56 protein-coding genes and 1 riboswitch (1 of these 57 running past the window's edge) are annotated in these 54,837 nt (G+C 72.4%); of the genes, 25 read left to right on the top strand and 31 right to left on the bottom strand.

Features of this window, described 5'->3' with window-relative positions; all coding sequences use genetic code 11:
• Window positions 1-40 precede the first annotated feature (40 nt).
• On the bottom strand, window positions 41-2,596 hold the full coding sequence (locus tag ASC82_RS13420) for an FHA domain-containing protein (RefSeq protein WP_056646281.1): 2,556 nt from the start codon (window positions 2,594-2,596) through the stop codon (window positions 41-43).
• A 198-nt stretch (window positions 2,597-2,794) separates the two neighbouring features.
• Between ASC82_RS13420 and serB the strand changes: the two genes are divergently transcribed.
• Window positions 2,795-4,009, top strand: coding sequence for a phosphoserine phosphatase SerB (gene serB, locus ASC82_RS13415; RefSeq protein WP_056646278.1), 1,215 nt, complete (start codon window positions 2,795-2,797; stop codon window positions 4,007-4,009).
• Between the two features lie 84 nt (window positions 4,010-4,093).
• Here serB and ASC82_RS13410 read toward each other — a convergent pair whose 3' ends face one another.
• From ASC82_RS13410 to ASC82_RS13400, 4 genes are all read right to left on the bottom strand, one after another.
• On the bottom strand, window positions 4,094-4,612 hold the full coding sequence (locus ASC82_RS13410; protein ID WP_056646275.1) for a histidine phosphatase family protein: 519 nt from the start codon (window positions 4,610-4,612) through the stop codon (window positions 4,094-4,096).
• 35 nt (window positions 4,613-4,647) lie between these two features.
• Window positions 4,648-4,851, bottom strand: coding sequence for a hypothetical protein (locus tag ASC82_RS13405; RefSeq protein WP_056646273.1), 204 nt, complete (start codon window positions 4,849-4,851; stop codon window positions 4,648-4,650).
• A 157-nt stretch (window positions 4,852-5,008) separates the two neighbouring features.
• Window positions 5,009-5,125 carry an SGM_5486 family transporter-associated protein gene (locus ASC82_RS31365; protein WP_277914785.1) on the bottom strand — a complete coding sequence of 39 codons (117 nt, stop codon included), beginning with the start codon at window positions 5,123-5,125 and terminating at the stop codon, window positions 5,009-5,011.
• 17 nt (window positions 5,126-5,142) lie between these two features.
• The gene (locus ASC82_RS13400; protein ID WP_056646271.1) at window positions 5,143-6,474 is read right to left on the bottom strand and encodes an MFS transporter; all 1,332 of its coding nucleotides are present in this window, start codon (window positions 6,472-6,474) and stop codon (window positions 5,143-5,145) included.
• Between the two features lie 63 nt (window positions 6,475-6,537).
• On the opposite strand from ASC82_RS13400, the gene ASC82_RS13395 reads away from it, so the two are divergent.
• The gene (locus ASC82_RS13395) at window positions 6,538-7,239 is read left to right on the top strand and encodes an FCD domain-containing protein (protein ID WP_056646268.1); all 702 of its coding nucleotides are present in this window, start codon (window positions 6,538-6,540) and stop codon (window positions 7,237-7,239) included.
• Here ASC82_RS13395 and ASC82_RS13390 read toward each other — a convergent pair.
• The 3 genes from ASC82_RS13390 to fabG form a co-directional block, all read right to left on the bottom strand.
• The gene (locus tag ASC82_RS13390; protein WP_056646266.1) at window positions 7,196-7,591 is read right to left on the bottom strand and encodes a hypothetical protein; all 396 of its coding nucleotides are present in this window, start codon (window positions 7,589-7,591) and stop codon (window positions 7,196-7,198) included. The two genes, ASC82_RS13395 and ASC82_RS13390, sit on opposite strands and share 44 nt — an antisense overlap.
• Before the next feature lie 148 nt (window positions 7,592-7,739).
• Entirely contained in the window at window positions 7,740-8,516 is a 777-nt protein-coding gene (gene fabI, locus ASC82_RS13385) for an enoyl-ACP reductase FabI (protein WP_056646263.1), read from the bottom strand.
• 4 nt (window positions 8,517-8,520) lie between these two features.
• Window positions 8,521-9,225 (bottom strand): 3-oxoacyl-[acyl-carrier-protein] reductase, encoded by a 705-nt coding sequence (gene fabG / locus ASC82_RS13380; protein WP_056646260.1) that lies wholly within the window; start codon window positions 9,223-9,225, stop codon window positions 8,521-8,523.
• 258 nt (window positions 9,226-9,483) lie between these two features.
• On the opposite strand from fabG, the gene ASC82_RS13375 reads away from it, so the two are divergent.
• The 3 genes from ASC82_RS13375 (at window position 9,484) to tyrS (ending at window position 13,808) form a co-directional block, all read left to right on the top strand.
• A complete protein-coding gene (locus tag ASC82_RS13375; RefSeq protein WP_056646258.1) occupies window positions 9,484-11,007 on the top strand; it encodes a TldD/PmbA family protein in 1,524 nt (507 codons plus the stop codon).
• An 82-nt stretch (window positions 11,008-11,089) separates the two neighbouring features.
• The gene (locus ASC82_RS13370; protein WP_056646255.1) at window positions 11,090-12,481 is read left to right on the top strand and encodes a metallopeptidase TldD-related protein; all 1,392 of its coding nucleotides are present in this window, start codon (window positions 11,090-11,092) and stop codon (window positions 12,479-12,481) included.
• Between the two features lie 52 nt (window positions 12,482-12,533).
• Window positions 12,534-13,808, top strand: coding sequence for a tyrosine--tRNA ligase (gene tyrS / locus ASC82_RS13365; protein WP_056646252.1), 1,275 nt, complete (start codon window positions 12,534-12,536; stop codon window positions 13,806-13,808).
• Window positions 13,809-13,892: 84 nt separating this feature from the next.
• Here the strand turns inward: tyrS and ASC82_RS13360 are convergent, their stop codons facing one another.
• On the bottom strand, window positions 13,893-14,168 hold the full coding sequence (locus ASC82_RS13360; RefSeq protein ID WP_056646249.1) for a GlsB/YeaQ/YmgE family stress response membrane protein: 276 nt from the start codon (window positions 14,166-14,168) through the stop codon (window positions 13,893-13,895).
• Between the two features lie 169 nt (window positions 14,169-14,337).
• On the opposite strand from ASC82_RS13360, the gene ASC82_RS13355 reads away from it, so the two are divergent.
• Both ASC82_RS13355 and ASC82_RS13350 read left to right on the top strand, forming a co-directional pair.
• Entirely contained in the window at window positions 14,338-14,682 is a 345-nt protein-coding gene (locus tag ASC82_RS13355; protein WP_056646439.1) for a DUF3099 domain-containing protein, read from the top strand.
• A gap of 182 nt (window positions 14,683-14,864) precedes the next feature.
• Entirely contained in the window at window positions 14,865-15,080 is a 216-nt protein-coding gene (locus tag ASC82_RS13350; RefSeq protein ID WP_056646247.1) for a hypothetical protein, read from the top strand.
• A 51-nt stretch (window positions 15,081-15,131) separates the two neighbouring features.
• Here ASC82_RS13350 and moaA read toward each other — a convergent pair whose 3' ends face one another.
• From moaA to ASC82_RS13335, 3 genes are all read right to left on the bottom strand, one after another.
• Entirely contained in the window at window positions 15,132-16,121 is a 990-nt protein-coding gene (gene moaA / locus ASC82_RS13345; RefSeq protein WP_024756223.1) for a GTP 3',8-cyclase MoaA, read from the bottom strand.
• A 165-nt stretch (window positions 16,122-16,286) separates the two neighbouring features.
• Complete coding sequence (locus tag ASC82_RS13340) at window positions 16,287-17,927, bottom strand: cation acetate symporter (protein WP_056646244.1); 1,641 nt, start codon at window positions 17,925-17,927, stop codon at window positions 16,287-16,289.
• Window positions 17,924-18,298, bottom strand: coding sequence for a DUF485 domain-containing protein (locus tag ASC82_RS13335; protein WP_024756225.1), 375 nt, complete (start codon window positions 18,296-18,298; stop codon window positions 17,924-17,926). Before ASC82_RS13335 ends, ASC82_RS13340 begins: the two co-directional genes overlap by 4 nt.
• Window positions 18,299-18,573: 275 nt before the next feature.
• Here ASC82_RS13335 and ASC82_RS13330 point away from each other — a divergent pair, with 275 nt between their 5' ends.
• Together ASC82_RS13330 and ASC82_RS13325 are read left to right on the top strand one after the other, a co-directional pair.
• Window positions 18,574-20,115 carry a S8 family serine peptidase gene (locus ASC82_RS13330; protein ID WP_056646242.1) on the top strand — a complete coding sequence of 514 codons (1,542 nt, stop codon included), beginning with the start codon at window positions 18,574-18,576 and terminating at the stop codon, window positions 20,113-20,115.
• An 84-nt stretch (window positions 20,116-20,199) separates the two neighbouring features.
• On the top strand, window positions 20,200-21,498 hold the full coding sequence (locus tag ASC82_RS13325; RefSeq protein ID WP_056646239.1) for a CoA transferase: 1,299 nt from the start codon (window positions 20,200-20,202) through the stop codon (window positions 21,496-21,498).
• A gap of 83 nt (window positions 21,499-21,581) precedes the next feature.
• Here ASC82_RS13325 and ASC82_RS13320 read toward each other — a convergent pair whose 3' ends face one another.
• The 8 genes from ASC82_RS13320 to ASC82_RS13285 form a co-directional block, all read right to left on the bottom strand.
• Entirely contained in the window at window positions 21,582-22,625 is a 1,044-nt protein-coding gene (locus ASC82_RS13320; RefSeq protein WP_056646236.1) for a zinc-dependent alcohol dehydrogenase family protein, read from the bottom strand.
• Window positions 22,626-22,643: 18 nt separating this feature from the next.
• Window positions 22,644-23,309, bottom strand: coding sequence for a lysoplasmalogenase (locus ASC82_RS13315; RefSeq protein ID WP_056646233.1), 666 nt, complete (start codon window positions 23,307-23,309; stop codon window positions 22,644-22,646).
• Complete coding sequence (locus tag ASC82_RS13310) at window positions 23,306-24,187, bottom strand: sterol desaturase family protein (protein WP_056646231.1); 882 nt, start codon at window positions 24,185-24,187, stop codon at window positions 23,306-23,308. The genes ASC82_RS13315 and ASC82_RS13310 overlap by 4 nt, the downstream gene beginning before the upstream one ends.
• 141 nt (window positions 24,188-24,328) lie before the next feature.
• Window positions 24,329-24,967 carry a VIT family protein gene (locus tag ASC82_RS13305; protein WP_242427644.1) on the bottom strand — a complete coding sequence of 213 codons (639 nt, stop codon included), beginning with the start codon at window positions 24,965-24,967 and terminating at the stop codon, window positions 24,329-24,331.
• Between the two features lie 123 nt (window positions 24,968-25,090).
• Window positions 25,091-26,317 carry an amidohydrolase family protein gene (locus ASC82_RS13300; protein ID WP_056646225.1) on the bottom strand — a complete coding sequence of 409 codons (1,227 nt, stop codon included), beginning with the start codon at window positions 26,315-26,317 and terminating at the stop codon, window positions 25,091-25,093.
• A complete protein-coding gene (locus tag ASC82_RS13295; RefSeq protein WP_056646222.1) occupies window positions 26,314-27,600 on the bottom strand; it encodes an amidohydrolase family protein in 1,287 nt (428 codons plus the stop codon). The genes ASC82_RS13300 and ASC82_RS13295 overlap by 4 nt, the downstream gene beginning before the upstream one ends.
• 12 nt (window positions 27,601-27,612) lie before the next feature.
• On the bottom strand, window positions 27,613-28,509 hold the full coding sequence (locus ASC82_RS13290; protein ID WP_024756234.1) for an SDR family NAD(P)-dependent oxidoreductase: 897 nt from the start codon (window positions 28,507-28,509) through the stop codon (window positions 27,613-27,615).
• Window positions 28,509-29,306, bottom strand: a complete 798-nt coding sequence (locus ASC82_RS13285) for an acetoacetate decarboxylase family protein (protein ID WP_056646219.1) — start codon at window positions 29,304-29,306, stop codon at window positions 28,509-28,511. The genes ASC82_RS13290 and ASC82_RS13285 overlap by 1 nt, the downstream gene beginning before the upstream one ends.
• A gap of 95 nt (window positions 29,307-29,401) precedes the next feature.
• On the opposite strand from ASC82_RS13285, the gene ASC82_RS13280 reads away from it, so the two are divergent.
• The 6 genes from ASC82_RS13280 to ASC82_RS13255 all read left to right on the top strand — a co-directional run bounded on the left by ASC82_RS13280 (window position 29,402) and on the right by ASC82_RS13255 (window position 34,918).
• Window positions 29,402-30,079, top strand: a complete 678-nt coding sequence (locus ASC82_RS13280) for a TetR/AcrR family transcriptional regulator (protein ID WP_056646216.1) — start codon at window positions 29,402-29,404, stop codon at window positions 30,077-30,079.
• Entirely contained in the window at window positions 30,076-31,068 is a 993-nt protein-coding gene (locus ASC82_RS13275; protein WP_024756237.1) for a DEDDh family exonuclease, read from the top strand. The genes ASC82_RS13280 and ASC82_RS13275 overlap by 4 nt, the downstream gene beginning before the upstream one ends.
• Window positions 31,069-31,131: 63 nt before the next feature.
• Window positions 31,132-31,365 carry a hypothetical protein gene (locus tag ASC82_RS13270; RefSeq protein WP_078626932.1) on the top strand — a complete coding sequence of 78 codons (234 nt, stop codon included), beginning with the start codon at window positions 31,132-31,134 and terminating at the stop codon, window positions 31,363-31,365.
• Window positions 31,366-31,447: 82 nt separating this feature from the next.
• Entirely contained in the window at window positions 31,448-32,320 is an 873-nt protein-coding gene (locus tag ASC82_RS13265; RefSeq protein WP_056646213.1) for an SURF1 family protein, read from the top strand.
• A 34-nt stretch (window positions 32,321-32,354) separates the two neighbouring features.
• Complete coding sequence (locus ASC82_RS13260; protein ID WP_056646210.1) at window positions 32,355-34,139, top strand: glycoside hydrolase family 15 protein; 1,785 nt, start codon at window positions 32,355-32,357, stop codon at window positions 34,137-34,139.
• Window positions 34,140-34,153: 14 nt separating this feature from the next.
• Window positions 34,154-34,918, top strand: coding sequence for an SDR family oxidoreductase (locus tag ASC82_RS13255; RefSeq protein WP_056646207.1), 765 nt, complete (start codon window positions 34,154-34,156; stop codon window positions 34,916-34,918).
• A gap of 7 nt (window positions 34,919-34,925) precedes the next feature.
• Here the strand turns inward: ASC82_RS13255 and amaP are convergent, their stop codons facing one another.
• Genes amaP through ASC82_RS13230 form a run of 5 tightly spaced genes read right to left on the bottom strand, consistent with a single transcriptional unit; the run spans window position 34,926 to window position 37,274 of the window.
• The gene (amaP, locus tag ASC82_RS13250; protein ID WP_056646204.1) at window positions 34,926-35,513 is read right to left on the bottom strand and encodes an alkaline shock response membrane anchor protein AmaP; all 588 of its coding nucleotides are present in this window, start codon (window positions 35,511-35,513) and stop codon (window positions 34,926-34,928) included.
• Between the two features lie 4 nt (window positions 35,514-35,517).
• On the bottom strand, window positions 35,518-36,201 hold the full coding sequence (locus ASC82_RS13245; protein WP_056646201.1) for a DUF6286 domain-containing protein: 684 nt from the start codon (window positions 36,199-36,201) through the stop codon (window positions 35,518-35,520).
• A complete protein-coding gene (locus tag ASC82_RS13240; RefSeq protein WP_056646198.1) occupies window positions 36,198-36,542 on the bottom strand; it encodes an Asp23/Gls24 family envelope stress response protein in 345 nt (114 codons plus the stop codon). The genes ASC82_RS13245 and ASC82_RS13240 overlap by 4 nt, the downstream gene beginning before the upstream one ends.
• Before the next feature lie 6 nt (window positions 36,543-36,548).
• Window positions 36,549-36,740: a hypothetical protein gene (locus ASC82_RS13235; RefSeq protein WP_056646195.1), complete on the bottom strand. Its 192-nt coding sequence runs from the start codon at window positions 36,738-36,740 to the stop codon at window positions 36,549-36,551.
• 57 nt (window positions 36,741-36,797) lie between these two features.
• Window positions 36,798-37,274 carry an Asp23/Gls24 family envelope stress response protein gene (locus tag ASC82_RS13230; RefSeq protein ID WP_056646192.1) on the bottom strand — a complete coding sequence of 159 codons (477 nt, stop codon included), beginning with the start codon at window positions 37,272-37,274 and terminating at the stop codon, window positions 36,798-36,800.
• Window positions 37,275-37,367: 93 nt separating this feature from the next.
• On the opposite strand from ASC82_RS13230, the gene ASC82_RS13225 reads away from it, so the two are divergent.
• Entirely contained in the window at window positions 37,368-38,033 is a 666-nt protein-coding gene (locus ASC82_RS13225) for a hypothetical protein (protein ID WP_056646190.1), read from the top strand.
• 18 nt (window positions 38,034-38,051) lie between these two features.
• Here the strand turns inward: ASC82_RS13225 and ASC82_RS13220 are convergent, their stop codons facing one another.
• The 3 genes from ASC82_RS13220 to ASC82_RS13210 form a co-directional block, all read right to left on the bottom strand.
• Window positions 38,052-38,852: an enoyl-CoA hydratase/isomerase family protein gene (locus ASC82_RS13220; protein ID WP_056646187.1), complete on the bottom strand. Its 801-nt coding sequence runs from the start codon at window positions 38,850-38,852 to the stop codon at window positions 38,052-38,054.
• A 130-nt stretch (window positions 38,853-38,982) separates the two neighbouring features.
• Window positions 38,983-39,204: a helix-turn-helix domain-containing protein gene (locus ASC82_RS13215; RefSeq protein ID WP_024756249.1), complete on the bottom strand. Its 222-nt coding sequence runs from the start codon at window positions 39,202-39,204 to the stop codon at window positions 38,983-38,985.
• 376 nt (window positions 39,205-39,580) lie between these two features.
• Entirely contained in the window at window positions 39,581-41,179 is a 1,599-nt protein-coding gene (locus tag ASC82_RS13210) for an ABC-F family ATP-binding cassette domain-containing protein (RefSeq protein ID WP_056646184.1), read from the bottom strand.
• A gap of 275 nt (window positions 41,180-41,454) precedes the next feature.
• Between ASC82_RS13210 and ASC82_RS13205 the strand changes: the two genes are divergently transcribed.
• On the top strand, window positions 41,455-42,345 hold the full coding sequence (locus ASC82_RS13205) for a neutral zinc metallopeptidase (protein WP_056646181.1): 891 nt from the start codon (window positions 41,455-41,457) through the stop codon (window positions 42,343-42,345).
• A gap of 68 nt (window positions 42,346-42,413) precedes the next feature.
• A complete protein-coding gene (locus ASC82_RS13200; protein ID WP_079039230.1) occupies window positions 42,414-42,815 on the top strand; it encodes a VOC family protein in 402 nt (133 codons plus the stop codon).
• Between the two features lie 30 nt (window positions 42,816-42,845).
• Here the strand turns inward: ASC82_RS13200 and ASC82_RS13195 are convergent, their stop codons facing one another.
• Complete coding sequence (locus ASC82_RS13195; protein ID WP_056646436.1) at window positions 42,846-44,207, bottom strand: hypothetical protein; 1,362 nt, start codon at window positions 44,205-44,207, stop codon at window positions 42,846-42,848.
• Between the two features lie 179 nt (window positions 44,208-44,386).
• Window positions 44,387-45,514 carry an alpha/beta hydrolase gene (locus tag ASC82_RS13190; RefSeq protein ID WP_056646175.1) on the bottom strand — a complete coding sequence of 376 codons (1,128 nt, stop codon included), beginning with the start codon at window positions 45,512-45,514 and terminating at the stop codon, window positions 44,387-44,389.
• A gap of 433 nt (window positions 45,515-45,947) precedes the next feature.
• On the opposite strand from ASC82_RS13190, the gene ASC82_RS13185 reads away from it, so the two are divergent.
• The 7 genes from ASC82_RS13185 (at window position 45,948) to ASC82_RS13155 (ending at window position 54,434) form a co-directional block, all read left to right on the top strand.
• Window positions 45,948-47,219, top strand: coding sequence for an inorganic phosphate transporter (locus ASC82_RS13185; protein ID WP_056646172.1), 1,272 nt, complete (start codon window positions 45,948-45,950; stop codon window positions 47,217-47,219).
• Between the two features lie 12 nt (window positions 47,220-47,231).
• Entirely contained in the window at window positions 47,232-47,453 is a 222-nt protein-coding gene (locus ASC82_RS13180) for a hypothetical protein (RefSeq protein ID WP_056646169.1), read from the top strand.
• A gap of 145 nt (window positions 47,454-47,598) precedes the next feature.
• Window positions 47,599-47,731, top strand: a riboswitch (cobalamin riboswitch).
• A 33-nt stretch (window positions 47,732-47,764) separates the two neighbouring features.
• Window positions 47,765-48,748 carry a cobalamin biosynthesis protein gene (locus ASC82_RS13175; RefSeq protein ID WP_107105885.1) on the top strand — a complete coding sequence of 328 codons (984 nt, stop codon included), beginning with the start codon at window positions 47,765-47,767 and terminating at the stop codon, window positions 48,746-48,748.
• Window positions 48,745-50,253: a cobyric acid synthase gene (locus tag ASC82_RS13170; RefSeq protein ID WP_056646166.1), complete on the top strand. Its 1,509-nt coding sequence runs from the start codon at window positions 48,745-48,747 to the stop codon at window positions 50,251-50,253. Before ASC82_RS13175 ends, ASC82_RS13170 begins: the two co-directional genes overlap by 4 nt.
• Window positions 50,254-50,344: 91 nt before the next feature.
• The gene (locus tag ASC82_RS13165) at window positions 50,345-52,420 is read left to right on the top strand and encodes a putative cobaltochelatase (RefSeq protein ID WP_056646163.1); all 2,076 of its coding nucleotides are present in this window, start codon (window positions 50,345-50,347) and stop codon (window positions 52,418-52,420) included.
• Window positions 52,420-53,028, top strand: a complete 609-nt coding sequence (cobO, locus tag ASC82_RS13160; protein WP_056646161.1) for a cob(I)yrinic acid a,c-diamide adenosyltransferase — start codon at window positions 52,420-52,422, stop codon at window positions 53,026-53,028. The genes ASC82_RS13165 and cobO overlap by 1 nt, the downstream gene beginning before the upstream one ends.
• The gene (locus ASC82_RS13155) at window positions 53,022-54,434 is read left to right on the top strand and encodes a cobyrinate a,c-diamide synthase (RefSeq protein ID WP_056646159.1); all 1,413 of its coding nucleotides are present in this window, start codon (window positions 53,022-53,024) and stop codon (window positions 54,432-54,434) included. Before cobO ends, ASC82_RS13155 begins: the two co-directional genes overlap by 7 nt.
• Window positions 54,435-54,436: 2 nt before the next feature.
• On the opposite strand, the gene ASC82_RS13150 is transcribed toward ASC82_RS13155, so the two are convergent.
• Window positions 54,437-54,837 carry the 3' portion of a ZIP family metal transporter gene (locus ASC82_RS13150; RefSeq protein WP_056646155.1) on the bottom strand. It continues 328 nt past the right edge of the window, so the window shows 401 of its 729 coding nt (coding positions 329-729); the start codon falls outside the window, past its right edge; its stop codon occupies window positions 54,437-54,439.

Genomic DNA, 54,837 nt, shown 5'->3' with positions numbered 1-54,837 from the left:
CACTGGGGTGCCGCCCTTCGGCATACGGTCGCTCAGTCGGTCACTTGCGCATGACCTCGGGCTCGTGACGGCGCAGCAGTCGCGCCACGGCGACGCAGCAGACGGCCGCCATGAGCAGCTGGACGCCGAGGTCGAAGCCCCACTGGCCGGCCGCGTGCTCCCACAGCGCGTCCGTGTCCGTGGGGTTCTTCGGGTCCCACGGCGGCATGAGACGGGCCAGGTCGAGGGTGGTGCCGGCGCCGGCGATGCCCCAGCGGGAGGGCATGAGCCAGGCGAACTGCTCCAGGCCGGGCGAGCCGTACACCTGGAAGAGGATGCCGGTGAACACGACCTGGATGATCGCGAACATGACGAGGAGCGGCATGGTCTTCTCGGCGGTCTTCACGAGCGCGGAGATGACCAGGCCGAACATCATCGAGGTGAGGCCGAGGGCGATCACCTGGATGCACAGCTCGACGGCCGGGGGCATGAGGAGGCCCTCGGCGGGCAGTGCGCGGGTGGAGAAGCCGATGCCGCAGATGATGACGCCCTGGAAGGCCGTGATCAGGCCGAGGACAATAACCTTGGACATCAGGTACGCGGAGCGGGAGAGGCCGGTGGCGCGCTCCCTCTCGTAGATGACCCGCTCCTTGATCAGTTCGCGGACCGAGTTGGCGGCGCCGCTGAAGCACATGCCGACCATGAGGATCAGCATGATCGTGCCCGCGTCGCCGTTGAAGCGGGACGGGGGCGTCGGCGAGCCGAGGCCGAAGTCGGCCGGGATGACGACGGAGACCGCGCCGAGGACGGCGGGCAGGATCACCATCAGGCCCAGGAAGCCCTTGTCGGAGGCGATCACCGAGACGTAGCGGCGGATCAGCGTCCACAGCTGGGAGCCCCAGCCCTGCGGCTTGGGCGGGCGGGCCATCGCCTGCTGCGGCATATGGACGGGCTGCGCGGCGACGGCGTCGATGTCCGCGGCGTACATCTGGTAGTGCTGCGAGCCCTTCCAGCGGCCCGCCCAGTCGTAGTCGCGGTAGTTCTCGAAGGCGGAGAAGACGTCGGCCCAGGTGGAGTAGCCGAAGAAGTTCAGCGCCTCCTCCGGCGGACCGAAGTACGCCACGGAGCCACCGGGCGCCATGACGAGGAGCTTGTCGCAGAGGCCCAGCTCGGCCACCGAGTGGGTGACGACGAGGACCGTGCGGCCGTCGTCGGCGAGGCCGCGCAGCAGCTGCATGACATCGCGGTCCATGCCCGGGTCGAGGCCGGAGGTCGGCTCGTCCAGGAAGATCAGCGACGGCTTGGTGAGGAGCTCCAGGGCGACGGAGACGCGCTTGCGCTGGCCGCCGGAGAGGGAGGTGACCTTCTTCTCCCGGTGGATGTCGAGCTTGAGCTCGCGCAGCACCTCGTCGATGCGGGCCTCGCGCTCGGCCGTGGCGGTGTCGCCGGGGAAGCGGAGCTTGGCCGCGTAGCGGAGCGCCTTCTGGACGGTCAGCTCCTTGTGCAGGATGTCGTCCTGCGGGACCAGACCGATGCGCTGGCGCAGCTCGGCGAACTGCTTGTAGAGGCTTCGGTTGTCGTAGAGGACGTCGCCCTCGTTGGCCGGGCGGTAGCCGGTCAGCGCCTTGAGCAGCGTGGACTTTCCGGAGCCGGACGGGCCGATGACACCGATCAGCGACTTCTCGGGGACGCCGAAGGAGACGTCCTGGAGGATTTTCTTGCCGCCGTCGACCGTGACCGTGAGGTGGCGGGCCGAGAAGGAGACGGAGCCGGTGTCGACGAACTCCTCGAGCTGGCCGCCGACGATGCGGAACGTCGAGTGGCCGACGCCGACGATGTCCTGCGGGCCGAGGACGGCCGAGCCGCCCTTGGGGATCGGCTGGCCGTTGACGTACGTGCCGTTGTGCGAGCCGAGGTCGCGGATCTCGAAGCGGCCGTCGGGCGTCGCGTGGAAGTCGGCGTGGTGCCGCGAGACCTGGAGGTCGGAGACGACCAGTTCGTTCTCGAGGGCACGGCCGATGCGCATGACGTGGCCGAGGTTCAGCTGGTGGAACGTGGTCGGGCTGCGGTCGGCATAGGCCGACGACGCCCCCGCGGCGCCGCCGGGCACGCCGTGCCCGGGGCCCTGCTGGTGCGGGACCTGGGGCTGCGCGGGCGGCTGCTGCCAGCCCTGCTGCGGCGCCTGGTGCTGCGGTGCCTGGTGCTGCGGCGGGGCCTGGTGGGTGATCCACTCGGCCTGCTCCGCGGCCTGGTGGGCCGCGACGGGCTGCGCCTGGGCCGGGGCCTGCTGCTGCTGAGGCGCGGCCGCCGCGCCGGCGGCGGCGAGATTCAGCCGGGGTCCGTCGGTCGCGTTGCCGAGGTTCACGGCCGATCCGGGGCCGATCTCCATCTGGTGGATCCGCTGCCCGTGGACGAAGGTTCCGTTCGTGGAGCCGTGGTCCTCGATGACCCAGCTCCGGCCGCCCCAGCTGATGGTGGCGTGCCGCCACGAGACCCTGGCGTCGTCGATCACCAGGTCACCCTGAGGGTCCCTGCCCAGGGTGTACGACCGGGACGCGTCGAGCGTCCAGGTCCTGCCGTTCAATTCCAGTACGAGTTCTGGCACTCCATGCCCCACTACTTGTCCCCCGATGTACCCCCGTGTTCGGGAGTCCAGGGATGGCGAATCATCCTGGGGAACTATTTCAGGCCCGGTCCCGTATCCGAAAGTCGGGCCGTGTGAAGACCTTCGGGGGCAAACCCGCGACCACTCGGGTGTCCGCAGGGCGGGACGGGGGGTCAGGTGGCACACGGTGCCCGATACGGTGGAACCACCATGAGCGCATCGCAGACCTCAGACGTTCCCACCCTTCTCGTCAAGATCTTCGGGAAGGACCGTCCCGGGATCACCGCCGGACTCTTCGACACCCTCGCCGCCTACTCAGTCGACGTCGTGGACATCGAGCAGGTCGTCTCCCGCGGCCGCCTCGTCCTGTGCGCGCTCGTCACCGAACCGACCGTCGCCTCGCAGGGTGAACTGCGGGCCACCATCCACAGCTGGGCCGAGTCCCTGAAGCTCCAGGCCGAGATCATCTCCGGTACGGGCGACAACCGGCCCCGCGGCGAGGGACGCTCGCACGTCACCGTGCTCGGCAACCCGCTCACCGCGGAGCAGACGGCGGCCATAACGGCGAGGATCGCGGAGGCCGGCGGCAACATCGACCGCATCTTCCGCCTCGCGAAGTACCCGGTGACGGCCGTGGAGTTCGCCGTCTCGGGCTGCGAGACCGAGCCGCTGCGGACCGCGCTGGCGACCGAGGCCCACACCATCGGGGTGGACGTGGCCGTGGTCTCCGCCGGCCTGCACCGGCGGGCCCAGCGGCTCGTCGTCATGGACGTCGACTCGACCCTGATCCAGGACGAGGTCATCGAGCTCTTCGCGGCGCACGCGGGGTGTGAGGACAAGGTGGCCGAGGTGACGGCGGCCGCGATGCGCGGCGAGCTGGACTTCGAGCAGTCGCTCCACGCGCGCGTGGAGCTGCTCGCCGGTCTGGACGCCTCGGTGGTCGACAAGGTCCGCGCGGAGGTGCGGATGACGCCGGGGGCCCGGACCCTGATCCGTACGCTCAAGCGGCTCGGCTACCAGGTGGGCGTCGTCTCCGGCGGGTTCACCCAGGTCACCGACGATCTGAAGGAGCGGCTCGGGCTCGACTTCGCCTCGGCCAACACGCTGGAGATCGTGGACGGCAAGCTCACCGGCCGGGTGACCGGCGAGATCGTGGACCGGGCCGGGAAGGCGCGGCTGCTGCGCCGGTTCGCGACGGAGGCGGGTGTGCCGCTGGCGCAGACCGTGGCCATCGGCGACGGGGCCAACGACCTGGACATGCTGAACGCGGCCGGGCTCGGGGTGGCGTTCAACGCCAAGCCGGTGGTGCGCCGGGCCGCCGACACGGCGGTGAACGTGCCGTTCCTGGACACCGTGCTCTATCTGCTCGGCATCACGCGCGAAGAGGTCGAGGCCGCCGACGGCGGCGAGGACCTGCTGCACTGAACCGTCGGCACGCCCGTACGGGGAGAGGGCCCGGTCGTCTTCGGACGGCCGGGCCCTCTCCCGTACGCAGCCGGGTGCGGCTCGTCAGTCGTGCGGGGTCCAGAAGTCCACGAGGCGCCCGACGCCGTGCTCGACGGACTTCCAGGAGCCGTTGAAGGCGAGGACGGCGTAGGCCGAGGTCGGGAAGCCGCTGCGGTTCATGCGGGGCAGGAGGTCCCCGTCCGATTCGCCCGCGAGGGCGTCGGCGAGGGCGTGCATCCCGGGGTTGTGGCCGATGACGAGGAGGTCGGAGACCTCGTCCGAGACCTCGTTGAGCAGGGCGATGAGCTCGCCGAGCGAGGCCTCGTACAGCCGGTCCTCGTACACGGTCCTGGGGCGCTGGGACAGTTCGTGCACGGCCAGTTTCCAGGTCTCCCTGGTTCTGACGGCGGTGGAACAGAGGGCCAGATCGAAGCCGATGCCGGTCCCGGCGAGCCTGCGGCCCGCGACGGGTGCGTCCTTGCGGCCTCGCTCGGCGAGGGGCCTCTCGTGGTCGGACTCGTCGCTCCAGTCTGCCTTCGCGTGGCGGAGCAGCACGATCCTGCGGGGTGTATCGACGCTCATGGTCAACAGCTTCGCACGGAACGGCTTTCGGTGACTCAGAGAGCGAGCGTTTGCTGGAGCTGCTCCAGGACCCGGCCGACCCCCAGGTCACCCGAGGTGGCGGGGGCACCACCCGGCCCGGCGATGAGCATCAGGAGGACGCCGAACGCGGCCACGGGGAGGGCGAGCGCCCACCAGGGCAGCCGGGTGTCGACGCCGCTCGGCAGGGGGCGGGTGCTGGTGTCCGTACGGGCCGACATGGCCGCCTCCGAGGGGTGGGAGATCCGTTTTCCCGTCGTCTCCGACGGTTGTCTCCAACGTACGGATCGGGCGCGCGTCGGCCCATCAGGTGATCCACCCACTTCACCCTGACACTCACCCCCTAGGGGATGCGGGGGTTGTCCCCACCCCCGGCGGTCACGGTGAGGCGAGGGAGGCGATCACGGCGATGACCACCGTGATGCCGAGCATCGTGCCGAGCACGATGAGCAGCTTCTTCTGGCCGTTCTGGGGATTGGGTTCGAGGACTGGCATGGGGCCAGTCTCGCATCTCAGCATTCGTCCTCCACCGTCCGGTCCCTCCCCGCGAGGGTTCCGACGATCATCTGCGGCACCATCAGGCCGCCCATGAGGGCGATGGGCAGTCCCCAGCCGCCGCTGTGCTGGTAGAGCACGCCGACGAGGAGGGGGCCGGGGATGGAGATGAGGTAGCCGACGCTCTGTGCGAAGGCGGAGAGGCGGACGACGCCGGCGCCGGTCCGCGAGCGCATCCCGATCATGGTGAGGGCGAGCGGGAAGGAGCAGTTGGAGATGCCGAGCAGGACGGCCCAGACCCAGGCTCCTGAGGCCGGGGCGAGGAAGAGGCCGGTGTAGCCGGTGAGGCCGCACAGGCCGAGCGCGACGACGATCGGTCCCTGGTTCTTCATCCGGGTCGCGAGCCGGGGGATGACGAAGGCGAGCGGGACGCCCATGACCATGGTGACGGCGAGGAGCACGCCCGCGGTGGAGGCGGGGACGCCGGCGTCGCGGAAGATCTGCGGCATCCAGCCCATGGTGATGTAGGCGCCGGTGGCCTGGAGACCGAAGAAGCAGCCGAGGGCCCAGGCGGTGCGGCTGCGGGTGATGCGCGGGGCGGGGGTGGCGGTCGCCTTCTCCGTACGGTCGCGGGCGCCCCGGTCGCGGACGCCGGCGCCCCGGTCGCGGTCGCGGAGCAGCGGGATCCAGGGCAGGACGGCGAGGGCGGCGAGTACGGCCCAGATGCCGAGGCCGAGGCGCCAGTCCCCGCCGAGGGCGTCGGTCATCGGGACGGTCGCCGCCGCGGCGACGGAGGTGCCGAGGGCGAGCGCCATGGAGTACAGGCCGGTCATGCTGCCGACGCGGTCGGGGAAGTACCGCTTGACGATCACCGGCATCAGGACGTTGCTGACGGCGATGCCCATGAGGGCGAGGGCGCTGGCGGCGAGGAAGCCGGCCGTGCCGGAGGCGAAGGGGCGGAGGACGAGGCCCGCGAAGATCGCCGCCATGCCCGCGCAGACGACGGCGGCGGGGCCGAAGCGGCGGGCGAGGCGCGGGGCGGTGATGCCGAAGACCGCGAAGCAGAGCGGGGGGACGGAGGTGAGGACGCCGGCGACGCTGCCGCTCATGTGGAGGCCTTCGCTGACCTCTTCGAGGAGTGCGCCGAGGCTGGTGATGGCGGGGCGCAGGTTGAGCGCGGAGAGGACGAGGCCGACGATGACGAGCCCGAGGGTCCAGCGGTGAGCCCGGCCCGGTGCGGGAGAATCGCCGGCGGCGACGGCCGCTCCGGGCGGCGTGGCGGTGGCTGCCGGGGCGGTGGTCCCGGCCGGTCGTGCGGCGGGGTCGAGGGTCTTCGGCTCGTCAGGCATGAGGCCATCATAGAATCATGGGATGATTGGTTGTCCAATCTCGAACGAATGGGAAGGTGCTCCATGGCCCTCGGTCACCCGCGGCGCGCAGGACTCTCCGATCAGGTGATCGCCGAGCTGCGGAACCAGATCACCTCCGGCGAATGGCCGGTGGGTTCGCGCATCCCGACCGAACCCGAGCTGGTCGAGCAGCTGGGCGTGGCCCGCAACACCGTGCGCGAGGCCGTCCGGGCGCTCGCGCACAACGGGCTGCTCGACATCCGCCAGGGCTCCGGGACGTACGTCATCGCCACCAGCGAGCTGGCGGGCGTCATGCACCGGCGCTTCGCCGGCTCCGACCCCCGGCACGTCGCCGAGCTGCGCTCGACCCTGGAGTCCGCCGCCGCCCGCTTCGCCGCGGAGCGGCGCACGGAGCGGGACCTGAAGCAGCTCGACGCGCTGCTCCTGCGGCGCGACGAGGCCTGGGAGTCGGGTGACGCGGAGCGGTTCGTGACGGTCGACGCGGCCTTCCACCACGCGGTCGTCGCCGCCTCGGGCAACGACGTGCTGACGGAGCTCTACGCGGACCTGGGCGATCTCCTGCGGGACTGGCTGCGCGACGACGTGGGGCAGGAGCTGCGGCCGGAGAACCACATGGACCACGGGCGGCTGGTGGACGCGATCCGCGAGGGCGACGCCGAGCGGGCCGGGACGGAGGCGGCCGGCTACCCCTTCATGTGCCTCAAGAGCCCCGTACAGGAGCCGGTTCCGCCGGCTGGTGCGTGACCCAGGCGGAGCGGACCTCCTTCCAGCAGCGGCCGCTGACCCGGGCGTAGTCCGCGGGGCCGACCTCGACGGGGGCGCTGTCGGTGTCGACGTCCCACCAGCGCTCGCACTCGACGTGGAGCCGGACGCTGTCGGTGGCGGGGTACGGGTTCTGGCAGTAGGCGGTGACGCGGGAGCCCTGGACGACGGTGCGGCAGGACGCCCCGAAGTTCTCCGGCTCGTCCGCGGCCGGGGCGGCGGGGACCTCCTCGGCAGGGGCGGGAGCGGCGCGCACCTCGGCGGCGACGGCGATCCCGGTGAGCAGAACGGCGACCGAGGCGAACGCGCCGAACCCGTGACGTATCGCGCGCATGCCCGTACCTCCTCCCCGTCAGCAACAGATCACGCTCTGCCCCAGTCTGGGGTGATTCGCGCGACTTTTCGAGTCGAGGAACGGAAGAGGGCCCGCGCACCCTCCCCACCAGGGAAGACGCGCGGGCCCTCGGCCGGAACGCTGGCGCTTACGCGCCGATCGCGTGCAGACCGCCGTCGACGTGGACGATCTCGCCCGTCGTCTTCGGGAACCAGTCGGAGAGCAGCGCCACGACGCCCTTGCCCGCCGGCTCCGGGTCCGCGAGGTTCCACTCCAGCGGGGAACGGCTGTCCCAGACCGCGGCGAGCTCGCTGAAGCCCGGGATGGACTTCGCGGCCATCGAACCGATCGGACCGGCCGAGATCAGGTTGCAGCGGATGTTCTGCTTGCCCAGGTCACGGGCCATGTAGCGGCTGGTGGCCTCGAGGGCGGCCTTGGCCGGGCCCATCCAGTCGTACTGCGGCCAGGCGAACTGCGCGTCGAAGGTGAGGCCGACGACCGAGCCGCCCTCCGTCATCAGCGGCAGCAGCGAGGTCGTCAGCGACTTCAGGGAGAAGGCGGAGACGTGCATGGCCGTGGCGACGGACTCGAACGGCGTGTTCAGGAAGTTGCCGCCGAGGGCGTCCTGCGGGGCGAAGCCGATCGAGTGCACGATGCCGTCGAGGCGGTCGCCCAGCTGCTCGCGGACCTGGCCCTCCAGGCGCGCGAGGTGCTCGTCGTTGGAGACGTCGAGCTCCAGGACCTTCACGTTCTCGGGCTTGGGCAGCTTCTTGGCGATCCGCTCGGTCAGCGACGGCCGGGGCCAGGCGGTGAGGATGATCTCCGCGCCCTGCTCCTGGGCCAGCTTCGCGGTGTGGAAGGCGATGGAGGACTCCATCAGCACACCCGTGATCAGGATGCGCTTGCCCTCGAGAATTCCGCTCATGTGATCAGTGACCCATGCCCAATCCGCCGTCAACCGGGATGACGGCTCCAGTGATGTACGAGGCGTCGTCGGAGGCGAGGAACTTCACCGCGGCGGCGATCTCCTCCGGCTGCGCGTAACGGCCCAGCGGCACCTGGGACACGATGCCCGAGCGCTGCTCGTCGGTGAGGACCGCGGTCATGTCGGTGTCGACGAAACCAGGGGCGACGACGTTGAACGTGATGTTGCGCGAGCCGAGCTCACGCGCGAGGGAGCGGGCGAAACCGACCAGGCCGGCCTTGGAGGCGGCGTAGTTGGCCTGGCCCGCGGAGCCCAGCAGACCGACCACCGAGGAGATGAGGACGACGCGGCCCTTCTTGGCCCGCAGCATCCCGCGGTTGGCGCGCTTGACGACCCGGAAGGTGCCGGTCAGGTTGGTGTCGACGACGGACGTGAAGTCCTCCTCCGACATGCGCATGAGGAGCTGGTCCTTCGTCACGCCGGCGTTGGCCACGAGGACCTCGACCGGACCGTGCTTCTCCTCGATCTCCTTGTACGCCTGCTCCACCTGCTCGCCGTCGGTGATGTCGCACTTGACGGCCAGGAAGCCCTCGGGCGGCTCGCCGGAGCGGTACGTGATCGCGACCTTGTCGCCGGACTCGGCGAACGCGCGGGCGATGGCGAGGCCGATGCCCCGGTTTCCTCCGGTGACGAGAACCGAGCGGCTCAACGGATCACCCTTTCGATAGCGGTCTGGTAGCCGAAAACCTATCGGTATCGCTCCCGACATGAGGAATCGACCTCCGACAGTGGCGTAGGGGCGTCACTGTCGGATCCCTACAGCTCGGGGACGGTACGGGTCCCCCGGGGAGCGCCCGGCGCGCGCCCCGCGGGGCCCCTCTAATGGGCCCACCCGGCCGCCCTTCCCATGATTGACTTCCGGGACAGCCCAACCGCCGACTTCCGATCACCGAGAGCGAGGCCGCTCGTGGTCCATCAGATCGACCCTTCGTTCGTCGCGCTGCCCCTGAGGGCGCTCGCCGACGCGGCGCTCGCCCGGGCGCGTGCGCTCGGCGCCGAGCACGCGGACTTCCGCCTGGAGCGGGTGCGCAGCGCCTCGTGGCGGCTGCGGGACGCCAAACCGTCCGGTTCCTCGGACACCACCGACCTCGGCTACGCGGTGCGGGTGGTGCACGGCGGAGCCTGGGGTTTCGCGTCCGGGGTCGACCTGACCATGGACGGGGCCGCTCGGGTCGCCTCGCAGGCCGTGGCCATGGCCAAGCTGTCGGCGAAGGTGATCGCCGCGGCCGGCTCCGACGAGCGCGTGGAGCTGGCGCAGGAGCCGGTGCACGCCGAGCGCACCTGGGTCTCCTCGTACGAGATCGACCCCTTCTCCATCCCCGCCGAGGAGAAGAGCGCGCTGCTCGCCGACTGGAGCGCGCGGCTGCTGGGGGCGGAGGGCGTGGCGCACGTGGACGCCTCGCTGCTCACCGTCCACGAGAACAAGTTCTACGCGGACACGGCCGGCACCGTGACCACCCAGCAGCGCGTCCGGCTGCACCCGCAGCTCACGGCGGTCGCCGTCGACGGGACGACCGGTGAGTTCGACTCGATGCGGACGATCGCGCCGCCGGCCGGGCGGGGCTGGGAGTACCTGACGGGCACCGGCTGGGACTGGGACAAGGAGCTGGACGAGATCCCGGCGCTCCTGGCCGAGAAGATGCGGGCGCCGAGCGTCGAGGCCGGGCGGTACGACCTGGTCGTGGACCCGTCGAACCTCTGGCTGACGATCCACGAGTCGATCGGGCACGCCACGGAGCTGGACCGTGCCCTCGGCTACGAGGCGGCCTACGCCGGCACCTCCTTCGCCACCTTCGACCAGCTGGGCAAGCTGGCCTACGGCTCGTCGATCATGAACGTGACGGGTGACAGGACCGCCGAGCACGGCCTCGCCACCATCGGGTACGACGACGAGGGCGTCGAGGCGCAGAGCTGGGACCTGGTGAAGGACGGCACGCTCGTCGGCTACCAGCTGGACCGGCGGATCGCGAAGCTCACGGGCCTCGGCCGCTCCAACGGCTGCGCCTTCGCGGACTCCCCCGCGCACGTGCCGGTGCAGCGGATGGCGAACGTCTCGCTCCAGCCTGACCCGGGCGGCCTGTCGACCGAGGACCTGATCGGCGGGGTCGAGCGCGGCATCTACGTGGTCGGCGACCGGTCGTGGTCGATCGACATGCAGCGCTACAACTTCCAGTTCACCGGCCAGCGTTTCTTCCGCATCGAGAACGGCCGGCTCGCCGGGCAGCTGCGGGACGTGGCGTACCAGGCGACGACGACGGACTTCTGGGGCTCGATGGAGCAGGTCGGCGGCCCGCAGACGTACGTCCTCGGCGGCGCGTTCAACTGCGGCAAGGCCCAGCCGGGCCAGGTCGCCGCGGTCTCGCACGGCTGCCCCTCCGCCCTCTTCCGGGGTGTCAACATCCTTAACACGACGCAGGAGGCCGGTCGATGAGCGCACGCCACGAGATTTGCCGGGGGTCCGGGGGTCGTCCCCCGGGCAAGCACAGCCTTAACACGACGCAGGAGGCCGGTCGATGAGCCGCGTCAGCAAGCCGTACGAGATCGTCGAGCGGGCCCTTGAGCTGTCGCGTGCCGACGGGTGCGTCGTCATCGCCGACGAGGAGTCCTCGGCCAATCTGCGCTGGGCCGGGAACGCGCTGACCACCAACGGTGTCACGCGCGGACGCACCCTCACCGTCATCGCGACCGTCGACGGCGCCCAGGGCACCGCCTCCGGTGTCGTCTCGCGGTCGGCCGTGACCGTCGACGACCTGGAGCCGCTGGTCCGGGCCGCCGAGGCCGCCGCGCGGGCCGCCGGGCCCGCCGAGGACGCGCAGCCGCTGGTCGAGGGCGTGCACTCCTCCCCCGACTTCACGGACGCCCCGGCCGAGACCTCCTCCGCGGTCTTCGCCGACTTCGCCCCGGCGCTCGGCGAGGCCTTCGCCCGGGCCCGGGCCGGCGGGCGCGAGCTCTACGGCTTCGCCAACCACGAGCTGACCTCCACCTACCTGGGGACGTCGACGGGGCTGCGGCTCCGGCACGACCAGCCGAACGGGACCCTGGAGCTGAACGCCAAGTCCCCGGACCGTTCGCGGTCCGCCTGGGCCGGGCGCTCGACGCGGGACTTCAAGGACGTCGACCCGGCCGCGCTCGACGCGGAGCTGGCGACCCGTCTCGGCTGGGCGGAGCGGCGCATCGAGCTGCCCGCCGGGCGGTACGAGACGCTGCTGCCGCCGACGGCCGTGGCGGACCTGATGATCTACCAGCTGTGGTCGTCCACGGCCCGGGACGCGGTGGAGGGCCGTACGGTCTTCTCCAAGCCCGGCGGCGGCACCCGGCTCGGCGAGACCCTCTCCCCGCTGCCGCTGACCCTGCGCAGCGACCCGAACGAGCCGGGCCTGGAGTCCGCGCCGTTCGTGATCGCGCACTCCTCCGGCGACGACTCCTCGGTCTTCGACAACGGTCTGCCGGTCGAGCCGGTCGACTGGGTGAAGGCCGGAAGCCTGGCCCACCTCATCACCACCCGGCACACCGCGGGACTTACCGGGTTGCCCGTGGCGCCCGGCGCGGGGAACCTGATCCTGGACGGCGGCGGGGAGCGCTCCCTGGAGGAGATGGTGGCCTCGACCGAGCGCGGCCTGCTGCTGACCTGCCTCTGGTACATCCGCGAGGTCGACCCGGCGACGCTGCTGCTGACCGGACTGACCCGGGACGGCGTCTACCTCGTCGAGAACGGCGAGGTCGTCGGCGAGGTGAACAACTTCCGGTTCAACGAGTCGCCGGTGGACCTGCTGTCGCGGGCCTCGGAGGCGGGCCGGACGGAGAAGACGCTGCCGCGCGAGTGGAGCGACTGGTTCACCCGGGCCGCGATGCCCGCGCTGCGGGTGCCGGACTTCAACATGAGCTCGGTCAGCAAGGGGGTCTGACCCACCTAGACTGAGTCGTCGTACCCATACCAACCTGAGGAGACTGACGGTCGTGACGGACATCGTCGACGAGCTGAAGTGGCGTGGGCTCTTCGCCCAGTCCACCGATGAGGACGCACTGCGCAAGGCTCTCGCGGACGGTCCGGTCACGTTCTATTGCGGTTTCGACCCGACCGCGGCCAGTCTCCACGTCGGTCACCTGGTCCAGGTGCTCACCGTCCGCCGGCTCCAGCAGGCCGGGCACCGGCCGCTGGCGCTGGTCGGCGGGGCCACCGGGCAGATCGGTGACCCGCGGCCGACGGCCGAGCGCACCCTGAACGACCCCGAGACGGTCGCGAACTGGGTGAACCGGCTGCGCTCGCAGATCGAGCCCTTCCTCTCCTTCGAGGGGGAGAACGCGGCGGTCATGGTGAACAACCTGGACTGGACCGCCGGCCTGTCGGCGATCGAGTTCCTGCGGGACATCGGCAAGCACTTCCGGGTCAACAAGATGCTGACCAAGGACTCCGTCGCCCGGCGCCTGGAGTCCGAGCAGGGCATCAGCTACACGGAGTTCAGCTACCAGCTGCTCCAGGCCATGGACTTCCTGGAGCTGTACCGCCGCTACGGCTGCGTCCTCCAGCAGGGCGGCTCGGACCAGTGGGGCAACCTGGTGGCCGGTCTCGACCTGATCCACCGCCTGGAGCCGGGTGCGGACGTGCACGCGCTCGCGACGCCGCTGATGGTCAAGGCGGACGGCACCAAGTTCGGCAAGACCGAGGGCGGGGCCGTCTGGCTGGACCCGGAGATGACCACGCCGTACGCGTTCTACCAGTTCTGGCTGAACGTCGACGACCGGGACATCTCGACGTACATGCGGATCCTCTCCTTCAGGTCCCGCGAGGAGCTGGAGGAGCTGGAGCAGCAGACCGCCGAGCGGCCGCAGGCGCGGGCCGCCCAGCGGGCGCTCGCCGAGGAGCTCACCACGCTCGTGCACGGCGCCGAGCAGTGCGCGGCCGTCATCAACGCCTCCAAGGCGCTGTTCGGGCAGGGTGACCTGGCCGAGCTGGACGGGGCGACGCTCGCCGCCGCGCTGTCCGAGCTGCCGCACGCGCGCGTGACCGAGCTCGGCCAGGTCGTGGACCTGTTCACCGAGGTCGGGCTCGCGCCGAGCAAGTCGGGCGCGCGCCGCACGGTGAAGGAGGGCGGGGCGTACGTGAACAACGTGAAGGTGACCGCCGAGGACGCCGAGGTGTCGGCGGACGAGCTGCTGCACGGCCGCTGGCTGGTGCTGCGGCGCGGCAAGAAGAACCTGGCGGCGATCGAGTTCGCCGGCGCGGAGGGCTGACGAGGCCCGCCCCGCAAAAGCCGGGAGGCCCGGTACGGCACCTGAGGTGTCGTACCGGGCCTCCCGGCTTCTTCGCGCGTGGGGTCAGGCGCGCTGTTTGTTTCCCTTGATCGAAACCCACAGCATGTCGCCCACACCGACCACGGCGACGGCGCCGAGCAGCTGGAGCAGGTGGCGGGTCCAGTCGATGCCCTTGGTGTCGTTGACACCGATCCAGGTCGCGACCGCGTTTCCGAGGACACTGCCGAGAATGCCGAACACGGTCGTCAGCCAGAGCGGGATCTGTTGCTTCCCCGGCAGGATCGCCTTCGCGATCAGGCCGAGGACGAATCCCACGATGATCGCCCACAACCAACTCATCGTCGCCTCCTTTTGCGCATGTGGGCCCAGTCTCGGCCCGTCGGCCATTCGGCGCATGTCGGGCACCGCCATCCGTGCCCCGGTCTCGTCGGCGCGGAAGGGCGGGCGTACGGTGGAGAGAGGTCCGGACCGGGGAGGGTCCGGCATGACCGGCGGGTGGTGGACGGCGATGCCGAAGCGTGGTGGTACCGAGGTCTTCCGGATCACGGGGGCCCGTCAAGGGCTCGCCGACGACGTCCGGGGGCGGCAGCGGCGGTACATCATCTCGATGACCGTCCGAACGCTCTCCGTGATCGCCGCGGCGGTGCTGTGGAACGTCGAACGGCACGTGGCGATCGTGGCGCTCGCCCTCGGGATCCTGCTCCCCTACATCGCCGTGGTCATCGCGAACGCGGGCCGGGAGTCGGCTCCGTCCCTTCCCTCCACCTTCGTACCGGCTCCGGTGCGCCCCGCGCTGGGTGCGACGGAGGCTGCGGAGGGTGCTGGGGCGGAGGCTCCGTACGGCCGGAACTGATCACGGACAGTGGCCGGAAAGCTCAGGAAAAGCTCAGATCAATCATGAAGTTCCAGTGCCTCGGACCCCATGTGCCGTGACATACTGCCTACGCGCTCCGCATCCCCCGTCGGAGCGACAGACCGATGCCGGGCAGCTCCCCCCGTGGCTGCCCGGCATCGCCTTTGCTGGACAATGATCAGGTGAGCGAAGAGAAGCCGATCTGTTCCGCCAAGGGCTGCCGCGTCGACGCCGTCTGGGTCCTCGCGTGGAACAACCCCAAGCTGCACACGCCCGAGCGGCGCAAGACGTGGCTCGCGTGCGAGGAGCACCGCGAGCACCTCTCCCAGTTCCTGGGTGTACGGGGATTCCTCAAGGACGTCGTCCCGCTGAGCGAGTGGGAGCCCGCCGAGGACTGACAGCCCATGCCGACCGGGGCCGATGCCGACCGGGGCCGAGTGCCTTCGGGCTCAGCCGCCGATCGCCGACATCGGGCGGTCGGGCTGGAGGAAGCTCGGGTCGTCGAGGCCCGAGCCGGCCTTCTTGCCCCACATGGCCTGCTTCCAGATCCGCGCGACCTCGTCGTCCGGGGCGTCCGAGCGGAGCGTCGCCCGCAGGTCCGTCTCCTCGGTGGCGAAGAGGCAGGTGCGGACCTGTCCGTCGGCGGTGAGCCGGGTGCGGTCGCAGGCCCGGCAGAACGGGCGGGTGACGGAGGCGATGACGCCGACCGTGTGCGGTCCGCCGTCGACGACCCAGCGCTCGGCGGGGGCGGAGCCGCGCTCGTCGGCGCCCTCGGCGGTCAGGGTGAAGCGGGTGCGCAGGGACTCCAGGATGTCCCCGGCGGTGATCATGCCGTCGCGCTTCCAGCCGTGCTGGGCGTCGAGGGGCATCTGCTCGATGAAGCGGAGCTCGTACCCCTCCTCGATCGCCCAGGCGAGCAGGTCGGGGGCCTCGTCGTCGTTGAGCCCGGGCATCAGGACCGCGTTGACCTTCACCGGGGTGAGGCCGGCGTCCCGCGCGGCGGCCATGCCGTCGAGGACGTCGTGGTGGCGGTCGCGCCGGGTGAGGGTCTTGAAGACCTCGGGGCGCAGGGTGTCCAGGGAGACGTTGACCCGGTCCAGGCCGGCGGCCTTGAGGGCGGTCGCGGTGCGCTTGAGCCCGATGCCGTTGGTGGTGAGGGACATCCGGGGGCGGGGCTCCAGGGCGGCGCAGCGCTCGACGATCCCGACGAGGCCGGGGCGGAGCAGCGGCTCGCCGCCGGTGAAGCGGACCTCGGTGACGCCGAGGTCGGTGACCGCGATGCGGATCAGCCGGACGATCTCGTCGTCCGTGAGGAGATCCGGCTTGGCGAGCCACTGGAGGCCCTCTTCCGGCATGCAGTACGTGCAGCGCAGATTGCAGCGGTCCGTCAGTGAGACGCGCAGGTCGGTGGCCACACGGCCATAGGTGTCGATGAGCACTGTGGGCCCCCTCCCCGTCTTGTGGTGGCGTGTGGTTCGAGACTACGTGAGCCGACGGACATCCAGCAGGGCAGATTGTCACGAGGACCGGCGCGGCCGCGTCGTAGAACTCTACGACGCGGCCGCCCGAAGGTCGCGGAACGTATACGTCCGGCTGCGCTGCGGTCAGTGCTTGACCGCAGCGGCCACCCCGACTCCGGTGAGCGACTTGACCTCGAGCTCCGCGTACTTGCCCGCGTCCGGCTCCTCCTTGGAGAGGAGCGAGCCGAGCCAGCCGAGCAGGAAGCCGAGCGGGATCGAGACGAGGCCGGGGTTCTCCAGCGGGAACCAGTGGAAGTCCACGCCCTTGAACATCGAGGCCGGTCCGCCGGAGACGACCGGCGAGAAGAGGACGAGGACGACGGAGGAGATCAGTCCGCCGTAGATCGACCAGAGCGCGCCCTGGGTGGTGAAGCGCTTCCAGAAGAGCGAGTAGAGGATCGTCGGCAGGTTGGCGGAGGCGGCGACGGCGAAGGCCAGGGCGACCAGGCCGGCGACGTTGAGGTCGCGGGCGAGGGCGCCGAGCGCGATCGACACGATGCCGATGAGGACGGTCGACCAGCGGGCGGCCCGCATCTCCTCCTTCTCGGTGGCCTTCCCGCGCTTGATCACGTTCGCGTAGATGTCGTGCGCGAAGGACGAGGAGGAGGCGAGGGTCAGCCCGGCGACCACGGCGAGGATGGTGGCGAAGGCGACGGCGGAGATGACGGCGAGGAGGATCGCGCCGCCGGTGGATCCCGCGCCGCCGCCGACCTCCAGGGCGGTGAGCGGGGCCGCCGTGTTGCCCGCCTTGTTGGATGCCTTGATGGTGTCGCCGCTGAGCAGGGCGGCGGCGCCGAAGCCGAGGACGATCGTCATCAGGTAGAAGGCGCCGATGATGCCGATGGCCCAGTTGACCGACTTACGGGCGGCCTTGGCGGTCGGCACCGTGTAGAAGCGGATCAGGATGTGCGGCAGGCCGGCGGTGCCGAGGACCAGGGCGATGCCGAGCGAGAGGAAGTCCAGCTTCGAGAGGCCGCTGGCGCCGTACTTGAGGCCGGGCTCCAGGAAGGCGTCGCCCTTGCCGCTGTTGGTGGCGGCGGCGCCGAGCAGCTGCGAGAGGTTGAAGTCGAACTTCAGCAGGATGAGGAAGGTGATGAGGAGCGTGCCCGCGATGAGCAGGACGGCCTTGACCATCTGCACCCAGGTGGTGCCCTTCATGCCGCCGATCGTCACGTAGACGATCATCAGGACGCCGACGAGGGCGACGATGCCGATCTTGCCGCCGTCGCTGGTGATGCCGAGCAGCAGCGAGACGAGGACGCCCGCGCCCGCCATCTGCGCGAGCAGGTAGAAGATCGAGACGACGATGGTGGAGGTGCCGGCGGCGGTGCGGACGGGGCGCTGGCGCATCCGGTAGGCGAGGACGTCGCCCATCGTGAACCGGCCGGAGTTGCGCAGCGGTTCGGCGACCAGGAGCAGGGCGACGAGCCAGGCGACCAGGAAGCCGATCGAGTAGAGGAAGCCGTCGTAGCCGTAGAGGGCGATGGCGCCGCTGATGCCGAGGAAGGACGCGGCGGACATGTAGTCGCCGGAGATGGCGAGGCCGTTCTGGAAGCCGGTGAACTGGCCTCCGCCGGCGTAGAAGTCGGCGGCGCTGCGGGTCTGGCGGCCGGCCCAGATGGTGATGACCAGGGTGGCGATGACGAAGGCCCCGAAGAGGGCGATGATCAGGGGCCGGTGCTCGCTGGTGGCGTTGCCCGCCGCGAGCAGGACGGTGCTTCTCATGCGTCTCCCTCCATGCGGTTCCGGATGACCTCTGCCTTGGGGTCGAGGCGGTTCGCGGCATGCCGCGAGTAGAGCCAGGCGATGAGGAAGGTGGTCAGGAACTGGCCGAGGCCCAGGACCAGCGCGACGTTGATGTTGCCGAAGAGCTTGGTGCCCATGAAGTCGCCCGCGTAGTTGGAGAGCAGCACGTAGAGCAGGTACCAGGCGATGAAGGCGAGGGTGAGGGGGAAGGCGAAGGAGCGGTAGGTACGGCGCAGTTCGCCGAACTCCGCGCCTTGCTGCACCTCGACGAACTGCTCCGTCGTGGGCGGGACGGGACCGTGGTCGGTGTCCGTTCCGTTTCTGGGCGGCGGCGGTGCTTCGGTAGCCACGGATTCTCCTCGTGACGCGGGGGCGGGCGGCATGGTCAAGGGGGCCTCACCAGGGGGGTGCGGAAACGGGGGCTCCGGCTGGAGCCCCTCCCCTGCCCAACGGCACGGAGCCGGAAGCGAAGTGGTTCACGCGGAGGATTTTCTTGAACAGATCTTCATGAAGTCTTCTCAACTCATTGAAGGACCGGGAAGATCAGCGATAGCTTCACTCGTCATGCACCTGTTCACGCGTAAACCCGCGCGTGGACAGTACATACGGATGATGTGGAGAACCCATGGCTCATCTGGGATCGAGGCGCGGCCGAGCTCTTGCTCTGCCTGCTGGTCTCGCGCTCACGGCCTCGCTCGGCTTCCTTCCCTCCGGCGCCGCCTCCGCCGCGGAGCTGAGTGACGCCCCGGCGGCCTCCGTAGCCGCGACGAACGGGCCGAAGCTCTCGTACGTCGTCAACGTCGAGGGTGGCCGCTGGACCGCCGCCTCGGTGAAGAAGGCGATCGCCGCCGCGGGTGGCGAGGTGGTCATCTCGTACGACCAGATAGGCGTGATAGTCGTCCACTCGCAGAACCCCGAGTTCGCGAAGACGGTTCGTCAGGCCCGCGGTGTGGCGTCGGTCGGTTCGACCCGTACCGCCCCGCTCTCCGTCCAGTCGGACGACGCCGTCGACGAGGGCGCGCAGTCGCTCTCCGCGGCCGAGGCCAAGGCCGCCGCGGCCACGGCGACGGACGAGCAGGACCCGCTGGAGCCCCTGCAGTGGGACCTCCCGGCGATCAAGGCCGACAAGGCCCACCAGAAGACGCTCGGCAGCAAGCGCGTCACCGTCGGTGTCATCGACACGGGTGTCGACGACACCCACCCGGACCTGGCGCCGAACTTCGACGCCAAGGCCTCCGCCAACTGCGTGTCCGGCAAGCCGGACACCACCGCCGGCTCGTGGCGCCCGAACCCGGGCGAGAGCGACCACGGCACCCACGTCGCCGGCACGATCGCCGCCGCCAAGAACGGCGTCGGCATCACCGGTGTCGCCCCGGGCGTCAAGGTCTCCGGCATCAAGGTGTCCACCCCGGACGGCTTCTTCTACACCGAGGCCGTCGTCTGTGGCTTCGTGTGGGCGGCCGAGCACGGTGTCGACATCACGAACAACAGCTACTACACCGACCCGTGGATGTTCGCCTGCAAGAACGACGAGGACCAGAAGGCCCTCATCGAGGCGGTCACCCGTGCGACCCGCTACGCGGAGCGCAAGGGCACGGTCAACGTCGCCGCGGCCGGCAACTCGAAGTTCGACCTCGCCGCCGACTCGATCGTCGACAACAGCAGCCCGAACGACACCACGCCGGGCGACCGGGTCATCGACCCGAAGGAGTGCCTGGACTACCCGGCCATGCTGCCGGGTGTCGTCACGGTCTCCGCGACCGGAGCCAAGGACCTCAAGGCGTCCTACTCCAACTACGGTCTCGGCGTGATCGACATCGCCGCCCCCGGCGGTGACCGCACCGAGTACCAGACGCCGGACGCCCCGGCGGTCAACGGCCGCATCCTGTCGACCACGGTCAACGGCGGCTACAACTACAAGGCCGGTACGTCGATGGCCTCGCCGCACGCGGCGGGCGTCCTCGCGCTGATCAAGTCGACGCACCCCTACGCGTCCCCGGCGGCCCTCAAGGCGCTGCTGTACGCGCAGGCCGACGACCGCGCCTGCACCAACCCGTACGACATCGAGGGCGACGGCAAGATCGACGCCGTCTGCGAGGGTGGCAAGAACAAGAACGGCTTCTACGGGGCCGGTCTGATCGACGCGCTGGACGCCGTCCGCTGGTAGTCGTCGCGTGTGCTTGACCGAGGGCCCTGGTGTGCTGAGCCACACCAGGGCCCTTTGCGTGGCACTGAGTGCCATAGTGCGGTCATGGACAACACAGTGCGTACCGGTACGGAGTTGCTCTGGTCGGCCCTCGGCGGCGATCCCGCCCTGGTCGACCGGGTGGAGTACGGCGGAGTCTCCGGGCTGCTGCCCGCGCGGCTGCCCGTGATGGACCTGGCCCGGGCCTCGGTCGCGGTCGCCGGTCTCGCGGCCGTCGAGCGGGCGGGGCTCGCGGGGCCCGTGCGGGTGGACGACGGGGCCGTCGCCACCGCCTTCGTGAGCGAGCGCCACCTGCGGGTCGACGGGCGGGCGCCGGTGAGCTTCGCGCCGCTGTCGCGGTTCTGGCGGGCGGCGGACGGCTGGGTCCGTACGCACGCCAACTACCCGCACCACCGGGCGGCGTTGCTCGCCGCGCTCGGCGCCTCCGACTCCGTCGAGGCGGTCGCGGCGGCGATCGGGGAGCGCGAGGCCGTCGAGGTGGAGAGCGCCGTGTACGCGGCCGGGGGCCTGGCCGTCGCCCTGCGGACGCCCGCGGAGTGGGCGGAGCATGAGCAGGGCCGGGAGGTGGCGGCTCGGCCGCTGCTGACCCGGGAGCGGCTCGACGACGCCCCGCCGCCGCGCCGCTCGGGGCCGCTGCGGGTGCTGGACCTGACCCGGGTGATCGCCGGGCCGGTCGCGACCCGGACGCTGGCGCTGCTCGGCGCGGACGTGCTGCGGATCGACCCGCCGGCCAACCCCGAACTGCCGGACCAGCACGCGGACACGAACATCGGGAAGCGGACCGCCGCCCTCGACCTGGACAGCCCTTCGGACCGGCGGGCCTTCGGCGAACTGCTCGACTCCGCGGACGTGTTGGTGACCGGCTACCGGCCGGGCGCGCTGGACCGCTTCGACCTGGACCGTCCGGGGCTCGTGGTGGCGCGTCTTTCGGCCTGGGGCGACTACGGCCCCTGGGCCGGGCGGCGCGGCTTCGACAGCCTGGTGCAGGTGGCGACCGGGATCGCCGTGACCGAGGGCTCCGCCCAGGAGCCGGGCAAGCTGCCGGCGCAGGCCCTGGACCACGGCACGGGCTATCTGCTGGCGGCGGCCGTGCTGCGCTCGCTGACCGAGCAGGACCGGGAGGGCGGCACCCGGCTCGTACGGCTCGCGCTCGCGCAGACGGGGCACTGGCTGACCGGGACGCTGCCGCGGTACGAGCCCGGGCGGTACGTCACGGAGACGGACGGACCGCTGGGACGGCTGCGGCACGCGCTGTCGCCGGTCGCGTACGAGGGCGGCCCGGCGGGCTGGTCGCGCCCGCCGGGCGTCGCGGGGGCGGACGCGCCGGAGTGGGCCGGGGCCTGACGGGGGCGGGGCCTGACGGGCGGGCGGGCCGGGGGCGCTCGGTCGGCGGTGAGGCCGAGGCGGGTGCACCCCCGGTCGGTCGCCTACGGCTTGACGAGGACCTTGAGGGCCGTGCGCTCGTCCATGGCCTTGTAGCCGCCGGGGACGCCGTCGAGGCCGACGGTCAGGTCGAAGACCGGGGACGGGTCGATGGTGCCGTCGAGGACGTCCGGGAGGAGCTCCGGGATGTACGCGCGGACGGGTGCGACGCCGCCGCGCAGGGCGATGTTCCGGTCGAACATGACGGACAGGTCGAGGCCGGTGCCGCTGCCGTGCGGGACGCCGACGTAGCCGATGGAGCCGCCGTCGCGGGCGATGGCGACGGCGGTCCGCATGGACTGCTCGGTGCCGACGGCCTCGATGACGCCGTGGGCGCCCTGGCCGCCGGTGAGCTCGCGGACGGCGGCCTCGGCGGCCTCGCCGCGCTCGGCGACGACGTCGGTGGCGCCGAAGGCGCGGGCGATGTCGGTACGGGCGGTGTGCCGGCCGAGGGCGATGATCCGCTCGGCGCCGAGGCGCTTGGCGGCGAGGACACCGCAGAGGCCGACGGCGCCGTCGCCGACGACCGCGACGGTGGAGCCGGGCTTCACGCCCGCGCCGAGGGCGGCGTGGTGGCCGGTGCCCAGGACGTCGGAGAGGGCGAGCAGCGCGGTCAGCAGGTGGTCGTCGGAGGCGGCGTCGGCGGGGAGCTTGACGAGGGTGCCGTCGGCGAAGGGGACCCGGACGGCCTCGCCCTGGCCGCCGTCGGAGCCGACCGAGCCCCAGAAGCCGCCGCGCGGGCAGGAGGTCTGGAGGCCCTCGGCGCAGTAGTCGCAGCTCCCGTCGGACCAGACGAAGGGGGCGACGACGAGGTCGCCGGCGGCGAAGCCGGTGACGTCGGAGCCGGCCGCCTCGACGATGCCGAGGAACTCGTGACCGATGCGCTGGCCGGGCTGCCGGGCGGACTCGCCGCGGTAGGCCCACAGGTCGCTGCCGCAGATGCAGGCCCGCAGCACGCGCAGGACGACATCGGTGGAGTCCTGGATCACCGGGTCGGGCACGTCCTCCACGCGCATGTCGAACGGGGCGTGGATGGTGGTGGCGCGCATGGGGGGCGGTCCTTGCTGTCAGACGTTTGTACGACGTTCACCGTACATCGCGGCGAGCGCTCCCGCGGCCAGCAGGTACTGCGCCGCGATGTAGGTCAGCATGACCCAGAAGTCGGGCGCCGGCAGCTGGGGCCACTCGGCGACGCCGGTGGCGATGAGGGTGTCGGACAGCAGGAACAGGGCGCCGCCGAGGCCGGCGAGGAGCCCGAGGGAGCTTGCGCGGTAGGCCATCGCGGCGAGGAGGAGCGAGTAGCCGGCGACGGGGATCCGCAGGTCGGCGGGGAGGTCGGGCCACAGGAGCGCGACGGTGCCGACGAGGGCCACGGCGTATCCGGCGCCGAGCAGCGGCGACGTACGGCGCCGGCCGAAGAGGACCAGGTAGCAGACGTGTCCGGCAGCGAAGGAGCCCATGCCGACGAGGAAGGCCCAGTCGGCGTCGGAGAGCAGGAAGACGTCGCCGCCCCAGCCGAAGAGGAGCGCGGCGACGAGGAGCTTCGGGGCGCCCCTGGTGACGGCGTACGCGGCGAGCAGGGGCATCAGGAGCGGCTTGGCGAGCTGGTGGCCGAGCTCGGCGCCGGCGAGGAGGGAGACCAGGTCGACGGCGGCGGCGAGGCCGAAGGCGGCGAGCAGCGCGCGGGAGGCGGTGGTGGGGGCGGCGCGGAGGGCCGTGGGTGCGGTGCTCACGCGGCCGGCTCCGGTGCGGTGCCGCCCTGCGGGGTCTGGGGGCCCGGTCGGTCCGGTTGCCAGCCGGGGCCGCGGAAGAGCCGCCCGGCCCGCTCGCGCCAGTCGTTCGCGGACCGGAGGTCGCGGGCGATGGCGGCGTACTCGTGGGTGGCGACGCGCAGGGGGTTGTAGGTCTCGATGTTCTTGGTGAGGCCGTAGACGGGCCGGTCGGTCTCGCCGACCCAGGAGCCGAACATCCGGTCCCAGACGATGAGGATCCCGCCGAAGTTGCGGTCCAGGTAGCCGCCCTGGGAGGCGTGGTGGACGCGGTGGTGCGAGGGGGTGTTGAGGACGTACTCGAAGGGCCGGGGCAGCTTCCCGACGCGCTCGGTGTGGATCCAGAACTGGTAGACGAGGTTGACCGAGTAGCAGAAGGCGACGGCCGCCGGGTGGACGCCGAGGGCGATCATCGGCAGGTAGAACGGCCAGGAGGTCACGCTGGTCCACGGCTGGCGCAGGGCGGTGGTGAGGTTGTACTTGCGGCTGCTGTGGTGGACGACGTGGCAGGCCCAGAGGATGCGGATGACGTGGTGTCCGCGGTGCTGCCAGTAGTAGAAGAAGTCCTGGGCGAGCAGCATCAGCGGGATGGTCCACCACAGGACGGGGACGCGGAGCGGGGTGAGCTCGTAGACGGCGGTGTAGATCGCGACGACGGGGATCTTCCACAGCGCGTCGAAGGCGAGGCTCCCGAGGCCCATGCCGATGCTGGTGGCGGCGTCCTTGGTCTCGTACCCGGCGGCGTCCTCGTCGGGGTGGATCCGGTGGCTGACCATCTCCAGGACGGCGAGCAGGACGAACGCCGGTATGGACCAGAGCACGACATCGGGCAGGTTCGGCATGCCGTCGACGGTAGGGGCGGTGGGCGGGGCACGGCTAGACGTTGTTACCAACAAGTATGCGAGACGAGTTGTCAGCAAGCTTTGGCACCTTCTGACAAGCGCCTGCCGGACACACCCCTGGCGCACCGGATCCCGGTCGCGCTAGATCCCGGTCGCGCCGAGGAGCGAGCCCGCGCCGTAGGTGACCGCCATCGCGAGCGCGCCGCCGCCCACGTTGCGGAGGATCGCGCGGCCCGCGGGGGCGTTGCCGAGGCCGGCGCTCCACCAGCCCGTGAAGGCGAGGGCCGCCAGGACGGAGGCGACCGTGACCCAGAGGCGGGCCGAGGCCGGCGGCAGGACGATCGCGAGGAGGGGGAGCAGGGCGCCGACGGTGAAGGCGAGGCAGCTGGCACCCGCCGCGTGCCAGGGGTTGGTGAGGTCGTCGGGGTCGATGCCGAGCTCCACGCGCGCGTGGGCGCGCAGGGCGTCGCGCTCGGTGAGCTGTTCGGCGGCCTCGCGGGCCACGTCCGGGGAGAGGCCGCGGGCGGCCAGGAGCCCGGTCAGTTCGGCGAGTTCCGCCTCCGGGTCCTCGCGCAGCTCGCGCTTCTCCTCGGCGAGCGCGGCCTGCTCCGAGTCGCGCTGGCTGGAGACGGAGACGTACTCCCCCGCCGCCATGGACATCGACCCGGCGAGCAGCCCGGAGAGGCCGGCGGTGAACAGGGCCGCCCGGGACTCCGTGGCGCCCGCGACGCCGACGACGAGGCCCGCGGTGGAGACGACTCCGTCGTTGGCCCCGAGCACGGCGGCCCGGAGCCAGTTGAGACGGGAGCCGAGGCCTCCGCCGGGGGCATCGTCGGGGGCATCGTCAGGGGCGGGAGGTGCGGGGACGGGTGCGGTCACGTCAGGAGGTTCGCACCCGGCGGGTCACCAGACGCGGACCGACCCGCCCGGCGCGAAGGCCGGGCTGGTCGCCTCCTCCGGGATCTTCTCCAGGGGCGTGGCGATCTCGGCGACCTCCGGGCCGTGGACGGCGGCGAGGGGGTCGAGGAGGGCGAGGTCGAAGCCGTAGACGCGGGCGGCGTTGCCGCCGACCATGGCCTCGACCTCCTCCCTCGGCACGCCCGCGTAGGCGATGCGGAGGCCTTCGCGGGAGTACGGCGTGGTGCCCTCGTCGTGCGGGTAGTCGCTCCCCCACATGATCTTGTCGAGGCCGATGCGGTGGCGCAGCGGCACCTCGTGCGGGCGCATGAAGCTCGCGCCGACGAAGCAGTTGTCGCGCCAGACCTCGCTGGGGCCCTTGCCCATGGACTCCGCGAGCCCCGCGCCGAACTTGGACTCGGCGGTGGAGGCCCGCGAGGCCGCGGCGACCAGGCGGCCGTGGTAGTAGTCCAGCATCTCCATGACCCCGGGGATCCAGCCGGAGCCCTGTTCCGTGAGCACGAGCTTGAGGTCCGGGTGACGCCGGAAGGCTCCCCCGAAGACGAGGTGCCACAGGGCCCGGTGGGAGAACCAGGTCGTCTCCACCATGAAGACGGCCCGGGCCGCCGGTTCGTCGCCGAGCGGGGGCGAGGCCGAGCCGCCGTGGTGGTTGACCGGCACGTCCAGCTCCGCGCAGACCGCCCAGATCGGGTCGTACGCCTCCGCGTACAGCTCGGGCACGCCCGAGCCGGGCGGGGCGCCCGGCAGCAGGATCCCGCCGGTCAGACCGGCTTCCTTGGAGCGGCGGATCTCGCGTACGGCCTCGTCGACGTCGTTGAGGAGGATCTGCGCCACGCCCGCCCTGCGCCCCGGCGCGTCGGCGCAGAAGTCGGCGAGCCAGCGGTTGTGCGCGCGCAGGCCCGCCCAGCGGAGCTCGTACTCCTCGCGGGTCGGCGGCGGGGCCATCAGGGAGGCGGAGGGGAAGAACGGCGGGATGGTGTTCGGGAAGACGACCTCGGCGACGATCCCGTCGGCCTCCAGCTCCCGCAGGCGGCGCTGCGAGTTCCAGTTGCGGTCGGCGGTGTCGGCGAGCAGGTCCTCGTACGGGTTGACGTAGCCGGCGGCCCAGGCGTCGAAGGCCTCGTGGTGCCGCTTCTCCAGGTACGGCCGGTAGTCGAGGAGGTCGGCGCCGGCGTGGCAGTCGGCGGAGATCACCGTGTACCGGTCGGTCATGACGTCACCCCCAGGGCCGGGAAGTCGTGGTCGGTCAGCCAGTGGCGGCCGACCTCGCGGGAGCGGGCCCAGGAGGCCTCGACGGCCGTCTGGTCGGCCGGCTGGCCGAGCTCGGCGGGGGTGGGGCCGATCCTGCGGGCGATCGGCGCGAGGGCCGGGAGGTCGAAGCCGAAGACCTCCGCCGCCGCCAGGCCGAGCATGCGCCGGGTCTCCTCCACGGGGATGTCGTGGAAGGTGTTCCGCAGCCACGCGCGCGTGGCGGGCCAGGTCCCCTCGGGGTGCGGGAAGTCCGAGCCCCACAGGATGTTGTCGACGCCGATCTCGTACCGCTGGGCGAGCTCGCGCCGCTTGGTGTTGGTCGCGCAGATGAAGACCTGCCGGTCCAGGTACTCGCTCGGCGGCCGCTTCAGCTCCGCGAACGGGGACAGCTTCTTGCCGCCGTGCGCGCCGAGGTAGAGCCGGTCCATGAACCAGAGCAGGTTGGGGAGCCACCAGCAGCCGGACTCGGCGACGCCGAACCTGAGGCCGGGGTGGCGCTCGAAGACGCCGGACCAGAGGAGGAACCAGAGGGGCCTGGCCGGCCAGAAGGTGACCTCGGAGACGTAGATCCCGAGGTGGTCGCCGTACTCCTCGCGCGGCGCGGCCCCCGAGTGGGTGACGACCGGCATGCCGGTCTCGGCGGCGGCCGCCCACACCGGGTCGTAACGCCGGTCGTGGTAGGGGGCCTTGTCCACCCACATCGAGGGGATCATGAGCGCGCCGAGCCCGGACTCCTTGGCGCGGTGGATCTCGGCGACGACCTCGACCGGGTCGGCGGTGACGGGGAGCAGCGCGACCCCGCAGTGCCGCTCGGGATTCTGTCCCACGAACTCGGCGAGCCACCGGTTGTGCGCCTTCGCGCCCGCCATGCCGAGGACCGGGTCCTGGTCGCCGGAGAGGCCGAGGCCGACGCCGAAGGGGGCGGCGGTCTGGCTGTCGACGGCGTCCGCGTCGGGGAAGACGACCTCGGCGGCGACGCCGTCGCCGTCGAGCTCCTTGAGCCGCTGGGCGGCGTCCCAGCCGCCGCGCAGGCCTTCCTCGTTGTCGTGGAACCACTTGTCGGCGAAGGCCTCGTTGCGTACGCCGAGGCGGGTCATCGCCTCGCGGCGCGCGTCGCGTCCGGCGAGGAACTCGTCGAAGGCGCGGTGGTGGCGGGACTCCAGATAGGGCCGGTACTGCTCGGTGGGCAGTCCGGCGTGACAGTCGGAGGAGATGATCAGATACGGATCCTCGTACGTCGTCATGTCGATGGGTCCTCAGTCTCGGTCTCGGTCGAGGATGAAGCTCTCCAGATAGGCCGGGTTGGCGCGGTCGAGCATCGACCGCGAGCGCGCCCGGATCTGGCCGTCGCTGTGCTCGCTCTCCGGCAGCATCCAGAACCGGTCGGCGCGGATGCCGTCGACGACCAGCTCGGCCACGTCCTCCACCGGGGTGAAGGCGATCTCCTGCCCGGCCTCCTTCATCGCGGCCTCCCACTGGTCGAGGCTGCGGTACGGCGTCCTGCGCGGGCGCTCCTTGGCGAACCGCTCGGGCCGGTTGCGGTGCGACTCCCACAGGCCGGTGCGGAGCATGTGCGGGCCGGGGAAGAGCACCGAGGCGCCCACGCGCGCGTGCTCGGCCCGGAGGTGGGCGTAGAGCGACTCGGTCATGGTGACGACGGCCGCCTTGGTGACCGCGTACACGGAGGCGGTGGGCAGCGGGGCGATGCCGCCGTCGCCGGAGGAGGTGTTGACGATGTGGCCGGGCTCACCGCTCGCGATCATGCGCGGGACGAAGGCCTGGATGCCGTGGAAGACGCCCCAGACGTTGACGGCGAAGGCCCACTTCCAGTCGTTCGGCTCGTGCTCCCACATCCGGCCCTCGGCGCCGGAGCCGACGCCCGCGTTGTTGCAGAGGACGTGGACGGCGCCGAAGGTGTCGAACGCCGCGTCCGCGAACGCCCGGACCTCGTCGGGGTCGGAGACGTCGACCGTCCGGGCGAGGATCTGCGCCCCGCCCTCCATCAGCTCGTCGGCGGCCTCGGCGAGCGCGCCCGGCTCGACGTCCCCGAGGACGACGGCCATGCCCTCGGCGGCGAAGCGGCGGGCCATGGCGAGCCCGATGCCGCTCGCCGCGCCGGTGACGACGGCGACCTGTCCCGCGCGCAGCTCCATCAGGCACTTCCTTCCGGGGGGCCGTCGAGGATCTGCAGCGGGTCGTCGTACCGCTGGTGGATGTAGGGCAGCAGCGCCTGCGCGGAGACGCGTTCGGCGACCGTGCCCCGCTGGTCGGTGGTCTTCTCGCCGATGGTGATCTCGACGAGCCGGCGGACCGCGAGGTCGGCCACCGGGTCGTACATGGACTCGCGCAGGATCACGTCACCGGTGACCCGCTCCAGCTTCCGCACCTTCTCGTTGCGGACGCAGTGGACGAGGACGGGGTCGGCGTCGAAGCCGGTGCCGTCGACGCCGGGCAGGAACTTGAAGTAGAAGTCGGTCTTCTCGACGGGCTCCGGCAGCGGCAGCGGGCCGGAGACGGCGCCGCGCACCTCGACGAAGGCGATGCCGTGCCGGGCGAGGGACGCGCTGACGACGAGCCCCTCGCGCTCGACCGTGACCTCGCCCAGCTTCTTCGGTTCGCCGAAGACCTCGCGGCCGCCGATCAGGGCGCGCTCGTGGGTCATCGGCATGACCAGCGGGTACCAGCCCTCGCGGTCGCCGTGGGCGGCGGCGACGGCCACGGAGCCGGCGCCGAGGGGGTAGCCGGGCAGGTCGACCCGGCTGATGTTGGCGCGGACGAGCGGGCGTGCGGTGGGTTTCAGCGGGGGCGGCAGGATCGCCGCGACGACGTCGGGGTCGGTCTCCCAGACGGCGACCACTCCGGTGGACCAGATGTCGGGGAGGCGGGAGCTCCGCTCGCGGGCCGCTGCGGCCTCGGCCTCGGTGCGCGCCCCGTACCGTACTCGTGCCATGACGTACCACCCTTCGGGAAGTCTGCCTGTAACACAGTTACACCGCGATCGATGAAGGGTAAAGACCCGTGCACGCAGAGGAGTTGGGGGAAGCGATGGCACGCTCGGCGCTGAGCCGCGACGAAGTCCTGGACACCGCGGCCGCCCTGGTGAGGGAGCACGGGCCGGCCGCCCTGACCATGCGCAGGCTCGCCGCCGAGCTCGGCACGGCGGTCACCTCGATCTACTGGCACGTCGGCAACCGCGAGTCGCTCCTCGACGCGCTCGTCGCCCGCACGGTCACCGACCTCGGCACGATCCGCCCGCGCGGGGCGACCCCCGCCGAGCGGCTCGTCTCGGTCGCCCGCGCGCTCCGCCGCGCCCTGCGCGAGCGCCCGCACCTGGTGGCGATGGTCCACGAACGCGGCCTGACGGAGCGGATGTTCCTGCCGGCGCAGCGCGCCCTCGCCCACGAGGCCCACGCGGCGGGGCTGCGCGGGGCGCACGCGGCGCGCGCCGTCCGCGCCCTGCAGTTCCAGGTCGTCGGATACGTCCTGATCGAGCGCAACCGCGAGCGGGCGCCCGCCCAGTCCCCCGCCGAGGAGGAGCTGTGGCGCGAGGAGACCGCCGAGTCCGACTCCGAGCTGGCCCGCGCGCTGGCCGCGCCGATCGACACCGAGGCCCTCTTCGTCGACTCCGTACGGGCCCTGGTGGACGGTCTGCTCGCCGGGGCCGGCGGGAGCGCCGGGGACACCGGGGACGGCGCTGTCGGTCGCGGGCCGTATTCTCATTGACCATGCTCGACGACCGTACGACAGCAGCGACGTGGCCGGCCGCCTACCCACAGGGGTACGCGGTCGTCGACGTGGAGACCACCGGCCTCGCCCGCGACGACCGGATAGTGTCGGCTGCCGTCTACCGGCTGGACGCCCAGGGGAACGTCGAGGACCACTGGTACACGCTCGTCAACCCCGAGCGGGACCCCGGCCCCGTCTGGATCCACGGGCTGACCAGCGACGTCCTGGAGGGCGCGCCGCTCTTCCCGGAGATCGCGGCGGAGTTCGCGGCCCGGCTCGACGGACGGGTCCTGGTCGCGCACAACGCGATGTTCGACTGGCAGATGATCGCCAGGGAGTACGCGCGCGCGGAGTCCGCGGCACCGGTGCGCCAGCGGCTGTGCACGATCGCGCTCGCCAAGGAGCTGTCGCTGCCGCTGCCCAACCACAAGCTGGAGTCGCTCGCCGCGCACTTCGGCGTCGTCCAGCAGCGCGCGCACAACGCGCTGGACGACGCGCGGGTCCTCGCCGAGGCGTTCCGGCCGAGCCTGCACGCGGCGGCCGAGCGGAACGTCCGGCTGCCGCTCCTGGAGTGCCGGCCGCTGACGGAGTGGGCCTCGTCACCGGCGCAGCCCCGGATCGGCCACCAGGGCTCGTACGGGGGATCGGCGTCGTACCGCATGAACGGCTGGCGCCCCTCACGGAAGCGCCCGGCCTGCCCGTATCCGAACCCCGGGCGGTACGAGACGGACCGGCCGCTCAAGCAGGGCATGCGGGTGGCGTTCTCCGGCGACACCTCCGTCGACCGCGAGCTCCTGGAGGACCGCACGGTCGAGGCCGGGCTCCACGTCGCCACGAGCGTCTCCCGGCTGACGAGCCTGCTCGTCACGAACGACCCCGACGCGCACACCTCCAAGACGCTCAAGGCGAAGTCGTTCGGGACGCCGGTCGTCGACGAGGCGGCCTACACCCAGTTGCTGCGGGACGTGGCCCCGGCAGACGGGTGACGCGCGGGGCCGGGTGGGCGTGGCTCGCTGCGCCCGCCCGCCGGTCGCTCCACCCTGTGGCGCATGGCACGTTGTGAGGTCTGCGGAAACGATTACGGCATGTCCTTCGAGGTTCATGCCCAGGGTGCGGTTCACGTCTTCGACTGCTTCTCGTGCGCCATCCACCGCATGGCGCCCATCTGTGAGCACTGCCGTGTCCAGATCATCGGACAGGGCGTCGAGGTCGAGGGCAGCTGGTTCTGCGGCGCCCACTGCGCCCGCGCGGAGGGAAAGGTGGGCATCGTCGACAGGGTATGAGGAAACGATCCTGGGCCGGTCCGCCCCCGGCGGGCCGAACCCCGCCGCGTGCACCCCATGACCCCGGTTGTACCGTCATGGGGTGTACCGCTTCCTGTTGTCCCGGCAGTGGGTGATCCTCACCCTCATCGTCCTCGCCCTCATCCCCACGATGATCGAGCTGGGCTTCTGGCAGTTCCACCGGCACGAACGCCGCGTGGCCCAGAACGCCCTGATCGCGGACAACCTCAAGGCGAAGCCGGTCCCGGTCGAGGAGCTCACCTCCCCCGGCCACACCGTCCCGCGCGCCGACTACTGGCGGCAGGCCACCGCCACCGGCACCTTCGACACCGCCCACGAGGTGGTCGTCCGCCGCCGCACCAACGCCGACGACCGGATCGGCGTACTCGTCCTGACCCCGCTCGTCCTGCGGGACGGCCGGGTCGTCCTGGTCAACCGCGGCTGGGTGCCCGCCGCCGCCGAGCAGAGCGCCTACCCGGTGGTGCCGCCCGCCCCCAAGGGCGAGGTCACCGTCACCGGCCGGCTCAAGGCGGACGAGACGACCGGCGCGAGCGGCATCAAGGACCTGAAGGGCCTGCCGGACCGCCAGGTGATGCTGATCAACAGCGAGCAGCAGGCCGCGCTCATCGGCCGGGAGGTCCTCGGCGGCTACCTCGAACAGATCGCCCCCGAGCCGCCGGGGAACAGCCCCGAACTGATCCCGGAGCCCGACCACGACTCGATCGGCGCGCACATGGCGTACGCCGTGCAGTGGTGGCTCTTCACCGCCGGGGTGCCCGTCGGGTGGGTGATCCTCGTACGCCGCGAGAAGCGCGACCAGGAGGCCGCCGCCCGCGGAGAAACCGCCGGGAGCGGATCCGGGGACGGGTCCGGGGACGGCGAAGGAGGCGCATCCGGCGCCCCGGAGACCCCTGCCGGCGACACGACTGCGGTCCAGGCCACCCCGTCCCTCTGATTGACGGCCACCGCTTCCGGGAACAGCCCAAAGCGTGACGCAACGTATCGACGACTACGCCCTCATCGGCGATCTCCAGACCGCCGCGCTCGTCGGCCGTGACGGGTCGATCGACTGGCTGTGTCTGCCCCGCTTCGACTCGGCCGCCTGCTTCGCCGCGCTGCTCGGCGACGAGAACAACGGCCACTGGCGCATCGCGCCCAAGGGCGCCACGGTCTGCACGACGCGCCGCTATATCGAGGACTCCCTCGTCCTGGAGACCTACTGGACGACCCGCACCGGCACCGTCAAGGTCGTCGACTTCATGCCCCAGCGGGACAAGTCACCCGACGTCATGCGGATCGTGGAAGGCGTCAGCGGCACCGTCGAGATGAGCTCCGCCCTGCGGCTGCGCTTCGACTACGGCTCGATCGTGCCCTGGGTGCGCCGCTCCGAAGGCCACCGCGTCGCGGTCGCCGGGCCCGACGCCGTCTGGCTGCGCAGCGAGCCGCCCGTGAAGACCTGGGGCCAGCAGTTCGCCACCTGCTCCTCCTTCACCGTCGCCGCCCGCGAGAAGGTCGCCTTCGTGCTGACCTGGCACCCCTCCCACGAGCCGCGCCCCGACCTCGTCGACCCCTTCGAGGCCCTGGAGCTCTCCCTCGCCGACTGGCGGGAGTGGTCGGCCCGCTGCACCTACCAAGGCCCCCACCGCGAGGCCGTGCTGCGCTCCCTGATCACTCTCAAGGCCCTCACCTACGCCCCGACCGGCGGGATCGTCGCCGCCCCCACCACCTCGCTGCCGGAGGAACTCGGAGGCGTACGGAACTGGGACTACCGCGCGTGCTGGCTGCGCGACTCCTCCCTCACCCTCGGCGCGCTGCTCGCCGCCGGATACGTCGAGGAGGCGGCCGCCTGGCGGGACTGGCTGCTGCGCTCGGTCGCGGGCGACCCGGCCGACCTCCAGATCATGTACGGCCCCGCCGGGGAGCGCCGGCTGCCCGAGACGACGCTGCCGTGGCTGCGCGGCTACGCCGACTCGGCGCCCGTACGGACCGGGAACGCGGCCGTGGAGCAGTTCCAGCTCGACGTGTACGGCGAGGTCATGGACTCGCTCAACCGCGCGCGCGAGGCCGGGATCCCGGCCCAGCGGCACGCCTGGAACCTCCAGCTGAGCCTGCTCGGCTTCCTGGAGTCGACCTGGCGGAACCCCGACGAGGGGCTGTGGGAGGTGCGCGGGCCGCGCCGCCACTTCACCCACTCGAAGGTGATGGCCTGGGTGGCCGCCGACCGGGCGGTGCGCACCCTTGAGGCGGACCCCTCGCTGCCGGGCGACCCGGCGCGGTGGCGGGCGATGCGCGACGAGATCCACGCCGAGGTGTGCGCCAAGGGGTACGACCCCGTCCGGAACACCTTCACCCAGTCGTACGGCTCCCGGGAGCTGGACGCCGCCACCCTGCTCATCCCGCAGGTCGGCTTCCTGCCGCCGGACGACCCCCGGGTGGTCGGGACGGTGGACGCGGTGCAGGAGGAGCTGCTGCACGGCGGGTTCCTGCGCCGGTACAGCACGGACTCCGGAGCGGTGGACGGGCTCCCCGGGCAGGAGGGGACCTTCCTCGTCTGCTCGTTCTGGCTGGCGGACGCGCTGCGGCTGACCGGCAGGACCGAGGAGGCACGCCGGCTCTTCGACCGGCTCGTCGCCCTCCGCAACGACGTGGGGCTCCTCGCGGAGGAGTACGACCCGGTGGCCGGCCGCCAGCTCGGGAACTTCCCGCAGGCCTTCAGTCACATCGGGCTCGTGGGCACCGCCTTCGCGCTCGCCGCCGAGGAGGCGGCGGAATAGGTCAGGATGGGTCCATGGATCTTGGACTGAAGGACCGCGTGTACGTGGTGACCGGCGCGACGCGGGGGCTCGGCAGGGCCTCGGCGGAGGCGCTGCTCGCCGAGGGCGCGAAGGTACTGATCACCGGGCGCGAGGAGAAGACGGTCGCCGAGGCCGTCGCCGAGCTGGGCGGGGAGGGGTCCGGGGTCGCCGGGACCGCCGCCGACAACGCCGACCCGGGCACCCCCGACCGGCTGATCGCCGAGGCCCGGGCGCGCTTCGGCGGCTTCGACGGCATCCTGATCAGCGTCGGCGGCCCGGCGCCCGGCTTCGCGGCCGACAACACCGACGAGCAGTGGGCGGCCGCCTTCGACACCGTCTTCCTCGGGGCCGTACGGCTGGCCCGCGCGGCGGCCGCGACGCTCACCGAAGGCGGGGTCATCGGCTTCGTCCTGTCCGGCTCGGTCCACGAGCCGATCCCCGGCCTGACCATCTCCAACGGGCTGCGCCCGGGGCTCGCCGGCTTCGCCAAGTCCCTCTCCAACGACCTGGGCCCGCGCGGGGTCCGGGTCGTGGGGCTGCTGCCGAGCCGGATCGACACGGACCGGGTGCGCTCCCTCGACGCGCTCTCCGGCGACGCGGACGCGGCCCGCGCGGCGAACGAGGCCACGATCCCGCTGCGCCGCTACGGCACTCCGGAGGAGTTCGGGCGGACGGCGGCCTTCCTGCTGTCGCCGGCCGCCTCGTACCTGACGGGGCTGATGATCCCGGTGGACGGCGGCGCGCGCGGCGGCTTCTGAGCCGTGCTCAGCTGACCCTGCGGGCCCGGTGCTTCACGGCCCGCAGGCGGGCCTCCGTCGGCAGCGCGGGCAGCCCCGCGGACGTGCGGGCGTGCGCCAGGGCCTCGGTGCCGAGGATGCTCAGGGCCTCCCCCGGGGCCGCGTACGGCTCCAGGAGGAGCGCGACGCGGGTGCGGGGGGCGGCACGGCGGCCCGTGAGGGAGACCTTGGCCCGGGCCACGCCGTCCTGAGCCGTGGCCTCCGCCTCCAGGACGGCCTCCAGGGCCCGGCCGCGCAGGATCGCCGCCTCGCCGTCGCCGGTGTCGACGAGGACCTCGCGGAGCCGGGCCCGCCGGAACTGGACGAGCAGCCACCACAGGGCGAGCAGGACGATGATCCCGAGGGCCGCAATGACCACGGGCCACCACCAGCCCTCGTCGCGCCACCGCTGCCGGTCGGCGGCGGAGAGCAGGACGTCGTCGGGGCCCGACCAGGGCCACCAGGACGGCACGGACAGGTCGAGGGCGGCGGCGAGGACGGCGCCGCCGCCGAGGACGAGGAGCAGCCCGGCGAGGCCGAGCAGGACGCGGTTGACGCGCCGGAGGACGACCGTCACCGGGTCACCCCTTCCTGGGCGGTCGGGTCACCCGTACGGTCAGCGCGGGCGGATGGGCGAGGCCGAGTTCGTCGACGCCGGTGGCGAGGGCGGTCTCCACGTCGGTGCGGACCTCTTCGAGCGCCCGGAAGTGCGAGACCGCCCGGACGCCCACCTTGGCGCGGCCGACGCGGACCCGGACGGACTGGATGCCGGAGACCTCCATGGCGCGGTCGCGCAGGGCGAGGGCGGCGGCCTCCCGGTCGAGCCCGGCCCGTACGTCGGCGTGCCGGCGGCGCATGGGGAGGACGGCGCGCAGTCCGGGGGTGGCGGCCAGGATCAGCAGCCAGACGCCGATGACGACGGCGAGGACGGCGCCGATGACGACGGCGGCGTTGTCGAGCGGCCGGCTCGCGAGCCCGTCGGCGAGCTCGCGCCGCCAGGCCATGGCGGAGCGGTCGGCCCGGACGGCCGCCACGTCGTACAGCAGCAGCCCGGCCGCGCCGAGGACGACGGCCGCGAGGACGGCGGCGGGGATCCGCCGGACCGCCCAGAAGCGGCGTACGGGGGGTCCGGTGGCGTCGTCGGCGAGGACGGGAACGGAGTCGGAGGGCGGCCCTGCCGCATCGGCCTGGCCGGGGGGCGGAGCCGGGTGGTCCGGGGCCGAGGGGTCCGGGGCCGAGGGGTCCGTAGCCGGGGTGGTGGTCATGAGAGGCGGCCCCTCGGGGTGCTCTGGTGTGTGTACGGCGAGTGGAGGCGTTCGACGTGGACGCCGACCTCGTGGACCTCCATGCCCACGAGGTCCTCCACGCGGCTGCGGACCCGGCCCCGGACGGCCCCGCACTGGCGGCCGACGTCGGAGGGGTAGGCGAGTTCGAGGCTCACCGAGACCCGGGCGACGTCCCGGTGGACGACGACCGAGGCGTGCGGCGCCGAGCCGCCCTCGGGGACGGCGTCCAGCGCCTCCCGCGCGGCCTGCGAGGCGATCTTCGCGACGACCCGGTCGGCGATCGAGGTCGCCCCGCGGTCACGTACCGGGTCCGCTGCCACCCCGGGTCACCGCCGCCGGTCGCCGCGCTCGCGGCCCCGGAACAGATCGCCGGGTTCGAGGTCGCCGTCGAGGAAGCGTCCGGCCGCGAAGCCGATCGCGCCCAAGGCCGCGACCAGCAGAAACGCCCCGAAGCCGCCGAAGTACCCGGCGAAGCCGAGGGCCATGCCGGCCACCAGGCCGACCACCGCCATGCTCATTCCTGTCCCCTTTCGAGGCCTGTTCGACCCGCGCGGCCGTGCGACCCGCGAGGCCTGCTACTGGAGCCTCTGCTCCGGTTCGTCCTCCTCCTCGTCCGGGAGCTTCACGTCGCTGACCGCGATGTTGACCTCGACGACTTCGAGGCCGGTCATCCGCTCCACGGCGGTGATCACGTTCTCCCGGACGTCGCCGGCGACGTCGGCGATGGAGACGCCGTAGTCGACGACGATCTCCAGGTCGAGCGCGGTCTGTACCTCGCCGACCTCGGCCTTCACGCCCCGGGTGGCGTTCGCCTTGCCGCCGCCTCCGCCGGGTACGCGGTCGCGTACGGCGCCGAACGTGCGGGAGAGGCCGCTGCCCATGGCGTGGACGCCGACGACATCGCGTGCGGCGAGGCCGGCGATCTTCTCCACGACGCCGTCGGCGATCGTGGTCCGGCCCCGGGAGGCCGCGGCGCCACCGCCGCGTTTGGTCACGGAGGTGCGGCGCGGTTCGTCGGCCGTGGTGCCACCGGAGTGCGTGCTGTCCGTCATTAGATTTCGCCCCTTCTGGGATATTTCGGGGTTCTTTGCCCACACTAAGGGCGGCTGCCCGGTCCCGCCCCGGGGATACGGCAGGCTGGGGCAATGACGACGGCTGAAGGTTGGACGGCGGCGGTACGGGCCCGGCTCGCTCCGGGCAGGCTGCTGCCGCTCGGGGCACCGGAGGACGGGGCCTGGATCACGGAGCGCGCGGCGCGGACGGTCCTCGACGGGGCAGCGGCGGCGGTACGGGGAGCGGTGCCGGGCGAGCTCCGCATCGGGCCCGGCACGGAGGCCGTCCCGGACACGGGAACGGACGCCGGGCCTGCGGAGGGTGCGCTGCGGATCTCGGTGGGCTTCGGGGCAATCGCGGGGCATCCGCTTCCGGAGCTCGCCGCCGAGCTGCGCGCGGCCCTGCTCGCGGCGGCGGAGGACGGGCTCGGCCTGGTGGTGGCGGCCGTGGACCTGCGGGTGACGGAGCTGCTCGACGCGGCGCCGGAGAATTCGGAGCCGACCACTCCCCCACCCGGGCGTCCCTCGCCCGCGACGGACGATCCCGCCGCGCTGGCGGCGCTGCGCGTCGAGGGCGTGGCGGGCGTGACGGACGCGCTGGGCCCGCCGGTCCGGCGGGGCTCCGACGGGGTGCGGGTCGAGCTGGCGGTGACGGCGGGCCATCGCCCCCTGGACGTGGCGCGTGCCGCACGGAACGCCGTGACCGCCGTCGCCCCGGAGGCGACGGCGGTCACGGTAGTCGTATCGGAACTGCGGTAGGGACCGCCGCGGGAAGCGTCAGTCGCCGAGGCCCGCGAGGTCGCGCAGACGGCGGGCCTGGGCGGCGCGCTCGGCGACGCGCTGCTCTTCGTACGAGCGGCCGGCGGCAGCCTGGAGGAGCGCCTTGGTCTCGTTGACCGCGGCGCGCGGCGCGGCGAGCAGGGCGGCGCTCAGGTCCCGTACCGTCGCGTCGAGTTCTTCCGCGGGCACGGAGATGTTGGCGAGACCGATGCGCTCGGCCTCCTCCGCGTGGACGAAGCGGCCGGTGGCGCAGATCTCCAGCGCGCGGGCGTAGCCGACGAGCGAGACGAGCGGGTGCGTCCCGGTCAGGTCCGGGACGAGACCCAGGCTGGTCTCGCGCATGGCGAACTGCACGTCCTCGGCGACGACCCGCAGGTCGCACGCGAGGGCGAGCTGGAAGCCCGCGCCGATGGCGTGGCCCTGGACGGCCGCGATCGACACGAGATCGCTACGGCGCCACCAGGTGAACGCCTCCTGGTACTCGGCGATCTCCGCGTCGAGGTCCGCTTCGGAACCGCGCGCGAGATCGAGGAAGGACGGCTCTCCGTCGAAGCCCTCGGGCGTGAACGCCTGCCGGTCGAGCCCTGCGGAGAAGGACTTTCCCTCTCCGCGCAGGACCACGACCCGCACGCTGCCGGGCAACGACCGACCGGCTTCTGTCAACGCCCGCCACAGAGCGGGAGACTGAGCGTTGCGCTTCGCCGGGTTGGTCAGGGTCACCGTGGCAACGGCGTCCTCGACGGTGAGCCGTACACCGTCCTTGTCGAATACGAGCTCAGAGTCGTCGAGCGAAGTCATGGGGCGCCTCCGGTTCCGGTGCAGCACTTGCGTCGATGCTAAGTGACTGCACAGTAACCACCTGGCCGACCGTGAGGTCGACCGGGTGGCCACCGAGAGACCCGGTGGCCGGTAGAGCCGCCCCGATGACTCAGACCGAGGCTGCCTTCTTGCCCCGTGTCGCTCCGCCGCGTCCGCGCAGCGTGACTCCGGACTCGCTCAGCATCCGGTGGACGAATCCGTAGGAGCGGCCGGTTTCCTCGGCCAGCGCCCGGATGCTCGCACCGGAGTCGTACTTCTTCTTCAGGTCTGCCGCGAGCTTGTCGCGCGCGGCGCCGGTCACCCGGCTGCCCTTCTTCAGAGTCTCGGCCACCCGTGCCTCCTCATGGGAAGTGCGCTCTGGACTTCTCATGATCACCCCTCCCCGGCGTCCTGGCCACCCATTCGACAAGGTCCGTGCCGCCGGGTTGCGGGAGGAGCACGTCCCCGCCACGAGCGGAATCACATATTCCGCACCGAGGGAAAGCGGACCCCGCGCCGCCCGGCGCGGGAAGTGCCAGGTCAAGGCCGCAGGGGGAACACACGTACGGCGCGGGTCTGCCGGAAGGATTCGGCAGAGCACCGCGCCGGGGTGTACGAGACGCCCTCACTCAGATGAAGGATCACCCATGAGCCGAATGATCCAGCCCTGAATGATCACTTCGGGCCCCGGGGCACGCCGTCGGGCGCTTCCGGAGCTCCGGGCAGGGTCAGGCCAGGGCCACGAGGTCCGCGTAGTCCGCGCCCCACAGGTCCTCGACGCCGTCCGGGAGCAGGATGATCCGCTCCGGGTCGAGCGCCTCGACCGCGCCCTCGTCGTGGGTGACGAGGACGACCGCGCCCTTGTACGTCCGCAGGGCGCCGAGGATCTCCTCGCGGCTGGCGGGGTCGAGGTTGTTGGTCGGCTCGTCGAGGAGCAGCACGTTGGCCGAGGAGACGACGAGGGTCGCGAGCGCGAGACGGGTCTTCTCGCCGCCGGAGAGCACCCCGGCCGGCTTGTCGACGTCGTCGCCGGAGAAGAGGAAGGAACCGAGCGTCTTGCGGACGTCGACGAGGTCGAGGTCGGGCGCGGCCGAGCGCATGTTCTCCAGGACGGTCCGCTCGGGGTCGAGCGTCTCGTGCTCCTGGGCGTAGTAGCCGAGCTTCAGGCCGTGGCCGGGGGTGACCTGGCCCGTGTCGGGGGTCTCGACACCGCCGAGGAGGCGCAGCAGGGTCGTCTTGCCCGCGCCGTTGAGGCCGAGGATGACGACGCGGGAGCCCTTGTCGATGGCGAGGTCCACGTCGGTGAAGATCTCGAGCGAGCCGTAGGACTTGGAGAGCCCCTCGGCGGTCAGCGGGGTCTTGCCGCAGGGCGCGGGGTCCGGGAAGCGGAGCTTGGCGACCTTGTCGGAGACGCGCACGGCATCCAGACCGGAGAGCAGGCGCTCGGCGCGCTTGGCCATGTTCTGCGCGGCGACGGTCTTGGTGGCCTTGGCGCGCATCTTGTCGGCCTGCGAGTTGAGGGCGGCGGCCTTCTTCTCGGCGTTCTGGCGCTCGCGCTTGCGGCGCTTCTCGTCGGCCTCGCGCTGCTGCTGGTAGAGCTTCCAGCCCATGTTGTAGACGTCGATCGTGGAGCGGTTGGCGTCCAGGTAGAAGACCTTGTTCACGACGGTCTCGACGAGGTCGACGTCGTGGGAGATGACGATGAAGCCACCGCGGTAGGTCTTCAGGTAGTCGCGCAGCCAGATGATGGAGTCGGCGTCGAGGTGGTTGGTCGGCTCGTCGAGGAGCAGCGTGTCGGCGTCCGAGAAGAGGATCCGGGCGAGCTCGACGCGGCGGCGCTGACCACCGGAGAGGGTGTGCAGCGGCTGGCCCATGACCCGGTCGGGGAGGCCGAGGGCGGCGGCGATGGTGGAGGCCTCGGCCTCGGCCGCGTAACCGCCCTTGGTCAGGAACTCGGTCTCCTGGCGCTCGTACTGCCGCATGGCCTTGTCGCGGGTGCCGCCGCTGCCGGTCGCGATGCGCTCCTCGTTCGCCCGCATCTTCTTGAGGAGGGTGTCGAGGCCGCGGGCGGAGAGGATGCGGTCGCGGGCCAGGACGTCGAGGTCACCGGTGCGCGGGTCCTGCGGGAGGTAGCCGACCTCGCCGGAGCGGGCGATGGCACCGGCGGCCGGCTGGCCCTCGCCCGCGAGGCACTTGGTGAGGGTGGTCTTGCCCGCTCCGTTGCGGCCGACGAGGCCGATGCGGTCGCCCTTGGCGACGCGGAAGGAAGCGGACTCGATGAGGACGCGGGCGCCGGCGCGCAGCTCGATGCCGGTGGCGGTGATCACGGACAGACTCCAGGGCGGTGGGAAACGGCGGAAGGACTGCTGCTGACGGGCTTCGACGCCGCTAATGCACGGGGAGAGTGGCCATACGGCCAGTCTAACGGGCTCCTGCAACTGGTTTTCGGCCATGTGGGTGTCTTCTGGCGAGATCGGAGCTTTCTCACATTTCTCAAGATCTCTGCCATATCTCACAAAAGGGGCGAGTGGTGAGAGATCGTTCGATACTCGGCGCAGGGCGGCGGCCACTGCCGCGGCAGTGACGCGGAGGGTGGTGGACCGTGCAGTTCGACGACGACGCCGACCTGGACACCTCGGAGGTCAAGGACGTCCGGAGCAGTCGCGTCCCGGGCGGCAGAGCGACGGTCGGCGGCGGCATCATCGGCCTCATCGCGCTGATCCTGGGCGTGATCTTCGGGGTCGGCCCCGAGCAGCTCGGGCTCTCCGACGGCGGCGACGAGCCGGTCGCGACCTCCTCCTCCGCGACCCAGGTGAACCAGACCTGCAAGAAGGGCTCGGACGCCAACACCCGCGAGGACTGCCGGATCGTCGCCGTCGTCAACAGCGTCCAGGACTTCTGGCGGAGCGAGTACGCGCGGCGGGGCGGGACCTACGGGAACGCCCCCACCGTGATGTTCTCCCAGCGGGTCGGGACCGCGTGCGGCTCGGCGACCTCGGCCGTCGGGCCGTTCTACTGCCCCGGGGACCACCAGGTCTATCTGGACCTGGGCTTCTTCGACGAACTGCGGACGAAGTTCGGGTCGAGCGGCGGACCCTTCGCCCAGGCGTACGTGGTGGCGCACGAATACGGCCACCACATCCAGAACCTGATGGGGACCCTCGGCCGCGCCCAGGACGGCCGGACCGGCGCGAACTCCAACGCCGTCAGGGTCGAGCTCCAGGCCGACTGCTACGCCGGGGTGTGGGCCCGGCACGCGACGACCGCCCCCGACGAGAAGACGGGCCGGCCGCTGCTGACCCGGCTCACGGACGAGGACATCCGGGACGGTCTCGACGCGGCGGCCGCGGTGGGCGACGACCGCATCCAGGAGAGGTTCCAGGGCCGGGTGACCCCGGAGAACTGGACGCACGGCTCGGCGGCGCAGCGGCAGCAGTGGTTCTACCAGGGCTACAAGACCGGCGACATGGCCCAGTGCAACACCTTCCGCTGAGTTGTCGGCGGGGGCTGAGAGACTGAGATCCAGGTCACATTCGGCTGCATCGAGAGGAAGTGATCGGGATGGCTGAGGCACCCCACATCTGTCCGACGCTGACGTACCAGGACGCGAAGGGCGCGATCAAGCTGCTCACCGAGGGCTTCGGCTTCACGGCGAACGCGGTGTACGAGGGCGAGGACGGGCTGGTCGCGCATGCCGAGCTCGCGTACGGGAACGGCATGGTGATGCTCGGCAGCAAGGGCACGGGCAGCGAGTTCGACAAGCTGATGGCCGGCGGGGGCCCGGTGGGCGTCTTCGTGCACGTGGACGACGTCGACGAGCACCACGCGCGGGCCGTCGCCCACGGCGTCGAGATCGTCCTGCCGCCCACGGACCAGGAGTACGGCTCGCGGGACTACACGGCACGGGACGCCGAGGGCAACATCTGGAGCTTCGGGACCTACACGCCCGGCGCCGGGGAGTAGCCGGGCGCCGGGCGGGGTCGTCCGAGCGGCTCAGGCGCCGCCGGTGTGGACCTGGAAGGCGGCCCTGCGGACCGCCTTGGACAGGGCCGGGTCCGGGTGGGCCGCGGCCAGGGCGACCAGGACCTGGACGGTCCGCGGGTGGCCGACGGCCCTGACCTCGTCGAGCAGCGCGGGGACGGTGCCCTGGACGGCGGATTCGAGGTGGCGGACGAGCAGCTCGCTCTCGCCGTGGTCGGCGACGGCCGCCGCCGTGTCGACCCAGAGCCAGGTGGCCTCCTCGCGGGTGAGGACCTCCTGCGCGTCGTCGGGGTCGGCACCCTCGTACTCCGCGAGCCACAGCAGCGCGTACGGACGCAGGGACGGCTCGGCGACGGTGGCGCGGACCTCGGCCTCGGCGGGGGCTCCGACGACCCGGAGCGCCTCGAAGGCGAGGCCGCGCAGGAGGGCGTCCTCGCCGCGGGCGACGGCGAGGAGTTCGGCCACGGCGCTGGAGAGCGTGCGGGCCGCGAGCCAGGCGCGGTACTCGGCGCGGGCCGGCCCCGGGGTGAGCCGGGCGCAGCCGCGGAGCATGTCCTCGGCGGACTGCTCGATGTTGCCCGCGGGGCTCTGCGCGGCGACGCAGATCTGCTCCAGCTTGACCCAGACCGCCCAGTTGCCGAGGGGTGTCAGGGTGGCGTGCCGGGCGTCCGCGCCGGGGTCGAGGGTGAGCGCGCCGACGGCCGCCAGGCCTTCGAGCGCCCAGTCGAGGAGGGCCGGGAGCCCGTCCGTGCCGGGGGTGTCCTGCGGCTCGTGGGCGGTGGTCGCCGCCTCGGGGCCGGTGGTCGGCTGCTCCGGGGTCTGCTCGGTCGCCGGGACCTCGCAGCGCTCCTCGCGGAGCTCCTCGACGCGCTGGCCGAGGAGGTCGAGGAGGGCCGGGACGAGGACCGGGCCCTGGGAGAGCTGGAGCAGGGAGAGCACCTGCGGGACGGCCTCGACGACCTCGGCGACGGCGCTCGGCGCGACGCCCTCGGGCGCCGGGTGGACCAGTGACCAGGCGTCGAAGAGGGCGACCCAGCCGCGCAGGACGGCGGAGTCGTCCCGGTCCCAGGCGTGCAGCCGCCAGCCGGGGCGGGCGGTGTCGCCGTGGAGCTCGACGAGCCCCGCGAGCCGGGCGCGGTCCCAGCCGGCCCGGATCTGGCCGGGCGTCAGGTCCAGCGCGTCCGCGGCGCGTTCCTCGGAGGTGACGGCTGCGGGGCCGGCACGGAGGGCGGCTTCGGGGCCGCGCTCGACGGCGGCCCAGCGGGCGATCCGTACGGCGTCGGCGAGGACGTGCCGGGCCTGGCGGGCGAGTTCCGCGCGGGGCGGAGTGCCCTCGGGCGGCCGCGGCGCCGGCCGGGTGCGCCGGGTCGTCACGGCCCGTCGGGCGGTGGCCAGCGCCCGCGGGCGGACGAGTCGGAGTCTGGAGTTGCGCGCCAATGGTTCATCGGGCTTTCGAGACGTCACGGGGGCAGTCTTCCCGCTGACGGCCCGAAAGCCCAATCGGAATCCGCAGCCCCGTCAGAACGGCCGCTTGAGCGGGGCGGCGGCGGCCGTCAGAGCAGGGGGGTGAGGAAGCGGCGCAGGGCCTCCTCGTAGCGGACGGGGTCGGCGTTCCACATCGCCGCGTGCGGGGCGTGCCGGACCGTGTGGAGGGTGACGAGATCGGGGCGGCGGGCGGCGAGCTCGACGGACGGTTCCCAGGGGGCGATCGTGTCGTCGGGTCCGTGGAAGAGGAGGACCGGGACGCGGAGGGCGCCCGGTTCGGAGGCGGCCTGGAGCCGGTCCCCGTGCGGGCCCGTCCGGCCCTGGGCGGCGCGGACGGCGAGCGGGAGCAGGGGGCCGGGGACGTGGTGGGCCGCGGCGAGGTTGCGGAGGGTGGCCTCCCAGTCCAGGACCGGGGAGTCGAGGACGAGGCCGCCGATCCGGTCGCGTACGCCCGACTCGGCGGCGGCGCGCAGGGCCATCGCGGCGCCGGTCCCCCAGCCGTGCAGGACGACCTTGGTGGCACCGCGGCGGACGGCGTAGCGGATGGCGGCGTCGACGTCCCGCCACTCGGAGTCGCCGAGGTGGGCGAGACCGTCCGGGGAGGCGGGCGCTCCCTCGTCGCCGCGGTAGGTGGGGACGAGGACCGGAATCTTGCGCCGGTTGAAGAAGGGGACGAGGTTCAGGGGGTGCTCGCGGGTGGTGCCGAGGCCGTGCAGCGCGATCACCCACGTGGTGCGGGGGGCGGCCACGAGCCAGCCGGGCAGGGGGCCGAGCTCGCCGGGGATCTCGACGTCCTCGTGGGCGAGCCCGAGGGCGCTGATCGGGGTGCCCCGGTGGAGCTGGGGGGTGAGGCGGACGTGGACGCCGGGGCCGAGGACGCCGAGCTCGACCCGTTCGAGGCGGCGGACGACGGAGTCTGCGGTGTGGGGGACCCGGTCGAGGACGGGGCCGAGGACGGCGTGGAGGCCGGGGGCCTCCATTCCGTACGTGCCGGGGCGCAGCGAGGCGAGGCTGCGGGTGAGGGTGATCCGTTCGGGTCCCGTGGCGTGCACGGTGAGTCTGGGGTCTCCCGGGAGTGGTCGTCCGGACGGCACCCTGAGGGCGACGTCGCTGGCGTACCGGCCGGCCGCTATCGCGGCCGCACCGACACCGATCAGGGTGGTGACGGCCGCTGCCGTCGCTGTAGCCGGGCGCACGCTCCCAGTGTCGGCAGGTCCCGGGCGGCCTGCCACCGGGCGGACCCGGGCGGGGGTGTCGCCGCAGCTCCGTGGGGATGCCGTGGGGGTGGAGCCGTGGGGTGTGCGGCCGTGGGAGTCGTCGCCGGGCCCGGGCACCCCCTGGGGAGTGACATGGGTCTCCTCGGCGGGGTCCCCCGGTCGGATGGTCCGGTCCAGGGAGCGGAACGGGGCGGCGGGGGACGAACCGGGCCGGGTCTCCTGTGGCCCCTGAGGGCCCGGATTACCCGGGGTCGCAGGGTGACCGCATCGTGGACGCGCACCTCGGCGGGGGGCTAAGCGGAATCCCTTGACACCGGATGGAGACACCACGTCGCCCGCCCCAGTTCACCTTCCGTTCACTCAGGTTGCCTACGTTCGTCGAGCCACTGACGTCAAACGATTGCCTGGGTAAATGGAACACATCACGCTGCTGCTCGCCATTGTGGTCGTGACAGCTCTCGTGTTCGATTTCACGAACGGTTTCCACGACACCGCCAACGCGATGGCCACGACCATCTCGACCGGTGCACTGAAGCCCAAGACGGCGGTGGCCATGTCCGCCGTGCTGAACCTCGTCGGCGCGTTCCTGTCCGTGGAGGTCGCCAAGACGATCTCCGGCGGGATCATCAACGAAGAGGGCATTCGTACAGAAGTGATCTTCGCGGCGCTCGTGGGCGCCATCCTGTGGAACCTGCTGACCTGGCTCCTGGGCCTGCCGTCCAGCTCCTCCCACGCCCTCTTCGGCGGCCTCATCGGCGCCGCGGTCATGTCGGCCGGCTGGTCCGCGGTCAACGGCCCCACCATCGTCACCAAGGTCCTCATCCCCGCCGTCGCCGCGCCGCTCGTCGCCGGCCTCGCCGCGATGCTGGCCACCCGGCTGACGTACAAGATCGGCGCCAACACCGACACGAAGCACACCGCCAAGGGCTACCGGGTCGGCCAGATCGCCTCCGCCGGTCTCGTCTCCCTCGCCCACGGCACCAACGACGCCCAGAAGACGATGGGCATCATCACCCTCGCCCTGGTCACCCAGGGTGTCGTCGCCCCCGGCTCCAACCCGCCCCTCTGGGTCATCGTCGCCGCGGGCGTCGCGATCGCGCTGGGCACGTACCTCGGCGGCTGGCGCATCATCCGCACCATGGGCAAGGGCCTGACCGACCTCCAGCCGCAGCAGGGCTTCGCCGCCCAGACCAGCGCCGCCACGGTCATCCTCGCCTCCTCGCACCTCGGCTTCTCCCTCTCCACCACCCAGTCCTGCTCGGGTGCCGTGATGGGTGCGGGCCTCGGCCGCAAGGGCGGTGTCGTCCGCTGGTCGACCGCCACCCGGATGTTCGTCGCCTGGGGTCTGACCCTGCCCGCCGCCGCCGTCGTCGGCGCCGGTGCCGAGTTCCTCACCAAGCAGGGCCCCTGGGGCATCGCCGCCGTCGCGGTCCTCCTGGTCTCCGGCTCGGGCGTCATCTGGTCGCTGTCCCGCCGCAAGCCGGTCGACCACAACAACGTCACCGACGACGACATCGACGGCGACTCCGAGCCCGCGGGCGTCGTGACCACCGCCATCGCGGCCGTCACCCCGCCGCCGGCCGGCTCCGTCGCCGCCGTCGCGGACGAGGACCTCAAGACCACCATCCCGTCGCCGGTTCCCACGGACCCGGCCGCTCCCCCGGCCCCCGCCGCAGCGGTGTAAGGAACCAACGACATGAAGATCGACTGGGCAGCTCTCGGCTCCGTCTTCGGAGTCAGCCTCGTGGCGACCGTCGCCCTCGTGGGCCTCTTCACCCTCGGCATCATCGGCCTCTCCAAGCAGGAGCAGGCCGCCGCCCAGGGCGGCTCGGCCACGATGGCCCGGACCGGCGCCTACGCCTGCTTCGCCCTGTGCGTCGCGGCCGTGGCGTACGGCATCTATCTGATCGTCGTCTGACGGTCCACTTTCACGCCTCGGTACGGCGGCCGGGCGGTCCGCACCTTCGGGTGCGGGCCGCCCGGCCGCCGTGTGCGTGGTCCGTGTTTGTGGTGCTTCGCACAGTGACCTGCCGCAGGTCAAGGGTGAGTTGACGGGTGTTCGCGGGCCGTGGTGGACTGCCGAGGCCATTACGGCGGCAGCAGAGGAAGTCCGGTGCGAATCCGGCGCGGTCCCGCCACTGTGACCGGATCCCACGGGTCCGGGAGTCAGGAACTCTCGCCGCCGGTCACGTCGATCCAGGGCGCGGACCCTGAGTGAGGACCTGCGCCATGCCCGGCCGCATCAGAACCAGCCGTCTTTCCCCGGACGGCTTCGCCTACGGCGCGGCCCTCGGGCTCGCCGTCGACCGGCTCGTCGGCGATCCCCGCCGCGGACACCCCGTCGCCGCCTTCGGCCGGGCGGCCGCCGCGGTCGAGGCGCGCCTCCACCACGACCACCGCGGCTGGGGCGCCCTGCACACCGCCGTCTGCGCCGGCTCCACCGCCGCCCTCGGGGCGCTCGCCGCCCGGGCCGTCCGGGACCGGCCGGCGGCCGCCGTGGCGCTGACCGCCGCCTCCGTCTGGGCCGTCGTCGGGGGTACGACCCTGGGCCGCGAGGCCCGCGCGATCGGCGGGGCGCTCGCCGTCGGGGACCTGGAGGTCGCCCGGGAGCGGCTCCCCCACCTGTGCGGGCGCGACCCGCAGTCCCTGGACGGTCCCGCGATGGCCCGCGCGGTCGTCGAGTCCGTCGCCGAGAACACCTCCGACGCCGTCGTCGGCGCCCTCTTCTGGGGCGCCGTCGCGGGCGTGCCGGGCCTCGTCGCCTTCCGGGCCGTCAACACCCTCGACGCGATGGTCGGCCACAAGTCCCCGCGCCACCGCCGCTTCGGCTGGGCATCGGCCCGCCTCGACGACGTGGCCGGCTGGCCCGGAGCCCGGCTGACGGCCGTGGCCGCGACGCTCGCCGGGGGCGATCCGCGCGGGGCCGTACGGGCCTGGCGGGCGGACGCGGACCGGCATCCGAGCCCCAACGCGGGGCCCGTCGAGGCCTCCTTCGCGGGCGCCCTCGGCGTACGGCTCGGGGGGACCCTCTCGTACGGCGGGCGGGTCGAGCACCGGCCCGTGCTCAACGGGGAAGGGCGGCCCGTCGAGGTCGCCGACATCGACCGGGCGGTCCGGCTGTCACGCCGGGTGACCGCACTGACCCTGGCCGCCTGTGTCGGCGGCCGCATGATCATCGGTGCCGTGAAGAGCGCGAAGCGGAGGAACGCATGAGGGGTGGGGGGCTGCTGGTCGCCGGGACCACGTCCGACGCCGGCAAGAGCGTCGTGACGGCCGGCATCTGCCGCTGGCTGGTCCGCAAGGGCCTGAAGGTGGCGCCGTTCAAGGGACAGAACATGTCCCTCAACTCCTTCGTGACCCGCGAGGGCGCCGAGATCGGGCGGGCCCAGGCCATGCAGGCGCAGGCCGCCCGGGTCGAGCCCACCGCGCTCATGAACCCGGTGCTGCTCAAGCCCGGCAGCGACCGCTCCAGCCAGGTCGTCCTGATGGGCAAGCCTGTGGGCGAGCTCAGCGCCCGTGGCTACCACGGCGGGCGGCAGAAGGAGCTCTTCGAGCCGGTGATGGCCTGCCTGGAGGAGCTCCGCGGCACGTACGACGCCGTGATCTGCGAGGGCGCGGGCAGCCCGGCCGAGATCAACCTGCGGCGCACCGACATCGTGAACATGGGCATCGCGCGGGCCGCGCGGCTGCCCGTGGTCGTGGTCGGCGACATCGACCGGGGCGGGGTCTTCGCCCAGTTCTTCGGGACGACGGCGCTGTTGAGCCCCGAGGACCAGTCGCTCGTCGCCGGATACCTCGTGAACAAGTTCCGGGGTGACGTGACGCTGCTCGAACCCGGCCTCGACATGCTGCACGGGCTGACCGGGCGGCGGACCTTCGGCGTCCTGCCGTACGCGCACGGGCTCGGCATCGACGAGGAGGACGGGCTCCGGGTCTCGATGCGGGGCACCGTCCGCGAGTCCGTCGTCGCGCCGCCGGTCGGCGCCGACGTGCTGCGGGTCGCCGTCTGCGCCGTACCGCTGATGTCGAACTTCACGGACGTCGACGCGCTGGCCGCCGAGCCGGGCGTCGTCGTCCGGTTCGTGGACCGGCCCGAGGAGCTCGTCGACGCCGACCTCGTCGTCGTGCCCGGCACCCGGGGGACGGTGAAGGCGCTCGCGTGGCTGCGGGAGCGGGGGCTCGCGGACGAGCTGGCCCGCCGCGCTGCCGAGGGGCGGCCGGTCCTCGGGATCTGCGGCGGCTTCCAGGCGCTCGGCGAGCGGATCGAGGACGAGGTCGAGTCGAAGGCCGGGACCGTCGACGGGCTCGGGCTGCTGCCCGTACGGGTGCGGTTCGCGCCCGAGAAGACCCTGGCGCGGCCGGTCGGCGAGGCGCTCGGGGAGCGGGTCGAGGGGTACGAGATCCACCACGGCGTCGCCTCCGTCGACGGGGGCGAACCGTTCCTGGACGGCTGCCGGGTCGGCGCCGTGTGGGGCACCCACTGGCACGGCTCGCTGGAGAGCGACGGCTTCCGCCGGGCGTTCCTGCGGGAGGTCGCGGCGGCGGCGGGGCGCCGGTTCGTACCGGCCCCGGACACGTCCTTCGGCACGCTGCGGGAAGAGCAGCTCGACCGGCTCGGCGACCTGATCGAGGAACACGCGGACACGGACGCGCTGCTGCGGCTCATCGAGGAGGGCGCCCCGGCGGGGCTGCCGTTCGTACCGCCGGGTGCGCCGTGACGGGGCGCGAGGGCCTGGGCCGTACCGCGTCCGCGGCCGTCGGGCGGCCCCACCCCCATCAGCTGACCGAACTTGAGGAAAGGACCACCCGATGAGCACCCGGTATCCGTTCACCGCCGTCGTCGGCATGGACGATCTGCGGCTCGCGCTGCTGCTGAACGCGGTGAGTCCGGCGGTGGGCGGTGTGCTCGTCCGGGGCGAGAAGGGGACCGCCAAGTCCACGGCCGTCCGGGCGCTCGCCGATCTGCTGCCGGTGGTGCCGGTGGTGGCGGGCTGCCGGTTCAGCTGCGATCCCGTCTCGCCCGACCCCGGCTGCCCGGACGGGCCGCACGCCGACGCCCCCGGGGCCGAACGCGCCGCGCGGATGGTCGAGTTGCCCGTCGGTGCCTCCGAGGACCGGCTCGTCGGCTCGCTCGACATCGAGAAGGCGCTCTCCGAGGGCGTGAAGGCCTTCGAGCCGGGACTCCTCGCGGCGGCCCACCGGGGCATCCTGTACGTCGACGAGGTCAACCTGCTGAGCGATCACCTGATCGACCACCTGCTCGACGCCGCCGCGATGGGCGCCTCGCACGTCGAGCGCGAGGGCGTCTCCGTACGCCATGCCGCGCGGTTCCTGCTCGTCGGGACGATGAACCCCGAAGAGGGCGAGCTGCGGCCGCAGTTGCTCGACCGGTTCGGGCTGACCGTGGAGGTCGCCGCCTCCCGCGTGCCCGAGCAGCGCGTGGAGGTCGTCCGCCGGCGGCTCGCCTTCGAGGACGACCCGGCCGTGTTCGCCGCCCTCTGGGCGGACGAGGAGACGGCGCTGCGCGACCGGATCGTCGCCGCCCGCACCCTGCTGCCGAAGGTGGTCCTCGGCGACGCCGCGCTGCTCCAGATCGCCGCGACCTGCGCCGCGTTCGAGGTCGACGGCATGCGCGCCGACATCGTCATGGCGCGGGCCGCGACGGCCCTCGCCGCCTGGGCAGGGCGGACGGAGGTCACCTCCGAGGACGTGCGGCAGGCCGCGCTCCTCGCCCTCCCCCACCGCCGTCGGCGCAACCCCTTCGACGCGCCGGGCCTCGACGAGGACAAGCTCGACGAGACCCTGGAGCAGTTCAAGGGCGAGGAGCCGCAGCCGGACCCCGACGAGGACCCCGAGCCGGACGGCCCGGGTGACGGCGGTCCCGGTGACGGCGGTCCCGACGGCGGCGGTCCTGGCGGCGGCATCCCGCCCCAGGGCGAGGGCCCGGCCCCCGAGACCGACGGTGTCCCGGAGGAGACCCCCGCCGAGGCGCCGGCCCCGGCCCCCGCCCCGCAGGCGCAGGGCCCCGGCGCCGGCGAGCGCGCGGCCGTCCAGGCCGCCGAGCCCTTCCGTACGAAGATGCTGAGCGTGCCCGGCCTCGGCCAGGGCGCCGCAGGGCGCCGCTCCCGGGCCCGTACCGAACACGGCCGCACCACCGGAGCCACCCGGCCCCGGGGCGCGCTGACCAAGCTGCACCTCGCGGCGACCGTGCAGGCCGCCGCCCCGCACCAGCGGGCGCGCGGGCGGACCGGTCCCGGGCTCGTCGTCCGCCGGGACGACCTGCGGCAGGCGACCCGTGAGGGGCGCGAGGGCAACCTCGTGCTCTTCGCCGTGGACGCCTCCGGCTCGATGGCGGCCCGGCAGCGGATGAGCGCCGTCAAGGGCGCGGTCCTCTCCCTGCTCCTCGACGCCTACCAGCGGCGCGACAAGGTCGGCCTGATCACCTTCCGGGGCCGCACCGCCGAGCTCGCGCTGCCGCCGACCTCGTCCGTGGACGCCGCCGCCGCACGCCTCGAACAGCTCCCGACCGGCGGCCGTACGCCGCTGTCGGCCGGGCTCCTCAAGGCCCATGACGTCCTGCGGATCGAGCGGCTGCGGGACCCCTCGCGCCGCCCGCTGCTCGTGGTCGTGACCGACGGCCGGGCGACCGGCGGCGGCGCCGACCCGGTGGCGCTGGCCGCCCGGGCGGCGCAGCTGCACGCCGCCGAGGGCACGGCGAGCGTGGTCGTGGACTGCGAGACCGGGCCGGTGCGGCTCGGGCTCGCCGGGAGCCTCGCACGCGAACTCGGCGGCACCGCCGTCACCTTGGACGAACTGCGGGCCGACTCGATCGCCGGCCTCGTCAGGGACGTACAGGCAGAACAGACAACCAGGAGGGCCGCTTAATGCCGCAGGGACAGCCGACCGCCGTGCCCGACGACGGTCTCACCACCCGCCAGCGCCGCAACCGGGCACTCGTGATGGTGCACACGGGCGTCGGCAAGGGGAAGTCGACCGCCGCCTTCGGCATGGCGCTGCGCGCCTGGAACCAGGGCTGGCCGATCGGGGTGTTCCAGTTCGTCAAGTCCGCCAAGTGGAAGGTCGGCGAGGAGAACGCCCTCAAGGCGCTCGGCGAGACCGGCAAGGGCGGCACGGTCACCTGGAACAAGATGGGCGAGGGCTGGTCCTGGATCCAGCGCGAGGTCGCCGAGGGCGAGCAGTCCCACGAGGACAAGGCCCGCGAGGGCTGGGAGCAGGTCAAGCGGGACCTCGCCGAGGAGAAGTACAAGTTCTACGTCCTCGACGAGTTCGCCTACCTCCTGCACTGGGGCTGGATCGACACCAAGGAGGTCGTCGAGGTGCTCCGCGACCGTCCCGGTCACCAGCACGTCGTCATCACCGGGCGCAACGCGCCGCACGAGCTGGTCGACTTCGCCGATCTCGTCACCGACATGTCCAAGGTCAAGCACCCGATGGACGCCGGTCAGAAGGGCCAGCGGGGCATCGAGTGGTAGCACGTCTCGTCATCGCCGCGCCCTCCTCGGGCGCGGGCAAGACCACGGTCGCGACCGGCCTCATGGCCGCGTTCGCGGGCCGTGGTCTGGCCGTGTCCCCGCACAAGGTCGGGCCCGACTACATCGACCCGGGCTACCACGCCCTCGCCACCGGCCGCCCGGGCCGCAACCTCGACGCGTACATGTGCGGTACGGGGCTGATCGCGCCGCTCTTCGAGCACGGGGCGCGCGGCTGCGACCTGGCCGTGGTCGAGGGGGTCATGGGCCTGTACGACGGAGCCGCCGACCAGGGCGAGCTGGCGTCCACCGCGCAGGTGGCGAAGCTGCTCAAGGCGCCGGTGGTGCTCGTCGTGGACGCGTCGTCGCAGTCGCGGTCGGTTGCGGCGCTCGTGCACGGGTTCGCGTCCTGGGATCCGGAGGTGCGGATCGGGGGCGTGATCCTGAACAAGGTCGCGACGGACCGGCACGAGCATTTGCTGCGGGAGGCGCTGGGGGAGTCGGGGGTGCCGGTGCTCGGCGTGCTGCGGCGGGCGCCTGCCGTGGCGACGCCTTCGCGGCACTTGGGCCTTGTGCCCGTTGCCGAGCGGCAGGCGGCTGCGGTGTCCGCTGTCGCGGCGCAGGCGGAGCAGGTGCTTGCCGGGTGCGACATGGAGGGGCTGCTGGCACTTGCTCGGTCGGCGCCGGAACTGCGCGCCGAGCCGTGGGTGCCTGAGGTGGCGGGGCGGCTGCACTCCGGTGGTTCCGGTGTGCCCAACCTCCCCCGGAGCTCCGCCTGGGAGGTGCCCCCAGCCCCGGCGAAACGTATGCCCACACCTAGGGTGGCGGTCGCCGGCGGGGCTGCGTTCACGTTCTCGTATGCCGAGCATGCCGAGTTGTTGACTGCTGCCGGCGCCGAGGTCGTGACGTTTGATCCGCTTCGGGACGAAGCGCTGCCCGAGGGGACCTCCGGGCTCGTCATAGGTGGCGGGTTCCCCGAGATGTACGGCGCCGAGCTGTCCGCCAACGAGCCCTTGCGGAAGGCCGTCGCCGAGCTCGCGGCGGCCGGGGCGCCGATCGCGGCCGAGTGTGCCGGGCTGCTGTATCTGGCGCGCTCCCTCGACGGCCGGCCGATGTGCGGGGTGCTCGACGCGGACGCGCGGATGTCGGAGCGGCTCACTCTCGGGTACCGCGACGCCGTCGCCGTGAACGACAGTGTGCTGGCCCCTGCCGGGGCGCGGATGCGGGGACACGAGTTCCACCGGACCGTGATCGAGCCGGGCGCCGGGGCGCTGGCCGCCTGGGGGCTGCGGCAGCCCGAGCGGCGAGTCGAGGGCTTCGTCCAGGGCGGGGTGCACGCCAGCTACGTCCACACCCACTGGGCGGGGTCCCCGGAGGCCGCCGCGCGTTTCGTGGAGCACTGCGCGTGAGATCAGCCTCCGGAGACGCCCACCACGAGCCAGATGAAGGCCACGCCCGCGACCGTGCACAGCAGGGTCGAGCGGGCGGGGTGTTCGTGGTGGGCCTCGGGCAGGATCTCGGCGGCGGCCAGGTAGAGCAGGGCGCCGCCGAAGAAGCCGAGATAGCTGCCGAGGAGTTCCTCCGGAAGGGTGAACAGCAGGGTGGAGGCCGCGCCGACGATCGGGGCGACGGCGTCGGCGACGAGCATGCCGATGGCCCTGCGGCGGGCGTTCCCGTAGAGGCTCGTGATCGTGTACGTGTTGAAGCCGTCGGCGAAGTCGTGGGTGATGACGGCGAGGGCGACGGTGGCGCCCATGCCGCCGCCGACCTGGAAGGCGGCGCCGAGCGCGACGCCGTCCATGAGGCTGTGGA

Origin of the sequence: Streptomyces sp. Root431 (genome assembly GCF_001426585.1) — a bacterium.
Lineage (GTDB): Bacteria > Actinomycetota > Actinomycetes > Streptomycetales > Streptomycetaceae > Streptomyces > Streptomyces stackebrandtii.
The sequence above is the reverse complement of the archived record's forward strand: the minus strand, read 5'-3'. Positions and strand labels throughout refer to the sequence as shown.

Excerpts from the sequence above, each read along its gene's own strand:
- ASC82_RS13300 (WP_056646225.1), bottom strand. The coding sequence starts at position 26,317 with ATGACCGACCGGTACACGGTGATCTCCGCCGACTGCCACGCCGGCGCC.
- ASC82_RS13180 (WP_056646169.1), top strand. The coding sequence starts at position 47,232 with ATGAAGATCGACTGGGCAGCTCTCGGCTCCGTCTTCGGAGTCAGCCTC.
- ASC82_RS13270 (WP_078626932.1), top strand. The coding sequence starts at position 31,132 with ATGGCACGTTGTGAGGTCTGCGGAAACGATTACGGCATGTCCTTCGAG.
- ASC82_RS13400 (WP_056646271.1), bottom strand. The coding sequence starts at position 6,474 with ATGCCTGACGAGCCGAAGACCCTCGACCCCGCCGCACGACCGGCCGGG.
- ASC82_RS13370 (WP_056646255.1), top strand. The coding sequence starts at position 11,090 with ATGAGCCGCGTCAGCAAGCCGTACGAGATCGTCGAGCGGGCCCTTGAG.
- ASC82_RS13310 (WP_056646231.1), bottom strand. The coding sequence starts at position 24,187 with ATGCCGAACCTGCCCGATGTCGTGCTCTGGTCCATACCGGCGTTCGTC.
- ASC82_RS31365 (WP_277914785.1), bottom strand. The coding sequence starts at position 5,125 with ATGCCAGTCCTCGAACCCAATCCCCAGAACGGCCAGAAGAAGCTGCTC.
- ASC82_RS13280 (WP_056646216.1), top strand. The coding sequence starts at position 29,402 with ATGGCACGCTCGGCGCTGAGCCGCGACGAAGTCCTGGACACCGCGGCC.
- cobO (WP_056646161.1), top strand. The coding sequence starts at position 52,420 with ATGCCGCAGGGACAGCCGACCGCCGTGCCCGACGACGGTCTCACCACC.
- ASC82_RS13325 (WP_056646239.1), top strand. The coding sequence starts at position 20,200 with ATGGACAACACAGTGCGTACCGGTACGGAGTTGCTCTGGTCGGCCCTC.
- ASC82_RS13285 (WP_056646219.1), bottom strand. The coding sequence starts at position 29,306 with ATGGCACGAGTACGGTACGGGGCGCGCACCGAGGCCGAGGCCGCAGCG.
- ASC82_RS13220 (WP_056646187.1), bottom strand. The coding sequence starts at position 38,852 with ATGACTTCGCTCGACGACTCTGAGCTCGTATTCGACAAGGACGGTGTA.
- ASC82_RS13320 (WP_056646236.1), bottom strand. The coding sequence starts at position 22,625 with ATGCGCGCCACCACCATCCACGCCCCGTTCGACATGCGCGTGGAGGAC.
- ASC82_RS13410 (WP_056646275.1), bottom strand. The coding sequence starts at position 4,612 with ATGAGCGTCGATACACCCCGCAGGATCGTGCTGCTCCGCCACGCGAAG.
- ASC82_RS13185 (WP_056646172.1), top strand. The coding sequence starts at position 45,948 with ATGGAACACATCACGCTGCTGCTCGCCATTGTGGTCGTGACAGCTCTC.
- ASC82_RS13255 (WP_056646207.1), top strand. The coding sequence starts at position 34,154 with ATGGATCTTGGACTGAAGGACCGCGTGTACGTGGTGACCGGCGCGACG.
- ASC82_RS13230 (WP_056646192.1), bottom strand. The coding sequence starts at position 37,274 with ATGACGGACAGCACGCACTCCGGTGGCACCACGGCCGACGAACCGCGC.
- ASC82_RS13405 (WP_056646273.1), bottom strand. The coding sequence starts at position 4,851 with ATGTCGGCCCGTACGGACACCAGCACCCGCCCCCTGCCGAGCGGCGTC.
- ASC82_RS13390 (WP_056646266.1), bottom strand. The coding sequence starts at position 7,591 with ATGCGCGCGATACGTCACGGGTTCGGCGCGTTCGCCTCGGTCGCCGTT.
- ASC82_RS13175 (WP_107105885.1), top strand. The coding sequence starts at position 47,765 with ATGCCCGGCCGCATCAGAACCAGCCGTCTTTCCCCGGACGGCTTCGCC.
- ASC82_RS13360 (WP_056646249.1), bottom strand. The coding sequence starts at position 14,168 with ATGAGTTGGTTGTGGGCGATCATCGTGGGATTCGTCCTCGGCCTGATC.
- ASC82_RS13225 (WP_056646190.1), top strand. The coding sequence starts at position 37,368 with ATGACGACGGCTGAAGGTTGGACGGCGGCGGTACGGGCCCGGCTCGCT.
- fabI (WP_056646263.1), bottom strand. The coding sequence starts at position 8,516 with ATGAGCGGAATTCTCGAGGGCAAGCGCATCCTGATCACGGGTGTGCTG.
- ASC82_RS13200 (WP_079039230.1), top strand. The coding sequence starts at position 42,414 with ATGGCTGAGGCACCCCACATCTGTCCGACGCTGACGTACCAGGACGCG.
- ASC82_RS13245 (WP_056646201.1), bottom strand. The coding sequence starts at position 36,201 with ATGACCACCACCCCGGCTACGGACCCCTCGGCCCCGGACCCCTCGGCC.
- ASC82_RS13355 (WP_056646439.1), top strand. The coding sequence starts at position 14,338 with ATGCCGAAGCGTGGTGGTACCGAGGTCTTCCGGATCACGGGGGCCCGT.
- ASC82_RS13290 (WP_024756234.1), bottom strand. The coding sequence starts at position 28,509 with ATGGAGCTGCGCGCGGGACAGGTCGCCGTCGTCACCGGCGCGGCGAGC.
- ASC82_RS13295 (WP_056646222.1), bottom strand. The coding sequence starts at position 27,600 with ATGACGACGTACGAGGATCCGTATCTGATCATCTCCTCCGACTGTCAC.
- ASC82_RS13165 (WP_056646163.1), top strand. The coding sequence starts at position 50,345 with ATGAGCACCCGGTATCCGTTCACCGCCGTCGTCGGCATGGACGATCTG.
- serB (WP_056646278.1), top strand. The coding sequence starts at position 2,795 with ATGAGCGCATCGCAGACCTCAGACGTTCCCACCCTTCTCGTCAAGATC.
- ASC82_RS13235 (WP_056646195.1), bottom strand. The coding sequence starts at position 36,740 with ATGAGCATGGCGGTGGTCGGCCTGGTGGCCGGCATGGCCCTCGGCTTC.
- ASC82_RS13330 (WP_056646242.1), top strand. The coding sequence starts at position 18,574 with ATGGCTCATCTGGGATCGAGGCGCGGCCGAGCTCTTGCTCTGCCTGCT.
- ASC82_RS13170 (WP_056646166.1), top strand. The coding sequence starts at position 48,745 with ATGAGGGGTGGGGGGCTGCTGGTCGCCGGGACCACGTCCGACGCCGGC.
- ASC82_RS13395 (WP_056646268.1), top strand. The coding sequence starts at position 6,538 with ATGGCCCTCGGTCACCCGCGGCGCGCAGGACTCTCCGATCAGGTGATC.
- ASC82_RS13340 (WP_056646244.1), bottom strand. The coding sequence starts at position 17,927 with ATGAGAAGCACCGTCCTGCTCGCGGCGGGCAACGCCACCAGCGAGCAC.